54 protein-coding genes, 1 tRNA gene and 1 riboswitch are annotated in these 57,671 nt (G+C 44.2%); of the genes, 20 read left to right on the top strand and 35 right to left on the bottom strand.

Translation table 11 applies throughout. From position 1 onward, the window contains the following. Positions 1-79: 79 nt before the first annotated feature. Positions 80-1,261, top strand: coding sequence for an ABC transporter ATP-binding protein (locus tag C7Y66_RS07490; RefSeq protein ID WP_106545080.1), 1,182 nt, complete (start codon positions 80-82; stop codon positions 1,259-1,261). A gap of 26 nt (positions 1,262-1,287) precedes the next feature. On the opposite strand, the gene C7Y66_RS07485 is transcribed toward C7Y66_RS07490, so the two are convergent. After that, positions 1,288-1,659 carry a four helix bundle protein gene (locus C7Y66_RS07485; protein WP_106545079.1) on the bottom strand — a complete coding sequence of 124 codons (372 nt, stop codon included), beginning with the start codon at positions 1,657-1,659 and terminating at the stop codon, positions 1,288-1,290. Positions 1,660-1,732: 73 nt separating this feature from the next. On the opposite strand from C7Y66_RS07485, the gene C7Y66_RS07480 reads away from it, so the two are divergent. From C7Y66_RS07480 to C7Y66_RS07460, 5 genes are all read left to right on the top strand, one after another. Next, positions 1,733-3,016 (top strand): PotD/PotF family extracellular solute-binding protein, encoded by a 1,284-nt coding sequence (locus tag C7Y66_RS07480; RefSeq protein WP_106545078.1) that lies wholly within the window; start codon positions 1,733-1,735, stop codon positions 3,014-3,016. A 153-nt stretch (positions 3,017-3,169) separates the two neighbouring features. Further along, the gene (locus C7Y66_RS07475) at positions 3,170-4,024 is read left to right on the top strand and encodes an ABC transporter permease (RefSeq protein WP_106166318.1); all 855 of its coding nucleotides are present in this window, start codon (positions 3,170-3,172) and stop codon (positions 4,022-4,024) included. Positions 4,025-4,150: 126 nt separating this feature from the next. Beyond that, on the top strand, positions 4,151-4,966 hold the full coding sequence (locus C7Y66_RS07470) for an ABC transporter permease (RefSeq protein WP_106545077.1): 816 nt from the start codon (positions 4,151-4,153) through the stop codon (positions 4,964-4,966). Positions 4,967-5,226: 260 nt separating this feature from the next. Further along, entirely contained in the window at positions 5,227-6,576 is a 1,350-nt protein-coding gene (gene mgtE, locus C7Y66_RS07465) for a magnesium transporter (protein ID WP_015153039.1), read from the top strand. After that, positions 6,573-7,325, top strand: coding sequence for an SDR family oxidoreductase (locus C7Y66_RS07460; protein WP_106545076.1), 753 nt, complete (start codon positions 6,573-6,575; stop codon positions 7,323-7,325). Before mgtE ends, C7Y66_RS07460 begins: the two co-directional genes overlap by 4 nt. A 204-nt stretch (positions 7,326-7,529) precedes the next feature. On the opposite strand, the gene C7Y66_RS07455 is transcribed toward C7Y66_RS07460, so the two are convergent. From C7Y66_RS07455 to C7Y66_RS07445, 3 genes are all read right to left on the bottom strand, one after another. Further along, a complete protein-coding gene (locus C7Y66_RS07455) occupies positions 7,530-8,930 on the bottom strand; it encodes an aminopeptidase P family protein (RefSeq protein WP_106545075.1) in 1,401 nt (466 codons plus the stop codon). A gap of 89 nt (positions 8,931-9,019) precedes the next feature. After that, on the bottom strand, positions 9,020-9,244 hold the full coding sequence (locus C7Y66_RS07450; RefSeq protein WP_106545074.1) for a hypothetical protein: 225 nt from the start codon (positions 9,242-9,244) through the stop codon (positions 9,020-9,022). Positions 9,245-9,385: 141 nt separating this feature from the next. Beyond that, entirely contained in the window at positions 9,386-10,006 is a 621-nt protein-coding gene (locus tag C7Y66_RS07445; protein ID WP_106545073.1) for a TetR/AcrR family transcriptional regulator, read from the bottom strand. Between the two features lie 130 nt (positions 10,007-10,136). On the opposite strand from C7Y66_RS07445, the gene C7Y66_RS07440 reads away from it, so the two are divergent. The 3 genes from C7Y66_RS07440 (at position 10,137) to C7Y66_RS07425 (ending at position 13,510) form a co-directional block, all read left to right on the top strand. After that, positions 10,137-11,774, top strand: a complete 1,638-nt coding sequence (locus tag C7Y66_RS07440) for a pitrilysin family protein (RefSeq protein ID WP_106545072.1) — start codon at positions 10,137-10,139, stop codon at positions 11,772-11,774. A gap of 163 nt (positions 11,775-11,937) precedes the next feature. Next, positions 11,938-12,744: a hypothetical protein gene (locus C7Y66_RS33240; RefSeq protein WP_158265880.1), complete on the top strand. Its 807-nt coding sequence runs from the start codon at positions 11,938-11,940 to the stop codon at positions 12,742-12,744. 109 nt (positions 12,745-12,853) lie between these two features. Beyond that, positions 12,854-13,510 (top strand): hypothetical protein, encoded by a 657-nt coding sequence (locus C7Y66_RS07425; protein WP_146149749.1) that lies wholly within the window; start codon positions 12,854-12,856, stop codon positions 13,508-13,510. Here C7Y66_RS07425 and C7Y66_RS07420 read toward each other — a convergent pair. Next, positions 13,507-14,205 carry a glutathione S-transferase N-terminal domain-containing protein gene (locus tag C7Y66_RS07420; protein WP_106545069.1) on the bottom strand — a complete coding sequence of 233 codons (699 nt, stop codon included), beginning with the start codon at positions 14,203-14,205 and terminating at the stop codon, positions 13,507-13,509. The genes C7Y66_RS07425 and C7Y66_RS07420 overlap by 4 nt on opposite strands. A gap of 141 nt (positions 14,206-14,346) precedes the next feature. Then, positions 14,347-15,954, bottom strand: a complete 1,608-nt coding sequence (locus tag C7Y66_RS07415; RefSeq protein WP_106545068.1) for an alkaline phosphatase — start codon at positions 15,952-15,954, stop codon at positions 14,347-14,349. Positions 15,955-16,783: 829 nt separating this feature from the next. Between C7Y66_RS07415 and C7Y66_RS07410 the strand changes: the two genes are divergently transcribed. Then, positions 16,784-16,984 carry a hypothetical protein gene (locus C7Y66_RS07410; protein WP_146149748.1) on the top strand — a complete coding sequence of 67 codons (201 nt, stop codon included), beginning with the start codon at positions 16,784-16,786 and terminating at the stop codon, positions 16,982-16,984. 139 nt (positions 16,985-17,123) lie between these two features. Next, positions 17,124-17,801 carry a class I SAM-dependent methyltransferase gene (locus tag C7Y66_RS07405; protein WP_106217023.1) on the top strand — a complete coding sequence of 226 codons (678 nt, stop codon included), beginning with the start codon at positions 17,124-17,126 and terminating at the stop codon, positions 17,799-17,801. A gap of 8 nt (positions 17,802-17,809) precedes the next feature. Here C7Y66_RS07405 and C7Y66_RS07400 read toward each other — a convergent pair whose 3' ends face one another. Further along, positions 17,810-18,718, bottom strand: a complete 909-nt coding sequence (locus tag C7Y66_RS07400; protein WP_106545066.1) for a rhodanese-related sulfurtransferase — start codon at positions 18,716-18,718, stop codon at positions 17,810-17,812. 128 nt (positions 18,719-18,846) lie between these two features. On the opposite strand from C7Y66_RS07400, the gene C7Y66_RS07395 reads away from it, so the two are divergent. After that, positions 18,847-18,919 (top strand) — tRNA-Ala (locus C7Y66_RS07395). A gap of 28 nt (positions 18,920-18,947) precedes the next feature. On the opposite strand, the gene C7Y66_RS07390 is transcribed toward C7Y66_RS07395, so the two are convergent. The 4 genes from C7Y66_RS07390 to C7Y66_RS07375 form a co-directional block, all read right to left on the bottom strand. Continuing rightward, a complete protein-coding gene (locus tag C7Y66_RS07390; RefSeq protein WP_106217021.1) occupies positions 18,948-20,417 on the bottom strand; it encodes an HlyD family efflux transporter periplasmic adaptor subunit in 1,470 nt (489 codons plus the stop codon). A gap of 72 nt (positions 20,418-20,489) precedes the next feature. After that, positions 20,490-23,423 carry a peptidase domain-containing ABC transporter gene (locus tag C7Y66_RS07385; protein WP_015153025.1) on the bottom strand — a complete coding sequence of 978 codons (2,934 nt, stop codon included), beginning with the start codon at positions 23,421-23,423 and terminating at the stop codon, positions 20,490-20,492. Positions 23,424-23,529: 106 nt separating this feature from the next. Beyond that, positions 23,530-24,261, bottom strand: coding sequence for a peptidylprolyl isomerase (locus C7Y66_RS07380; RefSeq protein WP_106545065.1), 732 nt, complete (start codon positions 24,259-24,261; stop codon positions 23,530-23,532). 512 nt (positions 24,262-24,773) lie between these two features. Next, the gene (locus C7Y66_RS07375; RefSeq protein ID WP_106545064.1) at positions 24,774-26,762 is read right to left on the bottom strand and encodes a hypothetical protein; all 1,989 of its coding nucleotides are present in this window, start codon (positions 26,760-26,762) and stop codon (positions 24,774-24,776) included. Between the two features lie 264 nt (positions 26,763-27,026). Here C7Y66_RS07375 and C7Y66_RS07370 point away from each other — a divergent pair, with 264 nt between their 5' ends. Continuing rightward, positions 27,027-28,250 (top strand): HAMP domain-containing sensor histidine kinase, encoded by a 1,224-nt coding sequence (locus C7Y66_RS07370; RefSeq protein WP_106545063.1) that lies wholly within the window; start codon positions 27,027-27,029, stop codon positions 28,248-28,250. A 159-nt stretch (positions 28,251-28,409) separates the two neighbouring features. Then, positions 28,410-29,660, top strand: a complete 1,251-nt coding sequence (locus tag C7Y66_RS07365; protein ID WP_106545062.1) for a Zn-dependent hydrolase — start codon at positions 28,410-28,412, stop codon at positions 29,658-29,660. Positions 29,661-29,698: 38 nt separating this feature from the next. On the opposite strand, the gene C7Y66_RS07360 is transcribed toward C7Y66_RS07365, so the two are convergent. Both C7Y66_RS07360 and C7Y66_RS07355 read right to left on the bottom strand, forming a co-directional pair. Further along, complete coding sequence (locus C7Y66_RS07360) at positions 29,699-30,364, bottom strand: SDR family oxidoreductase (protein WP_106545061.1); 666 nt, start codon at positions 30,362-30,364, stop codon at positions 29,699-29,701. Positions 30,365-30,467: 103 nt separating this feature from the next. After that, positions 30,468-31,427 (bottom strand): gluconolaconase, encoded by a 960-nt coding sequence (locus C7Y66_RS07355; RefSeq protein ID WP_233222564.1) that lies wholly within the window; start codon positions 31,425-31,427, stop codon positions 30,468-30,470. Between C7Y66_RS07355 and C7Y66_RS32320 the strand changes: the two genes are divergently transcribed. Then, positions 31,399-31,608, top strand: coding sequence for a hypothetical protein (locus C7Y66_RS32320; protein ID WP_233222563.1), 210 nt, complete (start codon positions 31,399-31,401; stop codon positions 31,606-31,608). The genes C7Y66_RS07355 and C7Y66_RS32320 overlap by 29 nt on opposite strands. A gap of 39 nt (positions 31,609-31,647) precedes the next feature. On the opposite strand, the gene hpxO is transcribed toward C7Y66_RS32320, so the two are convergent. From hpxO to C7Y66_RS07340, 3 genes are all read right to left on the bottom strand, one after another. After that, complete coding sequence (hpxO, locus tag C7Y66_RS07350) at positions 31,648-32,808, bottom strand: FAD-dependent urate hydroxylase HpxO (RefSeq protein WP_106545059.1); 1,161 nt, start codon at positions 32,806-32,808, stop codon at positions 31,648-31,650. Between the two features lie 105 nt (positions 32,809-32,913). Continuing rightward, positions 32,914-34,365: a uracil-xanthine permease family protein gene (locus tag C7Y66_RS07345; protein ID WP_106545058.1), complete on the bottom strand. Its 1,452-nt coding sequence runs from the start codon at positions 34,363-34,365 to the stop codon at positions 32,914-32,916. A gap of 501 nt (positions 34,366-34,866) precedes the next feature. Next, entirely contained in the window at positions 34,867-35,547 is a 681-nt protein-coding gene (locus C7Y66_RS07340; RefSeq protein ID WP_106545057.1) for a hypothetical protein, read from the bottom strand. Between the two features lie 322 nt (positions 35,548-35,869). On the opposite strand from C7Y66_RS07340, the gene C7Y66_RS07335 reads away from it, so the two are divergent. Beyond that, on the top strand, positions 35,870-36,145 hold the full coding sequence (locus C7Y66_RS07335; protein ID WP_106545056.1) for a hypothetical protein: 276 nt from the start codon (positions 35,870-35,872) through the stop codon (positions 36,143-36,145). Between the two features lie 327 nt (positions 36,146-36,472). Then, positions 36,473-38,203, top strand: coding sequence for an iron uptake porin (locus tag C7Y66_RS07330; protein ID WP_106545055.1), 1,731 nt, complete (start codon positions 36,473-36,475; stop codon positions 38,201-38,203). Positions 38,204-38,241: 38 nt separating this feature from the next. Here the strand turns inward: C7Y66_RS07330 and uraD are convergent, their stop codons facing one another. The 6 genes from uraD to C7Y66_RS07300 all read right to left on the bottom strand — a co-directional run bounded on the left by uraD (position 38,242) and on the right by C7Y66_RS07300 (position 42,543). Next, positions 38,242-38,742, bottom strand: coding sequence for a 2-oxo-4-hydroxy-4-carboxy-5-ureidoimidazoline decarboxylase (gene uraD / locus C7Y66_RS07325; protein ID WP_106545054.1), 501 nt, complete (start codon positions 38,740-38,742; stop codon positions 38,242-38,244). A 91-nt stretch (positions 38,743-38,833) separates the two neighbouring features. Next, the gene (uraH, locus tag C7Y66_RS07320; RefSeq protein ID WP_106545053.1) at positions 38,834-39,193 is read right to left on the bottom strand and encodes a hydroxyisourate hydrolase; all 360 of its coding nucleotides are present in this window, start codon (positions 39,191-39,193) and stop codon (positions 38,834-38,836) included. A 62-nt stretch (positions 39,194-39,255) separates the two neighbouring features. Beyond that, entirely contained in the window at positions 39,256-40,044 is a 789-nt protein-coding gene (locus C7Y66_RS07315) for an amino acid ABC transporter ATP-binding protein (protein ID WP_106545052.1), read from the bottom strand. A 94-nt stretch (positions 40,045-40,138) separates the two neighbouring features. After that, positions 40,139-41,026, bottom strand: coding sequence for a transporter substrate-binding domain-containing protein (locus C7Y66_RS07310; protein ID WP_106545051.1), 888 nt, complete (start codon positions 41,024-41,026; stop codon positions 40,139-40,141). A 51-nt stretch (positions 41,027-41,077) separates the two neighbouring features. Further along, on the bottom strand, positions 41,078-41,731 hold the full coding sequence (locus C7Y66_RS07305; RefSeq protein WP_106545050.1) for an amino acid ABC transporter permease: 654 nt from the start codon (positions 41,729-41,731) through the stop codon (positions 41,078-41,080). 137 nt (positions 41,732-41,868) lie between these two features. Then, the gene (locus tag C7Y66_RS07300; RefSeq protein WP_106545049.1) at positions 41,869-42,543 is read right to left on the bottom strand and encodes an amino acid ABC transporter permease; all 675 of its coding nucleotides are present in this window, start codon (positions 42,541-42,543) and stop codon (positions 41,869-41,871) included. Between the two features lie 406 nt (positions 42,544-42,949). Further along, a riboswitch (Glutamine riboswitch) is annotated at positions 42,950-43,029 on the top strand. 39 nt (positions 43,030-43,068) lie between these two features. Between C7Y66_RS07300 and C7Y66_RS07295 the strand changes: the two genes are divergently transcribed. Continuing rightward, positions 43,069-43,383, top strand: a complete 315-nt coding sequence (locus tag C7Y66_RS07295) for a hypothetical protein (RefSeq protein WP_106545048.1) — start codon at positions 43,069-43,071, stop codon at positions 43,381-43,383. Between the two features lie 40 nt (positions 43,384-43,423). Here the strand turns inward: C7Y66_RS07295 and C7Y66_RS07290 are convergent, their stop codons facing one another. Together C7Y66_RS07290 and C7Y66_RS07285 are read right to left on the bottom strand one after the other, a co-directional pair. Beyond that, entirely contained in the window at positions 43,424-44,014 is a 591-nt protein-coding gene (locus C7Y66_RS07290; RefSeq protein ID WP_106545047.1) for an AAA family ATPase, read from the bottom strand. A gap of 116 nt (positions 44,015-44,130) precedes the next feature. Continuing rightward, positions 44,131-45,432, bottom strand: coding sequence for a glucose-1-phosphate adenylyltransferase (locus C7Y66_RS07285; RefSeq protein ID WP_106545084.1), 1,302 nt, complete (start codon positions 45,430-45,432; stop codon positions 44,131-44,133). 431 nt (positions 45,433-45,863) lie between these two features. Between C7Y66_RS07285 and C7Y66_RS07280 the strand changes: the two genes are divergently transcribed. Next, complete coding sequence (locus tag C7Y66_RS07280; protein WP_106545046.1) at positions 45,864-47,315, top strand: glycoside hydrolase family 13 protein; 1,452 nt, start codon at positions 45,864-45,866, stop codon at positions 47,313-47,315. Between the two features lie 52 nt (positions 47,316-47,367). On the opposite strand, the gene C7Y66_RS07275 is transcribed toward C7Y66_RS07280, so the two are convergent. Together C7Y66_RS07275 and C7Y66_RS07270 are read right to left on the bottom strand one after the other, a co-directional pair. Beyond that, on the bottom strand, positions 47,368-47,973 hold the full coding sequence (locus tag C7Y66_RS07275) for an exopolysaccharide biosynthesis protein (RefSeq protein ID WP_106545083.1): 606 nt from the start codon (positions 47,971-47,973) through the stop codon (positions 47,368-47,370). A 120-nt stretch (positions 47,974-48,093) separates the two neighbouring features. Then, positions 48,094-48,969, bottom strand: a complete 876-nt coding sequence (locus C7Y66_RS07270; RefSeq protein WP_015153004.1) for a lipid kinase — start codon at positions 48,967-48,969, stop codon at positions 48,094-48,096. A 361-nt stretch (positions 48,970-49,330) separates the two neighbouring features. On the opposite strand from C7Y66_RS07270, the gene C7Y66_RS07265 reads away from it, so the two are divergent. Beyond that, positions 49,331-50,134 carry a calcium-binding protein gene (locus C7Y66_RS07265; RefSeq protein ID WP_015153003.1) on the top strand — a complete coding sequence of 268 codons (804 nt, stop codon included), beginning with the start codon at positions 49,331-49,333 and terminating at the stop codon, positions 50,132-50,134. Between the two features lie 44 nt (positions 50,135-50,178). Here the strand turns inward: C7Y66_RS07265 and C7Y66_RS07260 are convergent, their stop codons facing one another. From C7Y66_RS07260 to C7Y66_RS07220, 9 genes are all read right to left on the bottom strand, one after another. After that, positions 50,179-50,838, bottom strand: coding sequence for a Na(+)/H(+) antiporter subunit B (locus C7Y66_RS07260; protein ID WP_106545045.1), 660 nt, complete (start codon positions 50,836-50,838; stop codon positions 50,179-50,181). Beyond that, positions 50,835-51,416 (bottom strand): DUF4040 domain-containing protein, encoded by a 582-nt coding sequence (locus C7Y66_RS07255; RefSeq protein WP_106545044.1) that lies wholly within the window; start codon positions 51,414-51,416, stop codon positions 50,835-50,837. Before C7Y66_RS07255 ends, C7Y66_RS07260 begins: the two co-directional genes overlap by 4 nt. Next, positions 51,406-51,690, bottom strand: coding sequence for a monovalent cation/H(+) antiporter subunit G (locus C7Y66_RS07250; protein WP_015153000.1), 285 nt, complete (start codon positions 51,688-51,690; stop codon positions 51,406-51,408). The genes C7Y66_RS07255 and C7Y66_RS07250 overlap by 11 nt, the downstream gene beginning before the upstream one ends. 1 nt (position 51,691) lies before the next feature. Beyond that, positions 51,692-51,952, bottom strand: a complete 261-nt coding sequence (locus C7Y66_RS07245) for a hypothetical protein (RefSeq protein WP_015152999.1) — start codon at positions 51,950-51,952, stop codon at positions 51,692-51,694. Continuing rightward, a complete protein-coding gene (locus C7Y66_RS07240; RefSeq protein WP_015152998.1) occupies positions 51,949-52,335 on the bottom strand; it encodes a Na+/H+ antiporter subunit E in 387 nt (128 codons plus the stop codon). The genes C7Y66_RS07245 and C7Y66_RS07240 overlap by 4 nt, the downstream gene beginning before the upstream one ends. After that, the gene (locus C7Y66_RS07235; protein WP_106545043.1) at positions 52,332-53,765 is read right to left on the bottom strand and encodes a cation:proton antiporter; all 1,434 of its coding nucleotides are present in this window, start codon (positions 53,763-53,765) and stop codon (positions 52,332-52,334) included. Before C7Y66_RS07235 ends, C7Y66_RS07240 begins: the two co-directional genes overlap by 4 nt. Continuing rightward, positions 53,762-54,097, bottom strand: a complete 336-nt coding sequence (locus C7Y66_RS07230) for a cation:proton antiporter subunit C (RefSeq protein WP_015152996.1) — start codon at positions 54,095-54,097, stop codon at positions 53,762-53,764. The genes C7Y66_RS07235 and C7Y66_RS07230 overlap by 4 nt, the downstream gene beginning before the upstream one ends. A gap of 577 nt (positions 54,098-54,674) precedes the next feature. Then, entirely contained in the window at positions 54,675-55,154 is a 480-nt protein-coding gene (locus C7Y66_RS07225) for a phosphate-starvation-inducible PsiE family protein (RefSeq protein WP_015152995.1), read from the bottom strand. Between the two features lie 157 nt (positions 55,155-55,311). Then, positions 55,312-57,036 carry a SulP family inorganic anion transporter gene (locus C7Y66_RS07220; RefSeq protein WP_015152993.1) on the bottom strand — a complete coding sequence of 575 codons (1,725 nt, stop codon included), beginning with the start codon at positions 57,034-57,036 and terminating at the stop codon, positions 55,312-55,314. Positions 57,037-57,671: the final 635 nt, after the last annotated feature.

Below are 57,671 nucleotides of genomic sequence, written 5' to 3'. Positions count from 1 at the left end.
ACTACTGTTACCGCTTTTCTAGCATCGCCCGTTCGCAGCAGGTTTGAGTCAAGCTAGCAATTGCACTACAGAACTAATCATGACAACAACTGGAGTTAGACAAGAATTCCTCCAAACGAGTTCAGCAACGCAACAAGCCTTAGCTGATGCGGCGGCTGGTGTATCGTTGCGATCGGTGACGAAGAAATACGGCTCGTTTACAGCAGTTGAAAATTTGACCTTAGATATTCCCGCCGGAAACTACTGCTGTTTATTAGGTCCGAGTGGATGCGGCAAAACAACAGCACTGAGAACGATCGCGGGACATGAAGAAGTCACTAGCGGAGATATTTTAATTGGCGATCGCCGCGTCAATGACATTCCAGCAGCGAAACGCAACACTTCGATGATGTTCCAAAGCTATGCCTTGTTTCCACATAAAAGCATTTGGGAAAACGTCGAGTTTGGCTTGAAAATGCGTAAACTCCCAGAACAAGAACGCCGTACCAGAGTGGGAGAAATGCTAGAAATGGTAGGTTTGAGCCATGTTGCCGAGCGCAAACCGAATATGCTCAGCGGCGGACAACAGCAGCGGATCGCCTTAGCGAGAGCCTTAGCCACCCGTCCCCAGGTGTTGATGCTGGACGAACCTTTGAGTGCCTTGGATGAAAACTTAAGAGTTAAGATGCGGACGGAGTTACGCCGAATTCAGAAACAATTTGGCATGACCTTCATTCAGGTGACTCACCACGTTGAAGAAGCTTTTTCTCTTTCAGATATGGTGGTGGTGATGACCCACGGACGGATCGATCAAGTTGCTACACCCTCAGAACTTTTCAACACTCCTGCTTCCCAGTTTGTAGCCAAATTTATGGGAGACAACAATATCTTTACAGGTAAAGTTATCAACAGCGTTGCCGATACGAGTTTGGATTTAATTCAACTGGAAGTAGAAGGCATTGGCACTTTATTTTGTCGCGGCTACGCTGCACCAGTAGGATCTATAGCAGCGTGTTCGATCCGTCCCGATTTAATGCAGGTCGAGCCTCATTTGCCTACCGTTCCTATTCAGTCTTCTCTGGCTGCCAATCAAATTACTGCTCGGATTGTTGCTGTAGAAATGACGGGTTTTGTGACGCGAGTTTCCTTGATGGCAGAAGCTACAGGGCAAGAAATATTGTATAAAGCCCGTACAACTGATTGGGATGCAAATGCACTTGCAGAAGGGCAATTAGTTGTACTCAGTTGGTCGAAAGATAACTGTGTTTTCTTAGCCGCATAAAAAAGTCAAAAGTGAAAAGTGAAAAGTCAAAACGGCTTTGTTCTATTCTGCTTAGACTTAATAATGATGGCAGCAATAATGTTCATTAGCTCATTTATCTCACTTAGTAGAGACAGCAATCTTCTTTCGGGAACAATGGCAGTAGCAACGATTAGTTTGAGCCAGTATCTAGTTTCCCTAGCTTCTTTTAAAGCAATTTCTAGTTTGTGGATAAAATCAGCAGTACTTTGTGCTGCTCTAGATTCCTCAACATTTGCCCCAATGGAAGTTCCCGACCGAATAAGCTGCTTTGATATTTCCCTTGCCACCCCCGATATTTTATGCAAAAAACTGCACAGCTTAACAACGCGAATAGAAAACTGAAAAGCGCGATCGCAAATATCAAAAGGCGGTGTCATATCTTTCTAAGAGAGGCGATCGCACCATCTTAACTTTTGACTTTTAACTTTTGACTTTTGACTTTGTAAAGTTATGGCGAAAATTAGTCGGCGCAAGCTGCTTAAAACAGGTTTAGCAGCAGGGGGAACTGCGATCGTGGCTGCTAGTTGTTCCAATCGCGGTCCAACAGTTATTACTAACAAACTTCAAGATGTAACGCTGCGATTAATTGGCACGGGTGCGGCACAAATTAACGATATTCGCGTCCAAGCAGAGAAAGATTTGGGTTTCAAAATTCAAATGCGGGCGTTGAGTACGGCAGAAAACATTCAAATTGCTATTACTCAACCCAAACAATACGATATTTTTGATGGTGAATATTTCGCGCTACCATTAGTTGCTCCTTCTGGTAATCTTCAGCCAATTGATATTAGGAAAATCAAAGAATTCGATAAAATTACACCTATCTTCACGACTGGAGAATTATATCCAGGCGCAAGGGTTAACACCTCTCAGGGAACGGCTCCACGCAAAGTCATGTTTCTGAAAGGCAAGGATTCGACTGAATTTGCTTCAGAACCAACTGACTGGGCGACGATGATTCCATTTCAGTACAACGCCGATACGCTGGGATATCGTCCTGATTTAGTAAGCAAGAAAATCGAGTCTTGGGCAGATTTATTCGACCCTCAATTCAGAGGAAAAACATCTCTGCTCGACATTCCCTCCATTGGCATTATGGATGCAGCAATGGTGATGGAAGCCACAGGACAGATGAAGTTTGGCGATAAAGGTAACATGACCAGAGAAGAACTCGACAAGGTGACAAACCTTTTAATCGAGCAGAAGCAAGCAGGTCAATTTCGTGCCTTTTGGAAGACCTTTGATGAGTCTGTCAACCTGATGTCATCTGGGGAAGTCGTGCTGCAATCGATGTGGTCGCCTGCGGTGACTGCTGTGAGAGCAAGAGGTATTCCTTGCGTTTATGCACCCTTGAAGGAAGGCTATCGCGGTTGGGGTGGTGGTTTGGGTTTGTCGAAGAATCTTTCAGGGATTAAATTAGACGCTGCTTACGAGTACCTCAACTGGATGTTAGACGGTTGGGTAGGCGGATTCCTTTCGCGTCAAGGTTACTACAGTGCTGCTCCCCAAAATGCCAGAAAGTTTATGAAGCCAGAAGAATGGGACTTTTGGTATGAGGGCAAATCTGCCGCGATCGACATTATCGATCCCTTTGGTAAAAAAATCGAGTCTAAAGGTGCGGTGCGCGATGGTGGTTCGTTTACAGAACGAATGGGTAATGTCGTCTGTTGGAACTCTTTCATGCAGCAGCAAGTTTATCTCGTTTATAAATGGACTGAGTTTATTGTGGCTTAGTTGGTAATTGGTAATTGGTAATTGGTAATTGGTAATTGGTCATTTGTATTTTTACTACTCCCGACTCCAGTACGGGCGGGTTTAGCAAAGAGATTGACAACCATAGCCTTCAATTTTTGTTCAAAACCCGCCCCTACGACTCCTCACTTTCAGATGAATAATTCAAAAACTTTACGCAATTATTTGTTGGTAGCTCCACAGACGTTGGTTTTTCTACTATTTTTGGTGTTGCCAATTATCGCGATCGCAATTGTCAGTTTTTGGAATTTTAATGGCTTTGCGATGACCCCAGGATTTACTTTAAATAACTACTTGGGAATTTTTAGTTCGAGAGTTTACTTGTCAACTTATCTCAATACCTTTAAATTTGCTTTTCTCGTTTGGTTGATTTGCTTGTTGATTAGCTATCCAGTTGCTTACTTTTTGGCTTTTCACATTAAAAGTCCGAAATGGCAGACGATTTTATTTTTAATTTGTACTGTACCCTTTCTGACATCAAACATTATTCGGATGATTTCTTGGATTCCATTTTTAGGGAGAGAGGGATTAATTAATCAGGCATTAATGGGCTTAGGTATAACTAATCAGCCAGTGGAAATTTTTCTATTTTCTGATTTTTCTGTAATTCTGGCGATGGTGCATCTTTACTGTTTATTTATGGTTGCACCGATATTTAATAGCATGATGCGGATCGATCGCTCTTTGGTAACGGCGGCTGAGGATTTAGGATCTTCTCCATTTCAAATTCAAAAAGAAATTATCCTGCCTTTATCTGCTTCGGGAATTGCGATCGGTTCGATTTTTGTGGTGACGTTGGTGATGGGGGAATTTGCCACGATGCGGATTATGAGTGGTGGCAAGTCTTCTTCTGTTGGCTATTTAATTAAGAACCAACTCGATAGCTTGCAGTATCCACTAGCAGCAGCAAATGCGGTTGTATTGTTGATTGTTACGCTGATAATTGTATTTGCCATTTTGCGCGTAGTTGATATTCGCAAAGAATTGTAAAAAGTCAAATTTCAAAAGTTAAAAGTCAAAAAATAAAATGACTAACTACCAGCCACCAACTATAACTCTTCACTGATAACTGGTCACTGGTCACCGATCTCTACTCCCTATTCCCCATAATTAAATATGGCTGAAAAAAAACGATCGCTTTCTTACTATCTACTAGCAGGATTTTTCGGATTATTTGTCTTATTCCTTTATGGTCCGATGTCGGCTATTTTTCTCTTATCGTTGCAGGGACCAGAAGGACAATTAACTTTCCCGATGCGGGGTTTTAGTTTGCATTGGCTCAAAGCAGTATTTGAACCGCAGCGAGTAGGAAATTTTGTTGATGGATTTGGGCGATCGCTTTGGCTGGGATTAATTGTCATGCTAATTACAGTTGTCTTTAGCGTGATGGCAGGGCTAGCATTTCGTCGGAAGTTTTTCGGCTCGAATTTGATTTTTTACCTGACAATTTCTAGCTTAATAGTCCCTAGCATTCTAGTCTCGTTAGGAATTGGAATTTTGTTTAGTATAGTTGGGTTAGATAATCAGTGGTATTCTTCGGCGCTTGCCGGACATTTAACCTGGACTCTACCTTTTGCCTTCTTAATTATGCTAGGGATATTCGGTCGTTTTAATCCTGCTTATGAAGAAGCTGCCCGCGATTTGGGAGCGAGCGACACGACAACATTTTGGCAAATTGTCTTTCCTCTAATTGCCTCTAGTGTCATTGGTGTAGGGTTACTAGGATTTACACTTTCCTACGATGAGTTTACCCGCACGTCATTAATTTCTGGAGAAACTAACACCTTGCCATTAGAAATTTTTGGCATGACAACAAATGTCACTTCTCCCGCACTCTATGCCTTGGGAACATTGACAACTTTATTTTCTTTTGCTTTGATTGCGATCGCACTGGTGGCAATTAATTCCCTATCGCGACAGCAAACAAGATGAAGATGTTTCATTCGATCGCAAATCGGGCAAGATAATATTACAACCAGCGAGATACACAAATGTTTCGGTCATTTTTAGCTTGGACTTCCGAAAACAACACTTGCAGGTTACGATTAAACGTAGCGTTACCCAAATTGGGTATCGATGTTGAATTGTTTAAAGTTTATGGACGCGGATCGAAGTCCATCCCCCCACAGTAGTATTCTCCTCTGAGCTGAGCGAACTAGTCTCTCAGAGTAGGGGAGACTTAGGAGGTGTTTATGCTCACTCAAGAAGGACGTATTGCCCTAACCGATATTACCGATCTCAACCTGCTTAAAGCAGAATTAAACCGTTTGCCCCCTGTAGATGCAGGGGATTATATTGCGGAACTTTCTCCCCAGCAACAAGCGATCGCCTTTCGCTTGCTGAATAAAAATCAGGCGATCGCTGTATTTGAATACTTACCTCAAGAAGTGCAGGAAGAATTAATCGGTTCCCTGCACGATGCCCAGGTATTTCACCTGGTAGAGTCCATGAGTCCTGACGACAGGGCAGAGTTGTTTGACGAGTTACCCGCTGGAGTTGTCAAGCGGCTGCTACAACAACTGAGTGCGGAAGAACGACAAGCAACAGCAACAATATTAGGCTACCCCGAAGGTACGGCGGGGCGGGTGATGACGACGGAATACGTCCGCCTGCGTCAAGGTTTGACTGTAGGAGAAGCCCTCAATAAAATTCGACGAAATGATGAAGATAAAGAGACGATTTACTATGCCTACGTCACCGACGATAATCGCAAACTGGTGAGCGTAGTTTCCTTGCGGCAATTATTATTTACTATTCCCGATGTTTTAATTCGCGAGATTGCCAGTCAGCGTGTCGTGCGAGTCAGAACCGACACACCGCAAGCAGAAGCCGCCCAGTTGATGAAACGCTACGACTTGATCGCCATCCCAGTCGTAGATCGGGAGGATCGCTTGGTAGGAATTATCACCGTTGACGACGTGGTAGATATTTTAGAAGAGGAAGCCACGGCAGATATTCAAAAATTAGCAGGGGTCAGTGGTGGTGACGAAGCGGCTTTATCTCCGCCTCAGGTAACGATCCGCAAGCGATTGCCTTGGCTGTTAGCAAATATTGGCTTATATGTTGGGGCAGCTAGCGCGATCGCACCTTTTCAACAGGTGATTTCTGTAGTGCCAGTGTTAGCCGTAATTATGCCGATTTTATCTAACACGAGTGGCAATGTTGCCATACAAGCTTTGTCGGTGACGGTACGCGGACTTGGTGTAGGCGAAGTGACACCTCTAGATACGTTAAAAATTCTCCGCAAAGAGATCTTGGCTGGGCTAGGAACAGCCTTAGCTTTGGCGATCGCTTTAGGGATTCTGTCCTTAATTTGGTCGCCACCTCAAGAACGCTGGGTAGCGATTGTAGCTGCTTCGGTGATGGCAATTAACGTATTTGTAGCGGCAAGTTTAGGGACAATGCTACCGATGGGATTAAAGCGATTGAAACTCGATCCGGCATTGATCAGCGGTCCCCTACTCACAACTATTCTGGATGCCGTTGGGTTTTTAACTTTCCTCTCATTAATTTCTTTAGCTTTACGGATGGTGGCAAAATGACAGCCGCATTAATTTTAGTCGCTGGTGCAACAGGTGGAGTCGGACAACTAGCAGTTGCTAAAGCACTGGAAAAAGGTTTTACCGTGCGCGTCCTTACCCGTCAAGCCGATAAAGCAAAACAGATGTTTAGCGATCGCGTAGAAATTGCCGTAGGCGATATTCGTCAACCCAATACCCTACCAGCAGCAGTACAGGATGTAACGCACATTATCTGCTGTACGGGTACGACTGCCTTTCCTTCTGCCAAATGGGATTTTCAAAACTTCTTCTCAGCCCAAAATAGTCCGCAGCAGGTTGATGCTGTGGGTGTGAAAAATTTGGTTGCAGCCGCACCGAGAGATTTGCAAAGGTTTGTTTTTATCTCTTCCTGCGGCGTTTTACGCAAAAAGCAGTTTCCTTTTAGTATTCTCAATGCCTTTGGCGTACTTGATGCCAAGCAGGAAGGAGAACAGGCGATCGCGGCTTCGGGTTTGCCTTACACGATTATCCGCCCAGGACGCTTAATTGATGGTCCTTATACTTCTTACGACCTGAATACATTGTTAAAGGCGACAACTGACGGCAAATTAGCTGTTGTTGTTGGTACGGGCGATACCTTGGTAGGGGATACTAGCCGAATTGATGTAGCCACAGCCTGCGTAGAGTGTATATCTGACCCCGTAACAGTCAACAAGACTTTTGAAATTGTTAATTCTGGTGCAAGACCGGAAATCACTGATTGGGAAGCGCTGTTTGCTCAGTTAAATTAAGCTCTATGTGACTTTTTTCTTAGCCCCCTTTTTAAGGGGGTTGGGGGATCGAAAAACTATGCTACTGACTCAAAGATCCCCCCTAGCCCCCTTTTTAAGGGGGTTGGGGGATCGAAAAACTATGCTACTGACTCAAGGATCCCCCCTAACCCCCCTTATGAAAGGGGGGGACAAGAGAAAGTTGTACCGAAGCGTAAATTATTTTTAACTATAAGCAGCCTCTAACTGAGACAAGTCGCCCTGCACCAAAGCCTCAACCGCTTCCGCTTTAGTTGGTAATGCTGCTGTCAAGACTTCTCTGCCAGTATCCGTTACTAACACGTCATCTTCGATCCGAATGCCGCGCACGTCGGCAAATTGAGTTAAGCGTTCCCAGTTGACGACATCGCGATACTTTTCCCGTCGATCGCGATCGGTTAAAATTGCCGGAACTTGATAAAATCCTGGTTCGATCGTGACTAACATCCCAGGACGGAGGGGACGATTCAACCGTAAATAATTTAACCCAAAGCGATCGCTGCGTTTGCGCCCTTCCTCATATCCAGCAATATCCCCTAAATCTTCCATATCGTGGACATCTAAACCCAATAAATGCCCGATCCCGTGGGGAAAAAATAGGGCGTGAGCATCCATTTCGACTAAATCTTCCGGTTGACCGCGCAAAATGCCTAAATCGACCAAACCTTGAGCAATAACTGTCGCCGCTAATAAATGTATATCCTGATACTCTACGCCGGGACGAATTTTCCCAATACAAGCATCATGCGCCGCCAGTACCACATCGTACATCGCTCGCTGAGTGGCTGAGAATTGCCCAGATACAGCCCAAGTGCGGGTGACATCCGCCGCCCAACCTGTTGATGTTTCTGCCCCTACATCCACTAGTAATAAGTCTCCCAACTGCATTGGGTGATGATAGCGATCGTTATGCAACACCTCTCCATGCACCGTCACGATACTGCTATAAGCACAGCTCATGTTATTAGCGAGAATAACGTGTTCCATCGTGGCGCGCACGTCTGCCTCCCATGAGGCGTTAGTTGACACTGCCATACCAGCAATATGAGCTTGTATCGTTACGTCAGCAGCTTGGCGTAATTGAGTTAAAGCAGCGCGATCGTGACTGAGCCGCAGCGCTACAATTGCTTGAGCTAACTCCAAATCGATGCCTTGCAATACCTTAGCTGGTGAAATTGGACGGTTAAGGATGCGAGACTGTTGGAGAGCGGTTATAGTATCCTGTGCGGCAATAGTCGCTGCTCCCACAGCATGAGCTTCCAACTCGCTCATGGGTAAAGCTGCATCTGCACCAATTTGAGCTGCAATTTCTGCTCTACTGGGCATTTCTCCGTGCCAGAGGGCGCTTTCTGGTTTCGGATCGTCTACAAACAACGTCATTTTTCCCCCTTCTAAGCGAATCGCCGCTGTTTCCAGGGGAAGACTTGCAAAATAGAGAAAATGACTGCTAGCTCGAAACGGAAAGCAATTAGCAGGAAAATTCCGCGCGCTACTGCGTCCCGACCATAATACAATTGGTACATCAAGGCGATCGGCTAGATGCTCTCGCCGCTGCCGCAGAGTCTCAACATCAATGTCATGAGTCATTGAAAACTAGGTCGTGAAGAGTGAATAGTGACTAGTGACTGGTGGCTAGTCACTCACAAATGACGAATGACCAATGACCAATGACAAATTCAGTCATCGTCTTGATTATTTTGGTTAGGTACTTCGTTGCCATCATCCTCGTCGTCTGCTTCGTTCTCGTTGTCTTCTTCTACATTCTCGTTCGTGTCTCTGACTCTTTCATCTCCACTAGGAGTACAGCTAACAAGTCCGCCTGCTACGCTCAGCAAAACAATAACACTTAATAAACTTCCGATCGCCGCTCTAGGGTTCAACCATTTACTTAGGTCTTTCATTCGCAACCTCCGAGACGCAGAACACATCAATATTTAATTATTAACAAGATTTTAATATCTTGCGTTCATCTATGGAACTGGTTGACGGTTAACAGTTAGCAGTTGACAGTTAACCATCAACCAACAACTAACAACCAACAACTACCCATGACTCTTCACTAAAACCCCATTGAGAAAAATATCTGCTAGTCCTTCCGCCATCTCTTTCATTTGTTGGGGGGAGGCGTTGGGTTCCATTAACGTGTTGTGGCTGAAACCAGAGATAGCAAACATGCCTAAGAATACTTGGGCGACAATGCGCGGATTCATCGGACGGTAAATGCCGCGTTCCATTGCTGTTTGAAAGAAAGCCTCAGCTACATCCGTCATTTTGCCGATCACCTCAGATTGGACGCGATCGCGCAAATCTGGATGAAATTGAGCTTCCATGAAGCAAACTCGCATTAAATCAGCATTTTTCTGAAAGTTCCACATTCGCCGCTGCATGACTTGTGCTACAGCTTTATAGCTGCCCATTTCGCTCAATTCCGTCAGCAGATCGGTGAGAATTTCTACCCAACCTTGGGTTGCTACCTCGACCAAAATTGCTTTTTTATTAGAAAAGTGACGAAACAGCGTACCTTCCGCCACACCAGCAGCTTGTGCTAAGTCGCGGGTTGTCGTACCGTCAAACCCTTGACGCGCGAACAATCGCTGCGCCGCTTGTAAAATGCGATCGCGAGAAGAATCTGCTGGCTGTGAAGCACGGTTAAAAACTTGCATAGAAGGTATTTATGGTTGTATCGATGTTAATACAACTTGTAGGGACATTCTCTTACATCCAGCTGCATAACTGGCAAACTTTAATAGATCGTTAATAGATCTATCTCGAACGCACAATTGATTCCAATCTATGATGCATCAGATCGTACATTTTACCCGCTCAATTTTATCCGTATTTAAGATCTGGCGACGATTGCTCGTCACTCTAACGATTGTAGCTATCTTGTTTTGGGTTGTCTGCTCGGAAACAGCTTTAGCTGATTCAGTTATCAGGAGTCGGGAGTCGGAAGCTTCCACATTAATTCCGAATTCCGAATTCCGAATTCCGAATTCTTCTCAGTCAATCCAACCGTACTACAAACGGGTGAGTCAGGATTTAACCGAATTTCGTCTCAGTAATGGGATGAAGTTTATTGTCTTGGAACGCCATCAAGCACCAGTTGTATCTTTTCTGACCTATGCTGATGTGGGTGGAGTTAACGAACCAGTAGGTAAGACAGGTGTGGCTCACTTTTTGGAGCATTTGGCATTTAAAGGTACGACGCGAATCGGTACGCGAGACTACACCGCAGAAAAACCGCTGTTAGAAAAATTAGACAAATTAGCAGCAGAAATTACCGCAGCCAAGACAGCGAAAAATGAGGCAGAAGTTACCAAATTGCAAGCGCAATTTGAGCGAGTAGAAGCTGAAGCAGCTCAGTTAGTCAAACAAAATGAGTTAGGGCAAATCGTCGAACAAGCTGGTGGTGTAGGTTTAAATGCCAATACTTCGACAGAAGCAACGCGGTATTTTTACAGCTTTCCCGCCAACAAACTAGAAATGTGGATGTCGTTGGAGTCAGAACGTTTTCTCGAACCCGTGTTTCGAGAATTTTACAAAGAAAAAGATGTAATTTTAGAAGAACGACGGCTGCGGGTAGAAAATTCGCCTATCGGACAAATGGTGGAAAAGTTCCTCGATACTGCTTATCAAGTCCATCCTTACAAGCGTCCCGTTATCGGTTACGAACAAGATATTCGCAACTTAACGCGGGCTGACGTGCAGCAGTTTTTCGATACTTATTACATACCGAGTCAATTAACGATCGCAATTGTCGGTGACGTGAATCCCCAACAGGTAAAACAGTTGGCTCAAACTTATTTTGGACGCTATCGCGCTAAAGTTGCTCCTCCTAAGTTGACAACAGTAGAACCAAAACAGCAAAAAACGAGGGAAGTGACGCTCGAATTACCGACTCAACCTTGGTATTTAGAAGGCTACCACTGTCCGGGGATTAACGATCCAGACTATGTGGTTTATGAAACGATTGGTAGATTGTTGAGTAACGGACGTACATCGCGACTCTATCAATCTTTAGTAGAAAAGCAACGCCTAGCTTTATCAGCTCAAGGTAGTAGTGGATTTCCGGGGAATAAATATGAAAATTTAATGCTATTTTATGCTTTGACAGCTCCAGGGCATACAGTTGATGAAGTGGGGACAGCGATGAGAAAAGAAATCGATCGCCTCAAAACCGAACCAGTTTCAGCGATGGAATTGGAGCGAGTCAAAACACAAGCTAAAGCAGATTTATTGCGATCGCTCGACTCAAATATGGGAATGGCACAGTTATTGTTAGAGTACGAAGTCAAAACAGGTTCTTGGCAAAATTTATTCAAAGAACTAGAAGCGATTTCTCAGGTATCGTCAGCTGATATTCAACGAGTTGCACGACAAACTTTCATCCCCAAAAATCGTACGGTTGGGCGGTTATTATCTTCTTCTTGAGAGAGTCGGTAGGGGTAGGTTTCCAAACCCGCCCGTACAGGAGTCGCAAGTCGCGCATTCGCAAGTCGCGCATTCGCAAGCTACGCACCACTCACCACTCTGTCACTAACTACCAACTACCAATTACCCATTACCCATTACCAATTTCCAATTTCCAATTCACATGGACAAACTACAAAAATTACTGCAAGATGACCTTCCTCGCTTAGGTACATACTTTTTAGATATGACAGCGGTACAGGGAGATGGGGTTTTACTTGTCAATTACTACCCTAATGATGCGATCGCTCAAATGGAGGCAAAATTTCTCAAAGCAAGTGTGATTCCCAAATATTCAAGACAAATGGGATTAGCCGATCTAGTCACACAATTTGAAGCACACGATCGCCAAACTCAAATGGTGGTGGCTGTTGTTACGCCAGAGACGAAAGGTACGATAACTGTAGAGGTATCGTCTACACCCCCACCAGCACCAGAACCAGAGACAGCCAAACCAGAGACAGCCGCACCCCCAGCTAAATCGACTACCAAGCCTAAAGCCAAGGGGAAAACTGCCACTCGGACAACTGCTAAATCTGCCGCACCAGAACCCGCACCGGAACCAGAAACCGCCAAACCCGAAACAGCTAAATCGACTACCAAGCCCAAAGCCAAGGGGAAAACTTCTACTCGGACAACTGCTAAATCTGCCGCACCAGAACCCGCACCGGAACCCGCACCAGAACTAGAAATAGCTACATCCCCGGCTAAATCAACTACTACCAAGCCCAAAGCCAAGGGGAAAACTTCTACTCGGACAACTGCTAAATCTCCCGCGCCAGAACCCGCGCCAGAACCCGCACCGGAACCAGAACCCGCACCGGAACCAGAAACAGCCAAAACCCCAGCTAAACCAGCTAAACCACCTACCAGACACAAAGCACGGCGCACTCCGCCTCGAACAGCTGCAAGGCGAAGAAAGGCAACTTAGAGTCAACATCCATTTGCTAAACATTCAGCAAATATTCCCAAAAATTAGCACAAGAAGCTGTAAATTTGGCGCTGTAGGATCGTTTGCATAGCTGTAAGCCAGGATGCAAATGACTCTTTCATATACGGTAAAGCTGATTTCAGTCGCTTTCGCATTGGCTAGCGTGGGACTGGATACGACAAAAGCGATCGCGCAGACGATATATCCATTTAATGGTAACTATGACACAAGAATCGAGATCGTACCGATTGACGAGGAGCTATCTCAATCGATCGAGTTAGCTACGAGTTCCGATCCTGAAGCCCCTTATGGTCTAACTCAGTATGAAGGATTAATCTACGCGCGAACCGATCCTGCAACTGGTGCGCTTAACTTTGATACCAATCCCGCTACGTTTGGCTTACCAGATCTGCCACCAGGTTACATCGTATTTGAGGGAGAAGGCACAGATAACAAATTGCGAGGAACTGCCACCGCTACGGCTACACTTGACCGGGAAAATCTGACGGGATCTGGTTCCGGTACGCTGACAATTACAGGTGGCGAAGGCATATTCACAGGCGCGACTGGAACGCTAGATTTTACTCAAGTCGATCGACTCAACCCAGATCCAAACGTTCTTTCGCTTGAGGGTGATGCTGTCATTACTGGCTCAATCGAGACAGTCCCAGAACCAGGAGGAGTAGGAACGCTGGCTGGTGTCGGTGCGATTGGCGCTGGCTTACTGCTACATCGCCAACGCCAAAAGTTGACCAAAAACACTTAAGACGATCGCCGCCGCCCTTGACCGAATAAAATCGCTTTAGATTCTTCGGTGACAGACGAGGTAGTACTAATTTCGTCAGCCTTAGCATAGGCACGTTGCACGGCGGGACGTGCTTTTATGCTCTCAAACCAGCGTTTCAGATTGGGAAAGTCATCTAAATTTTGCTGTTGCGTCTCGTAGGGTACGATCCAGGGATAAGCTGCCATATCTGCAATCGAGTAACTACCCGTGATAAAAGGTAGATTTGTCAGCCGTTCGTCGAGTACGCCATATAATCGTTCGGTTTCCTTTACGTAGCGATCGATCGCATAAGGAATTTTCTCCGGTGCGTAAGTGACAAAGTGGTGATTTTGTCCCAGCATGGGACCCAATCCACCCATTTGCCAGAACAGCCATTGCATTGTCTCGACGCGATCGCGTAGGTTATCTGGTAAGAATTTTCCAGTTTTTTCTGCCAAATATTGCAGAATTGCCCCCGACTCAAATACGCTTATCGGTTCGCCACCATCGGGTGGGTCGCGATCGATAATCGCCGGAATTTTATTATTAGGTGAGATCTTGAGAAATTCTGGGTCGAACTGTTCGCCTTTAGCAATATTGACAGGTTTGATTTCGTAAGGTAGCTCTGCTTCCTCAAGAAAAATGGTAATTTTATGTCCGTTTGGAGTTGTCCAATAGTAGAGTTCGATCGTTATGGCAATTCACTCGGAATGCATAAACTCTTCGATCGTAACTGGAATTATTGAGTGGTTGGTAGTTGGTAATTGGTTAAAAGGCAAGAGGCAAGAGGTAAATTTTGAATTTTGAATTTTGAATTTTGAATTTTGAATTCTCCCTCAGCTCTCTTCAGGAGGCAAATCCACGCTGTAGAGGGTGTCCCCGGCTAAATTGTGCAGGGTGACGGTCATCACTTCACTGTCGCGATCGATTTTGACCATGCCAAAAAACTGTAACCCTTCTGATGGGGGACGATTTGGCTTAGTTCCCTCTGGCAAACTGTTAAATTTCACCTGCGGACCAAAAGTACTATCTAGCTCGTTAGGTCCAAATGTGCCTGAGTTTAAAGGACCCGCGACAAACTCCCAAAAAGGCTTGAAATCAGTAAATTGAGCTTTGCTGGGGTCGTAGTAGTGAGCGGCAGCATAATGTACGTCTGCTGTCAACCAAACGACATTGCGGATATTTTGCCGTTGGATGAACTGAAACAAATCTGCAAACTCTAGTTCTCGCCCTAGAGGAACGCCGTTATCCCCATTTGATAGCGCTTCATAAGCTGTCGTCCCATCTGGAATTACTAGTCCAATTGGCATATCACTAGCGATGACTTTCCAAGTGGCGGTTGAGGTGAGTAATTGTTGCTTCAACCAGCTGACCTGAGCTTTACCTAAAAATGCTGTCTCGTCGCTTGCCTCAGTTTGGCGATTTGCCGAGTTTGCGCCTCGATAGCTGCGCTTGTCGAGCATGAAAATGTCTAGCATCGCTCCGTACTGAAATGAACGATAAATCCGCTCTGGATCGTTAGGATCGAAGCGAATTGGCTGGTATTCTAGAAATGCTTGTCTTGCCCGTTCTGCCAGAAGATTCACATCTTTAAGCTGATAACGGGCATCTGTACCGACATCTGTAAGAATCTCGCCTGGATACCAGTTGTTTGTGGTTTCGTGGTCGTCCCACTGAACGAGTTGAGGAACTTCGGCATTGAAACGGCGGACGTTTTCATCGAGTAGGTTATAAATATAGTTGCCGCGAAACTCAGTTAGTGTTTCTGCTACTTTTGCTTTTTCTAGTGTGGTGATGTTTTTCCAAATGCTACCATCATCAAGTTTGACTTCAGCCAAGATTGGATTATCAGCGTAAATCGTATCGCCAGAGTGGATGAAGAAGTCTGGATTGAGTTGTCTCATGGTTTCATAGATCTTCATGCCACCAAATTCTGGATTAATTCCCCAGCCTTGTCCGGCTGTGTCTCCTCCCCAGACAAATTTAATGTCGCGTTTTTTAGTTGAAGGAGTGCGAAAAGTTCCCGTGACAGGAACGCTAGAAATACTGGAGTTGTCCAAATCCTGAAAAGTAAATCGGTAGAAGATTTGCTCGTCGGTTGGCAGTCCTGATAGGTCAACGCGGACTGTAAAGTCAGTTGCTTCTAAGGCTGGCGCTCCGATAATTCGTCGGACATGGCGAAAATTTTCACTCGTACTGTATTCTACGATCGCTCGTGCGGGGCGATCGCAGCGGCTCCATACTACGGCACGATTCCCCGTAATGTCACCACTGGCAACTCCATAAGGGATTGTCGGGCGCATTTTGTCTGAGGTCACAATTCCTGGGGCTTGTGCCTTAACTTGTCGGGATGGCGACAACAAACTGGCAGCTACAGCCCCGCTGGTGAAAGCCGAACCGAGCAGAAATGAGCGACGGTTAATTTGTCGCAAGTTGAAATTCATAAGTATTTCCTTTAGTTTGGCAAGGGAAAATCGAAACAATATCGAAAACCTTAATTTTGATAAGTCAAAATAAACTACCAAAAAGCTCAATTCATGCGCTTCGATTTAGCGCGATCGCTATCCTGTTAGTAGTTAATGACGTGAAAGTAATCTTGAAAAAAAAAAGAGTTTACGGCAGTAATTTAAACAAATCTCGCTCCGCAGTCAAGCAGCAAAAATTAACCTTAACTTAACTATTTGATGATGTTAATCGTATTTGCGATCGCCCGAACTTACCTTTAGAAGCAATTACATACAATTGGAAATTCGATATTTATTGTGAATTTCTCCATGCTGGCGGGCATCTTAACTATAGAAGCTATACCAATCGCTCGTACTAGCTTTATTTTCACTTTTTCATATAGCAATTCTATTTGATTCATGAACGTGGAGCAGGCTTCTAGCCTGCGGCAGGCTAGAAGCCTACTTTACAAATCATTTAGAACTGCTATAGCTTTCTTTGCGCTTTCTCATACTCCTGAGAATCGATCGATATAAGCAAAATTACTCGGAGGGATTCAACATGAATCTGACTGGACTAAAATGGACTAAAAATGTAAAAAATCAAGATGGTAGATATTGGGCTTATAAGGATAAAACTGAATATATTGAACCAGCAGAAAATATTTTTGGTTTACATTGAAAATTCAACCAATATGAAAACGCTGGCAAGCCTCAAAAAGACAATTTTATCATTTTAAGACAGCACGCCAGGGTCACTCATGTAGTTCGAGTTATAGATAACGAGTTGTACAAAGAGTTGACAGCAAAAGAATTTAGCTTTTATCGGATGGTAAAAACGGTTTGGATAGCTAATGATTGGCACAATCCGCCAACTTACAAGCAAGTTTTCGGTCAAAAAATCTTTTTTCCGAGAGATGGAAAAGTTATCGACTTAGAGAATATGAATGTTTTTCAAGAAAACTGGAATTCAAAAGCAGGATTGTTAGCTTTTCAAAAGCACGTTCAACAACTACTTCAAATCAGCTAACGGATTGCAATTGCTAACTGATAATTTTTGAAATGTTTAAATGGATGGTGAGTATTGCTCACCTTTATTTTTGATATTTATTTTGACACTATTTTTTGATATTATTTACTTGCGATCGCCACTCACTACTAACTCTATAATGACTTGGCAAACCCTTGGCTTAGAGCCCCATTTATATGATTACTTATTATCTATTTCATTGCGAGAACCAGAGATTTTAACGCAACTACGTCAAGAAACTGCCCGTCACCCATTAGGTAAGATGCAAATTGCACCCGAACAGGGTCAATTTATCGCCTTATTGTTGCAATTAATCGGAGCAAAGAAAACTTTAGATATCGGTGTATTTATGGGTTATAGTTCTTTAGTCATGGCATTAACATTACCCATTGATGGTATAGTAGTAAGCTGTGAAAAGAATGAGGAATATGCTGCGATCGCGCGTCACTGGTGGCAGCAGGCAGGCGTAGCACATAAAATTGACTTGCACGTTGCACCAGCCAAGGAAACCCTTCACCATCTCATAGAAACAGGTGCATCTGAAACATTTGATTTTGCTTTAATTGATGCAGACAAGAGTAATTACGATAGCTACTACGAACAAGCACTTCAGCTTATACGTCCAGGCGGATTAATTGCAATTGATAACGTTTTATGGTCGGGACGAGTTGCCGATCCACAAGTCCAAGATAATCGCACTAAGAAATTACGCACCTTAAATCAAAAACTTCATCAAGATAAACGTATTACTCTCAGCCTTGTACCAATTGGAGACGGTTTAACTCTGGCAAGAAAGGTAATGAATGCTAATTGCTAATTGCTTCCTTATCTCTCTTGTCCCTGCTTCCGCAACTCCCGACTCCCGACTCCCTGTTTCAACTTTTCTTGCTGGCGGCTTCTCTTCTCCTCGGTAAGAGTATCAAAGCAATCAGGACAAGAAATTCCCTCTTCGTACTTTTCAGATTGTTTATCTAATTCCGAAAGTGGGTGTCCGCAACTACGACACATTTCATAATTACCTGGTACTAAACCTTGTTGTACAGCTACCCGTTCGTCAAATACAAAACACTCTCCTTGCCACAAACTTTCTTCAGATGGAACTTCCTCTAGATATTTTAAAATTCCACCTTTAAGATGATAGACTTCCTGAAATCCTTGAGACAGCATAAACGACGAAGCTTTTTCACAGCGAATTCCTCCCGTACAAAACATTGCTACCTTTTTATGTTTGTCAGGATTGAGATGTTGACGCACGTATTCAGGAAATTGGCGAAAAGACTGAGTTTGTGGATTTTGCGCTCTTTGGAAACTCCCAATTTTTACTTCATAATCATTGCGGGTGTCAATCACTACGACTTCAGAATCGCTAATAATTGCGTTCCAGTCTTGAGGGTTGACATAAGTACCGACTTGCTGACTCGGATCTGCTTCCGGTATTCCAATGGTGACGATTTCCCGCTTCAACTTCACCTTCATCCGCTCGAATGGGGGTGCTTCAGCACGTGATAACTTGTACTCTAAGTCTGCCAGACGCGGATCGGAACCGAGAAAAGCAAATAGGGAATCAATTAAAATTCGGGAAGCAACTGCAATTGTGCCATTAATTCCCTCCTCTGCGAGTAGAATTGTCCCTTTCACCCCTTGAGACAGGCAGTAAGACAGTAACGGTTCGCGTATTTCGGCGCAGTCTGGTAAGCTGACAAACTTATAAAATGTGGCGATAACCTGAGTCATGGCTTTGAATGAGTAGAAATTTCGGGAATATTTTTGGTAATTTTGCTCGTTTAGCTCTTGACCATATTGTTTTAGAGTAGCTATAATAACAAAGTTGTCGAAAAAACGGCAGCAAGCTCATGACTCGCGGGGGTTTAGCTCAGTTGGTAGAGCGCCTGCTTTGCAAGCAGGATGTCAGCGGTTCGAGTCCGCTAACCTCCATATTTAACGATTAATTATTTAATCCCAACTACCGAATCGACTCTACACTTCTGACTTGCTTGTCAAATAAATCGGTCAAAATACTCATAACCGATCGCTTACGAATAATAATCCCAGCATTGACTCCCATCCCAGATTGTAAGGAAATTGGTCTGCCATTCACCGATAAATTTTGCGATTCTAATTGAATTCTGGCAGGAAAAGCGTAGTATTGCCGCTCTTGAGTTGGTGCTAAAGCATCGGAACCAACCCAAGTAATTTTTCCTTTGAGTGTACCGAATTCTGTTGAGGGAAAAGAATCGACTCGCACTTCCACTTTCATTCCCTCGCGCACGAAGCCAATATCTCGATTTGTCAGATATACCGAAGCAACCAAATTATCGTTGGGAACGATCTTTAAAATCGGTTTCGTATCACCTATCACAAAACCCGCCGCACGAGGTTGTAAATCAAATACAGTTCCATTCACTGGAGATTTAAGCTGCTGATATTTGACAGATTGTACGGCTTTACTAATTTGCGCGTCAATTTCTGCTAATTTTGTCTTATTTTCCAATCGCTTTTGGCTTAATTGACTATCAATCTCCGCTATTTTTTTATGATTTTCGGCAATTTTACTATGAACTTCTTTCGCTGAGGTGGCAATTGTATTTTGTAATTCTTCCTTAGCTCGATCGATAGAAATTGCTAGCTTTTGTTGTTCGGCTGTTAGGCGATCGACCTCTCCTTGTTTGGTAATAACTTCCTGTTGCTGGCGTTCGTATTGAATTTGAGAAATTGCCCCTTCTCCAGTTGCCAAGGGAGTAATTCGCTTTAAAATTTGGTTGTTGACCTTGAGAATTTGCTTTGCCGTTGCTAGTTCTTTTGCAGTCTGCGATCGCTGTTTTTCTAATTCTTGAACTTGCTTCCGCGCTGCCTGAACTCTCGATTGAATTTCATTTTGACTGGCTGTCAATAATTGACTTTGATTATTTGCGAAATCCGTCGTTTCTCCAGAAGCAATATTACCACCCTTTAAAACATTTTGAAAATAGCGATTTTCTGACATCAAATCGGCGCGTAACTTCAGCAGAGAAACCAGATCGGCACTTCCAGAAATTACAGGTTTACTACTATTAATTGCCTGGTCGTAAAACTGATTTTCTTGGACTAAACTAGAGCGAACTTTTGTGAGAGAATCTAAATCGGCTTGCGGCGAAGTCGGGTCTAAAGTGACTAAAAGCTGGTCTTTTTTCACGCTCTGACCGTCTTGAACGTGAATTTCTCGCACCACTCCCCCAGTGGGAGCTTGAATTTCTTTAACTGCCCCTAGCGGCTCTAATTTGCCCGTTGCAACTACAGTTTGATCGAGTTTAGCAAATGTTGCCCAAGCGATCGCCGAAGTTGTCGCGCCAACAATCAGCCAAATAAACAAATGCGACCACAAAGCAGGACGGTTAAGTACTACTGATGAATTTAAAAATTGTTCCTCAGATTTAGCTAGCGGTTCGGTATTCATAAAAGGGTGAGGGGTGAGGGGTAAGGGCAAGAGGTTTAGTAATTCCGAATTCCGAATTCCGAATTCCGAATTTTACAGTTGCGATTCCTGTTGTTGGTAGAGGCAGAAATAACGTCCTCTCAAAGCCATTAATTGTTGGTGAGTGCCTTGTTCTACCACCACGCCTTTATCCATCACCAAGATCGCATCGGCATTTTTGACTGTGGCGAGACGGTGGGTAATGAAAAATACGGTGCGCGAGTGAAATGCTTCTGCCAAATTCTGACAAACCTGCCGTTCCGAATCGTAATCGAGGGCGCTGGTGGCTTCGTCCAAAATCAGCAATTTGGGATTTTGCAGTACCGTACGGGCGATCGCAATCCTTTGTCTCTGTCCTCCCGACAGCGCCGAACCCCGTTCCCCAACGTTGGTGTTGTAACCGTTGGGTAAAGACATAATAAAGTCGTGGGCGACGGCAATTTTCGCAGCGGCAATAATTTGCTCTGAACTCGCTTCTGGATTCGTTAGAGCAATATTTTCTTGCACCGTGCCGTTAAATAACAATGTGTCCTGTAACACCATGCCGATTTGTCGTCGCAGGGAATACAACTCAACTTTGCTGATATCGTAATTGTCAATTTGAATCGTCCCTGTCGTCGGTTCGTACAGACGCGGTAACAACTTCGTTAGGGTACTCTTACCCGAACCACTCTGCCCGACAATCCCGACAAACGTACCCGCAGGAAATTCTAGATTTACATTAGTCAGTTGAAACACACCGCTGTTGCCAAAGCGGAAAGACACGCCATCAAATTTGACTGCCCCTTCAATTTCTGGCATTGGCAGTTGCGCCCGGTTTGCCTCGTCTACTTCTGGGTGTGCGTCGAGAATATCACCCAAACGCTCGATCGATAAAGCAGTTTCTTGGAAGTTTTGCCACAGTTGAATCAACCGCAATAAGGGACTGGTGGTGTAGCTAGAAATGATCCGAAAGGCGATCAATTGTCCCAGGGTTAATTGTTGGGAAATCACCAAATATGCCCCAACCCACAACAGTAATAGCCCAGAAAACTTATTGAAAAATCCGCTCACCGAACTTGCCGTAGTGGAAGTCACCACGGTATTAAACCCAGCGCTGATGTAACGGGCGTAGCGTTCGTACCAGTGCCAGCGCGATTTAAGTTCGATGTTTTGCGCTTTGACTGTTTGAATTCCCGAAACAACTTCTACTAAATAAGACTGAGTATCGGCGTAGCGTTCTGCTTTCACCCGCAGTTGTTTGCGGACGATGGGCGCGACGAAAATTGTCAACAGGGCAAAGACTGGAACTGTTGCCAGGGCTACAAGTGTCAGTATCCAACTGTAAAAGAGCATCACAGCGATGTAGATCACCGAGAACACGGCATCTAATACAACTGTCAGTGCCGTACCCGTGAGGAATTGGCGGATATTTTCTAACTCGTTGATACGTGACGCTAATTCTCCGACGCGGCGGCGATCGAAATAACTTAAAGGTAGACGTAACAGGCGATCGATCACTTCCGAACCTAAAGCAATGTCGATGCGGTTCGTGGTATCGACAAATAAATAAGTCCTGACTCCCGTGAGCAAGGCTTCAAATAGCGCTACCCCAAGCAACAAAATTCCCAGGACGTTTAATGTATCCAAAGCACCGTTGACCAAAACTTGGTCGATAATGACTTGGGTAACGAGGGGATTGGCTAAACCAAATAGCTGCACGAAAAATGACGCGATCAAAACTTCGATCAATACGCCACGATGGTGGGCGATCGCCGGCAAAAACCAGCGCAAGCTAAATCTTTCCGTCTTTTCCCCCGGACGCGCTTGTAACAGCAATACTTGCCCTCCCTCGCCCCAAGCACGGGCAAAATCGGCAGGGGTTTGACGGTGAATCCCGATTTCGGGAACGGCAAGCGTCAGTTCTTTGTCGTCGCAGGCGTAGAGAATTGCCAAGCTATCGTGATAGCGGATTAAAGCAGGAGTTTTGATCCGCGCGATCGCTTTGCTGGGGACTTGAATTAATTGGGCGCTCATGCCCAACATCTCGGCGATCGCGCCGCAGCTTTGCAAAGAAATTGTTCCGAGAGATTTCTGTTGATTTTCCAATACCCGCCGCACCGTGTCCCGTCGCCACGATACGCCCAAATATTGACACAACATTTGGAAGCAAGCCATCGCCGCGCTAATTTCTCCCTGTCCGCGCACGAAGGGATATTTAACGGATTTGGTGTTGGTTGCTGGGGCTACTGGGGGTTGTTCTGGGGCGTAGGGAACTTCTAGATCGGTAGGAGCAAGTACGACGGGCATAGTTCGTTCGATTTCCTGGGGTAATTTCACGCCCAGCAGCCGCACCCCTGGCTCTGTAATTGTGGGGGCTGAACCGTTCAGCTCGAAACGGTTGCCGACAATCGCCTCCGCTCCACTACTAATCAGCCAAGTGCGATCGCCACGCAATCGCGTCCCATCTGCTTGCCCTGGGGCTAAATTCAGTACCTCGACAGACGGACTTAGTTGAAATACCAAGTCTTTCAGTTTCGTGGCACTGTCGGCGCGACGTTGGAGTTCTAAACTCAAGAGTTCGCACAATTCCGCAGGAGAAAATTGCGCTTTGACGTGTTGGGCAAAAGTCGGTTCGGCTGAAAGACTTGCTAAAAAGTCGGCGGCGGGAATCGCAATACAAATGACTTCCGTAGAGGCGATCGCGGTTTCACAGGGAATGTTGCGAATCAAACCCGCCCAACCTAAGACGGTTTTCGGTTCGACTAAACCCAAACTTACGGGGCTTTGCTGGCGGCGATCGTAGCCTATTAATCTAGCAGTACCTTGGTAGATAACTAACACCTGCGTCGGCATTTTTTCCCGCACGAGTAGCGGTTGCCCGATCCGATAGCGCCACAAGTGACATTTCGTTGCTAATTCCTGTAAAGTCGTTGCTGGCAGCGGATGAAATAAATTTGTTTGAGCGAGAAATGCCTGAAATTGAGAGCTAGAAATAGTAGCTGTCATGACGAATTCAAAATTCAAAAGTTAAAAGTCAAAATATTCCAAAATCAGAATTTGCAGATCGATCGGCTTGATACTGTCCGGGGTCTGATTTGGCTACGGGCAAGGGCTAAGACCAAGAAAATTGCAATGGTTGGAGCTGCTGAATTTGTTCGTTCAGCCAGGTTTCAAACATTTCGTTGAGCAAACGCTGCCGCATATTTGCGTCTAATTGAGCTGGTAGCAACTTTTCCAGTCGGACGATCGTAAACCAGTTTTCGATCCGAGTCGGTCGCCAAAGCTGCCCTGGTTGACCGATGGAAAGAATTTTGGCAAGAGTCGGATTGAGTTGGCTTAATGGCACGGGTCCGATGACTCCGGCTGTGTTTGCCTCCGAGCCTTTGGAGTATTGTTGTGCCATTTCAGCAAAGGTTTGTTCCCCTTCGAGGATGCGAAAGTAAATTTCTTGTGCCAGCAAACCGTCTGTTGTCCGCAGTAAGGAAAAAATAACTTGGTCGAAGGCTGCTTTGCGACTCATAAAATAAGACTCGACCTTTGCACCCCAAGTATCTTGTTTGAACTTCTCAATCAGGAGCGATCGCACGGCGACTTCTGCCATCTGTGCTTCACTCATGCCAGCTCTTTTTAACCAAGCTGCTCTTGACTCTGAATCGTTTATGTGATACTGTCTCTCAAACTGCTCGATTGCTTGTTGGCGTTCGGCTTCGGTACAAAAATAAGGAGCGATCGCGCGATCGATCGCAATTCCCCGCATCAACTGCGGTAGCAATTGATAGCGACTCAATAGAGACGGAATTTCTTGAGTGGGAATGATGCTGTTTAATTGAAACTCTTGTGCCATACCAATATACAGATATATAAATTTACAGCCCTAGCTGAAAAATGCATAACATAATTTGTGTTCGACTAGGGTTGCTCATAATTGTCCTTGCGAATACTAATACTAATCTTGATTTAGCCGATCTCGCGGTAAAAGGTAAAAAGTCTTTATTCTTTACTCAATTGGCTTCCCTACTAACTTTTGATTAGCGCTGTATAGGTAAAAGTTCCCCACATTAGCTGCATACTAAATTTACTCCCATCTCATCTTATCCATGTCACCTTTAGCGGAATTAGCTTTTCTTTGGCAATCTTTGATTTTTCTTATGACGTTATACTCCAACTATGGAAAATTAAATGACAAAACAACTAAAGTTACAAGAATTTCGGATTTCTTGATAAAAGTTTATTTGCACAGAGCAGGGAGCAGGGATCGAGGGAATCTCATAGCGAGTGCGATCGCGCTAGGCTAAAACAAGTGGAGTAAGCTGAAGTTACTCCGCTTGTGCGCTTTGCTTGAGATTTACGAGAGGGTTAGGGTGTTATTTGCACAAAATCATCAACTGTAATTTGACTAGCTTGAATCCCTTCGAGAATAATTACGTGCGTCTGACTTCCTACATCGTTCAACCCTTCAAGCTTCCAGCGAATTTCAAGATTCTGCCCAACTTGAACAATATCAAGGTCGCTGAAACTGAGAGGAGGACCATCGCTCGTTGTCAGTAGCCCCAATAAATCTCGACCATCCTGAAAGTCTTGGATGATATCGCGATCGCTACTCAAATAGAAGCGATCGACCCCGGAACCACCTTGGAGTACATCGTCGCCCGTACCCCCATTCAAGCGATCGTCACCTGCTCCAGCAATCAAGATATCGTTACCCGAATCGCCATCAAGTTTGTCATCTCCATGACCTGCACGCAACTCATCGTCGCCAGCGTCGCCGTAGAGAATGTTGTTGCCTTGAGTGTCTTTTAAGCGATCGTTACCCGCACCACCACTGAGAGTATCGTTGCCTTTGCCGCCGCTCATCGTATCGTTGCCATCAGCACCAACTAGGGTATCGTCGCCGTTGTCCCCTTCTAATACATCGTTGCCCCCATCCCCATGCAGAAGATCGTTCGCTTCACCTCCGTGTAAACAATCGCTACCGTCCTGTCCAAATAAATAATCGTTCCCGCTCTCACCGTAGAGGGAATTATCCCCTCCACCTCCGTGTAAGGCATCGCTGCCATCGCCTCCTTTTAAGAGATCGTTACCTCCACCGCCATAGAGGGAGTCATTCTCTTGCCCGCCATAGATCTCATCATCACCATCTTTGTCAGACAGGAGATTTTCTCCCTGATAAGATTGGGCGATAACTTCTGGATAGGCTTCTGGAAGCGGAAAGGAACTATCAGCAAACAGAGGACTTTCTCGATTTTTTAGATAGCGATCGAAAAAAGCAGTGAGATAGTCATTAGTAATCTGCGTCACTCGATTGGGATCGATTAGTTCAAAGTTCTCATGTTCGTAAGTTTCAATAGCCGCTTGAGGATTGAAAAAGTAATTCAAGAATTCTGTTAGAGCGCCTAGCTCCATGCCAGAATCTCGCAAAAGCGGAAATAGAAAGGGGACATCACTGGTATAGTGCAAGTGGGTTGTCCCCTTAGTGGTCACTTCATATCCTTCATTTTGAAGATTATTGAATAAGGCTTTATCGTCGGGTTCTCTTGATATTTCATCGGAACTGATTTCTGTACCAAAAGCCACGTTGTTGAACTGCAAATATGGTTGAGAGAGGCTAGCGTTAGGCGTATCACCCCGCAACGTGCCATCTAAATTTGCTCCTGCTTTGAAACGAGGATCGATTGATAAAATTTCAGCGGCAGTTGCACCACCTGTAGAAACTCCGAAAACACCGAGTTTATCGAGATCTAATCTCCCGCTAAACAATCCTGTTGGATCGTTTCCTGCATTGAATTTTTCCAGTTCGTCTAGGACGAATTGGATGTCTTCGGCTCTGGCAGCTACGTTGTCAGCTGCATCAGGTAGAGGAGAGTGGGAAGTGACTCGCCCATCGGGAAGTATATTTAAGGCTGATTCGTAAGTATGGTTAATTGCAACAACGATATAACCTTGACTAGCTAATTCTTCTGCCCTGACGGTGTTAAATTCAGGCATATCGCCACCGCCGTGAGACAAAAATACGACTGGATATTCCGATTCTGCATTGGCGACTGGAGCGTTCTCGACACTGTAAGTTGGGATAGATTGGATTAGTTTGGTAAAATCTTGCGGTGGAATTCCTGCTCCAGAAGCGAAGGCATGACTCAAGCCTTCGCTCATGTAAGGTGCGGTCTTAGCTCCTGGAACTGTTTCGCTGGGATACCAAACTTTTGCTGTTATTTCCCGCTTGTCGTTGGGGTCTTCTGTGAAAGGTTCTTCTCGCTCCGAATCTTTAAAGTAAAGAGAAGTTGTTCCTACGGCATAATTGCCAGTCGGCTTTGGAAATAAAGGCGCTTGATTTGTATTTGTTTCCATTGCAGTCACATCCTGTTTCGTATTTTGGACTATTCGTTCTAGGGCTATTTGTGTTGGTGTTTATCCTACGAATGGAGTAACTGCTTGCAAATCGGTCGTCCAGTCAAATTGGTAAAACCAATCGGTTAATCTTAAATTCATCCAATCGGTCAGGGTCTTTGGACGACAGCCTTTGCATCGATGCCCGATCTAACCGATCGGTCAATTCCAAATCTGAAGATTGTGATATAGCATCATGGAGTTGAATATCTCTAAAATTTATTTATGGGGCGATCGCTCAAGTCAGGTCAATGGTTGCAATTTATTCAATTAATTTGGCACTGGCTCAGCCGACACGCTCAATACTGGTTGACCCGCCTTAAATCACGCCCAGACTCAGCGGACTACTTGACTTGGCGGCATCAATTTTTACAAAAGCGATTGCGCCTTGGACTATGGTTAGCGTTGTTTTGGCAGTCGCTCGTATCGGCTGAAGGTCTTTACTCTGTTTTGTTTGAGTTTGAGAGATTGAGAGCAGTTGCCTTCAGTACCTATGGAGATGCATCGATCGCAGAGCGATGGAGAGTTGCATCCATTGTTTACTACCTCAGCGCTGTTGTCATTTTATTGGCTTGTGCGATCGGGCAAAAAACGATCTGGGGACGACGGTATCCCGAAGCGCTATTTCTGCTTTTTGCCTGCTCCTTGAGCAGTCTTACACATATTATTTTTACTTTCGTCAGTCTTCCTGAAACACCACCATCCCTGTTATTTCTCATTTTTGCAGTGCTGGTTCCAGTGCATTGGCGGTTACATGTTATCTATCAAGCGGTAGCGATCGCCTATTATGCGATTTTTTATCCCATAACTGGTCTGGCTACCCTTGAGTATGCAAAAATCCGCAATCTTTACTCAAGAGAACTTATTATCCAACTCGCCTGTGCTTGCTCGATTAGTATTCTGTCAGTGTACCTATACGAACGCTTGAAGCGATCGGAGTTTGAAGCCAATCGCCAACTACGAATATTTCTGCATTCTGTATCGCACGATCTACAAACTCCAGTTGTGGGCAGCTCAATCGTGTTGAAAAGCTTATTGAATAAAGCTACGAATGAATTAGACGATAAGCTGATAGTCAAGCGATCGACGATCGAACGGTTATTGCAAGGAAGCGATCGCCAGCTCGCCTTAATTAATTCTCTTCTCGAAGCTCACACTGCTGAAACACAAGGTGTTATTCTCCATTGCGAACCGACTCAACTAAAGCCGTTAGTAGATTCAGTCCTCATTAATTTAAACCACAATTTAACCAAAAAACGCATTCAACTGATCGATCGCATCACGGACGATCTGCCTATTGTGAACGCTGATACCAACCAGCTTTGGCGAGTGTTTAGTAACCCGATCGAGAATGCAATTAAGCACAACCCTCATGAAATTCAGTTAACGTTGGAAAGGATTTTTAATCTAAATTTTGTTCGATTGTTTGGTAAACAATCAATACTATAGCAATCTCATTTAACTTTTGAAAGGATTAGGAGAAAAAACGGAGAGCGATATTGGAATTTCCTCAATTTTGTACCTGAATTAACAATCTCAGTTTAAAAGTAGAGTATACTGTATACATAAATGTCTGGGAATAAATACTCTAGTCTGAGATATTGCCAAATGGTAGATACTTTATCCCAACTGTCGATAAACCGCGATCGCCTCATCCAGAGCATCGAACAGTTAGCGCAAATTGGCGCTTTGCCTGGTGGAGGAGTGCGGCGGATTGCCTACAGCGCTACGGATATGCAAGCTCGCGATCGGGTGCAACAATGGATGCAAGCCGCAGGGATGAGCGTCAAGATCGATCCGGCTGGCAATATCATCAGTAAATATCCCGGCAAATATCCCGACGCGGCAGCCTTAGCAACGGGTTCCCACATCGATACCGTACCGAATGGCGGACGCTATGATGGTGCGTTTGGAGTCTTGGCAGGCTTGGAAGTGGTAAGAGTCTTGCAAGAACAGCAAATTCAACTGAATCGCTCTCTAGAAGTGATTGTCTTCACCGATGAAGAGGGGACGATGATTGGCAGTAAAGCAATGTCCGGTAGAGTCATTCTCGATCCGGCGACATATCCCCGTGTTGATGGCATAGACATTCAAACTTGTTTGACGCGGGTTGGCGGCGATTGGAGGCGACTTACAGAAGCACGTCGCACCGCCGCAGACATCGCAGCTTTTGTCGAGTTGCACGTCGAACAAGGACCAGTTTTAGAATGCCTGGGCAAGCAAATCGGTGTTGTGGAAGGGATTGTCGGACAAAGACGCTACATTATTACAGTCAAAGGTAGTTCCAGCCACGCAGGTTCTACACCAATGCAGATGCGCCAAGATGCTTTGGTAGCTGCGTCAAGAGTCGTGCTAGCAGTGAATAAAATCGGCAACACTCAAGGTGGACAACAGGTAGCAACAGTAGGCTGGATGGAAGTTTTACCTAATGCTGCAAATGTGATTCCTGGGTTAGTGAAGATGAGCTTAGATATTCGGGATTTATCCAGCCAGCATCTCGATAATTTAATGGCACAACTGCAAGCAGAGGTTGAAACGATCGCCGTTGAAACTCAGACTTATATCGATTTACAACCTCGTTTGCGGAACGAGCCAGCCTTAGCAAAACCGCAGATCCAACAGGCGATCGCGCAAGCGTGCGAAGATTTAAGGCTGAGTTACACCCATCTACCCAGTCGCGCCAGCCATGACGCTCAAGAACTCGCCACTTTCACCGATATGGGGATGATTTTTGTGCCGAGTAAAGCGGGTGTCAGTCATGCTGAAACGGAATTTACTTCGCCAGAACAGTGTGCTGAAGGAACGAATGTTTTATTGCATACGTTTTTAGAGTTGGATCGGCATTATCGTTGTGATTAGTCATTGGTCATTTGTCATTGGTGGCATCATGAGCGAGTTTACCAAGGCAAAACTTCGCCATTGCTGTGCCAAAAAGTCCCCGTATTATCTAATGACAATTCATCAATTCGGGCTAACAATCCTTGCACCGATTCTTCAGAAGTAATGCCAGATGCACTAAAGTTAGTCATGCGAGTTTGGACTAACCCTGGATGGAGAATAGCAACTGCAATTCCCATTGGTTTGAGATCGTGTGCTAGAGACTTACCCGCCATCGATAATGCAGCTTTAGACATCCGGTAGCCGTAGGAACCGCCAGAAGTATTGTCGCCAATCGATCCCATGCGACTAGTCATCATCACGACTTTGGAACCTGCTTTGAGATGGGGTAGGAATGTATGCGTCACTCGTAAAGCGCCGAGGGCATTGACTTCAAATTGTTTTCGGATACTTTCAAAATCTAGATTTTCCAGCGTGACGCGCTCGACGATCGCCGCATTGTTAATTAACACGTCAATCGGCATTTGTTGCAGGCGATCGCGTAGTTCGGTAACGGATGCATCTGAGGTAATATCAATCTTAGATTCAATGTGTACGCCTAGTTCTTTTAACTCATCCGAAACCGCACGACAGACCGCGATGACGTTCTCCCCTCGCGCTTTAAGTTGACGGCAATATTCGTAACCAATCCCGCGATTTGCCCCCGTGACTAAATATGTTGCCATGTTTTTCTCCTCATTAGAAGCAATTCTTCTCGGTTGGGATGCATAGTCCTCGATCCCCCAACCCCCTTCAAAAGGGGGCTTTATTCCCCCCTTTTGAAGGGGGTTAGGGGGGATCGAATCTTAACCAAGAAGTCTTGGTGGTCTTAGAAGACGGTAACGTAAAACGGCGGATAAAAAAGCGATCGGGAATGGCAGCTTCTCTTCCTGGAATGAGACGATGGCGAATGCGCGATTCTGTAACCCATATTTGTCGATCTGCTACAGTCAAATTAACGGGCGATTCCATTTTGTCCGCTAAGACTTCGATCGCTTTTGGTTGCGATGCAGGTGTAAGAATGTCACGAATGCGGAGCAGGCGACCGTTACCACTGGCGATCGCTCCTTCTAATACGAGTAGCGAACCATCTGGAGCAAATACCATACCATCTGGATTTTCAATCGAGCGTTGCAGCGAAATCGCTTCTACTTGCGTTCCCTGTGGTGATGGAGTCACTTTGAATAATCTGCCACCGGAGAACAGCCCCACAACTACGATACCGTTAGCTGCTCGTGCAATTCCAGCTAAACCAACTGGTTGAGAGCGCAAGCGATCGTCTTCAGCCCAAACCTGAAGTTGCTTGGCTCCAGGTGCAAGATAGTAAATGCGAGGACGATTACTATCAGTGAGGTAAACTCCACCTTTGGGATCGATCGCCATGTCATTACCAAAGCCGCCATCTGGCATCAAAATCACCTGCAACGCTTTACCAGTCCGAATATCGAGTGCAAAGATCCGATGGGGACGGCGAGTGACTTTGCCATCAGCACCGCGAACGCCTAAAAAGTCTGATGAGGCTCCCCACAAGATACCGCGTTGCTCGTCGAGTCGCAGACTATTAGCCGCAAATATTTCACTATTTCCAGGGAAGAAAGTTTCAATCCTACCATTTGGCAGAATGCGGAGGATTTTGCCACTAGTAACTGAACCCACATATAGCGTCCCGTCACTAGCACGGGCAATGCCATTCGGGTATTGGAAGTCTTTAGGTAAGGCGATGCGAGTTTCTTCTCGTACTGAAGTCAAGCTGGCAATTGTTGAAGGAGATGCGATCGCCCTGGTATTAGAAAGCAGCACGGCGGCGAGTGCAATTGTACGGAAAAGCGTTCTCAACATAGCTCAGCCAGGAATACTAGAAAGCGATCGCCACTTTGCCAAAATACCTCTCCTCTTCGAGATATTCAAAGGCTACTTGAGTTTGCTCTAAGGGAAAAATCTTGTCAAGAGTTTTTAATTCCGAATTCCCTCAACGCAATGGTCCAGCTAAAATCACTTTAGCGATCGCACCTCTAACATCTGCTGGTTCTTCTTGTGCAAGTTGCTGATACCATTTTTGGGTAATTTCTGGCTCTTTACCGTGAATCATTTCGGCGCGTTTGCGGGCTTTTTCAACTACAGCGCTAGTCCGTTCTTTCCGGTCTGCTTCGTAGCGTTTTAAGGCATATTCCATACTAATATTTGTTGTGAGCAGGTATTGAGTTAACACCAACCCATCTTCCATTGCTTGACAACCTCCCTGTCCCAAATCTGGACAAGTAGCGTGCGCGGCATCTCCGAGTAAAGCAACTCTACCACGTACCATTCGGTCAATCGGTCCCACGTCGTGAATTTCTAAACGATTTGTTTTGTATGGATCGAGACGCTGAATTAAATTTTGAACGGGTTGCGCCCAGCCTTGAAAGTGTTCTGTCAATTCGGCGCGGTAATTTTCGGGGCTAGAAACAGTACCTTTAGGCAAAGGAACATCAAAAAAGAAGTAGAAGCGATCGCCTGCTACTGGCATCATTGAAGCCCGTTTGTGTTCGCCGACAAAAATTACCCAAGAATTTTTTGCGGCTAAATCTTCGCTGGCGGGAACTAAACCATTCCAGTTGACGTAATGACCGTAATTGGGTTGCACTTCTTGTCCTAATACATACGTGCGCAGAAGCGATCGCACTCCGTCTGCTGCTATAAGTAGATCGCCTGTGGTACGATGTCCGTTCTCAAAAATTGCCGTAACGCTATTCTCGTCTTGTTCGACTGCAATACATTTATGTTCTAGCTTGACTTCGCCGGGATAAGCCTCCAAGAGCATTTGTTGCAAGTCAGTACGAGCGACTGGATAGGGACGCTGCCCGACTTCCTCGACTAAGGGATGCAGATCGATATCGCTTAATACATCCCCCTTAAGGGTAAGATATTGCATTCGATCCATCAAGCCGCCGATCGCCGCCATCTTTTCCCCTAACCCCAGACGGTTGAGGACTTTTACACCGTTCGACCACAATGAAATTCCTGCACCCGCCGGACGCAGTTCTTTGACTCTGTCATAAATCTCGACTTCGTACCCTGCGTGACGCAGAGCGATACCTGCGGTTAAACCGCCAATTCCCGCACCGATGATGACAACCTTGAGGTTATACATTGTAACTTTGCCCCTGCGTAACTTGCCCCTATGTAACTTGCCTCTACCTAACTTGTCCCAACTCAGCGACCAAAACAATTCAAAATTTTGACTTTTGAATTTTGCTCATGCTTCTAACTCTGCAAGTTCGTCAGCATTAGAATCGTCTTGCCCAACAAGAACCTCTTTTTGCTCGTAAGGCAACAACCAATTTAATAAGATAGCTGTCAGTCCTCCGGCGGAAATTCCAGAAGAGAGAACGTTTTTAATTGCTAGTGGCAATGCATCAACAATTTCCGGCGTGTAAGTCACCCCTAACCCCATTGCCAAGGATGTACCGACAATTACCATCGCACGGCGATCGAGTTCTACTGATGAGAGAATGTTAATTCCTGCGACAACAATTGAGCCGAACATGATAATCGTGGAACCACCCAACACAGCTTGCGGTAAGGTTTGGAAGATCCCACCCACAATTGGAAATAGACCCAAAAAGGCAAGTATGGCTGCAATGTAGTAGCCGATATAGCGACTACCCACACCTGTAATTTGAATCACGCCATTATTCTGACTGAATGTCGTGTTGGGAAATGTATTGAATAATGCCGCAATCAGAGAATTTACGCCATCTCCTAAAATTCCCCCTTTGATTCGCCGCATGTAAGTCGCGCCTTTAATTGGCTCTCCAGATACCGCTGATGTGGCTGTGAGGTCGCCAATCGATTCTACTGTGGTGATGATATAAAGCAGAATAAATGGTACGAAAGCAGCAAAGTCAAAGCTCAGTCCATAACGAAATGGAATTGGCAAGGCGATTAACGGCAAATTTCCCAAACCGCTGAAGTTAACCATGCCTAACACGCTTGCCACAGCGTAGCCGACTAGCAGTCCAATGACGACTGAAGCCATCCTCAGCATTGGCTTTTTACTCACGTTCAGCACGATGATGGTCAGCAGTACCAATGCGGCAACGCCTATGTTTTGCAAGCTGCCGAAAGTACCGTTTCTTTGCGCTGCTACCCCTCCACCCATACTGATAATCCCCGTTTTGATCAGGGTCAGACCGATGACGCAAACAATCGTACCCGTGACTAGGGGAGAGATAATTTTTCTAACTAGGTGTAAGAAGCGGCTCAAGATGATTTCAATAAACGCGCCAAAGAAGCACAAGCCAAAGATTAAGCTCAACGCTCTTTCTGGGGTTCCTCCGGCTGCGACTACTGCTGTCCCTGCGGAGATAATGGGCACTAGAAAAGAGAAGCTAGTTCCCTGAATGCTGAGCAATCCCGAACCAATTGGTCCAATTTTTCTAGCTTGAATGAATGTCGAGACTCCCGAAATAAACAGTGACATACTGACGACGTAGCTAGTGTCAGTTGGGTTCAGCTTTAAAGCGTTGGCAATCAGCAACGGAGGAGTAATAATACCGACAAAGATCGCTAGAACGTGCTGCATGGCTGCTAGCACTGCTTCGATAAATGGAGGCTTGTCGTTCAGTCCGTAGATTAGCCTATTGACAGGTGCTACAGCATTACGCTCCTCAGTTTGCGGAGTCGATTGAACACTCACTTTTGCCATCAGGATTCCTCAAATTCAGCGCTTATTTGCGAGGTTTATAAAACTATTTTCGTTATTGTCATGCACGCGCGATCGCCTCTTTTTTTCCCAACGATCGCCTGCTGGAGTTTAGTCGATTTTTACTACTAATTTGTCATTAAATCTCAACTCTCTCGCGAGTTTTTGCATTATTTAATACAATTCACGATCGTTTATCTCTCCTCTCTTGACTCGCCAACTTAAAATTATTTAGCGATTGAAATACAAATTGTCTCCAGATTTAATATTCTGTATTTTTGGCTACAAAACATCAATTTACAAAAATGTTCGTTTGGTCGCTGTCTAAAATTGTTAAATTACTTCTAGGATTGTCACGTAGTCAGGAAATTGCAGGCATCGAGCATTGCAGTCTAAACATAAACTCGATAGATATGGTATACAGTATACTAAAACTTCTAACAACACAAGCCTGCTGCGGATCTGAAATATTAAGTGGTGCGATCGAAGTGCGATGAATGCGTTTTATGATTTGGACAACTGCTCGAATAATATTGCCATCATTCCCAGTGCAATCAACGCGATCGCGGTTCCAATTAAATCGGTTTTAACCGAACTTAAACGAAAAGCAGGTTGTAGCCAAAATCTCATGAACCGCGTTACCAATGGCATCACCAACCACGTCAAAATTGAGGATGTTATCAGGTTATTCACCAACATCGAACTAGCAGGCGACCAAGACTGCATGATACCAAAAGCAGCAAATACTCTCGATTGCGTCATGACTGTGGGATACAATCCCAGAACTACCGATAAGACTTGCTTCCATGCTGGGAGACCCAAACTCGTTTTCTCTATACCAGACTGGAGAGAAAACCATCCCTCTAAGCCAGTCGTCAATGACTTGAATTTGTAAATTTGGAAAATCTCTCGTCCTGACTCCATCACGCGATCGCGATCGCGTGATTGCAGCCACCCATTTAACCGAGTCGGTGTGTCGAAGTGCATGATGGAATACCATTTGACGACTCCATCGCGACATTCCAGAGGCGGACAGAGATCTGTGCGAGTAAACCCCTCGTAATGTGCGGCAGCACTCACTAAGCGATCGTGCCATTTGAGAAAAACAGCTTCTTTCCCCTGTGGCACAATGTATTCGATCGCCACGCTGGAATAAAAAATTTCCTCGTCATCTGAGTTGAGCATTAGCTAGTTGGAAGAGTAGAAGATCGTGCCATATTTCAAACTAGCATTTTCGATCGAAATTCTTTTCCAGAAAGGTTTTGAGCTAGCTGAATACAGCTTTTATCTCTGCTCAAAGAGAGAGCCAACAGAGCAAAAATGTTTCTAAATACAGATATGTAACAAGAGTTCATCTTGTTATATAATAAAAATGTATCTTAAGGCACGGAAAAAGATTCGGACATACGCTTACAGACCGGAAAGCTGTAACTTGGGTAATTGTCAAGCGTTGTGGTGACAGGTTTAGAAGTGCCTCCTGCAATGACAGAAATTGAGGAGGACGATTGTGAAAACTCTCAGCCAAATAAGCAACTCTCAGTGGGAAAACTACCAACAATTAGAACTCATTCCCAGCCGAATTCCTAATCCAGATGGTAAAGCTTCTACATTTAAGTTTGGGTTGGACTTTGCTTGGCGAGTCCTAATTTCCTTACTTGTCGATGAATTAGTCGATCGCGAACAACAAGTAGAGTATATTGAACGGTGCTGGGCTAACAAGGAATTCGAGCAACAAGAAAATTCCACCAGTTCGCTGCAAAAACTTTGGCTGTTGATGAATTAAAATCTCTCAACGTCTGCCAAAGGAGATTTTTCGAGCTAGGGATTTCTAGAATAACAATCGCGTCTAGATCGAAAGTTCGTACTGCGATCTAGACTTTTTTGTAGTTGGAATTACAATTTTTTCACTCAAGTTACACTAGCGTATACAGTATGCTTGCAAGCCGATCGGGTCTTGAAAGCTAAAAGTAAGGATGTGTACTCGACATTGGATCGAGTTTATTTCTAGAGTGCGATCGCCACTATAAATCTGTTTTTTCAATTTTTAAATTGTTTAGAGCAAGACAGATTGCTATCTGTTATTGCCAGTTTGCTATGCGTGTGAGGAGTCATGGATTCAGGTTTTTTCTGTCAAGTAAAAGCGACAGCTAAAATAACTTTGTGGTTAAGTTTATTAGCAGCAAGTCTTTCAATCAGCGTACTACCAGTAGAGGCAAATGAGAATAATTTAGAATCATCTCAGACCGATCCAGATATTATGGCACAAGTCACATCTGTATCTCAGCTTTCGGACGTACAACCTACAGATTGGGCATTTCAAGCATTACAATCTTTAGTAGAAAGATACGGTTGCATTGCTGGCTATCCTGATGGAACTTATCGCGGTAATCGTGCATTAACGAGATATGAATTTGCGGCTGGGTTGAATGCCTGTTTAGACAGAGTCAACGAACTCATTGCTACAGCCAGCGCCGATGTAGTAGACAAACAGGACTTAGACACCTTGCAAGCTCTGCAAGCAGAATTTGCAGCTGAAATTGCGACTATGCGTCGTCGTGTCGATGCTTTGGAAACACAAACAGCAGAATTAGAAGCAAATCAATTTTCCACGACGACAAAACTCACTGCGAACATCTTCCTCAACGTGACTGGAGCTTTTGCCGATGGAGATATAACAGCAGAGGGAACCAGTGTTTTTGTTCCGGCGCGGGGAGCTGATGGTAGACCTGTACGCCGGACGATTAGCGATGACCCTAACGTTACTTTTAGCGATTACCTTTTCCTCAATTTCAACACTTCATTTACAGGTAAGGATAGTCTCGTCACCCAACTCGTAGCCGGGAATGGGAATTCTCCTGCAAATACATTTGCTTCTGCTGGTTTATTTAATACCTTTGGCGTACCTTACACGGATCAAAAAGGTGTGACGGGAGCGGATAATAATGTCGTCGTGCGCGAATTATTCTATAGTTTTCCGGTTGGGAAAAGTCTACAATTTACAGTTGGTCCTCGCGTTAACTGGTTTCGTCATTTTGACAATAACCGCTTCACTCTATATTTAACCGGAGCAAGTAGCTACAACTCGATTGGTAGTACTCTTCTTAATTCCGTCGATAGAGGTTCGGGAGCAGTCGTAGCCTGGGAAATTAACGACCAATTCAAATTAACTGCTGGTTATTTAGGCGAGAATACAGAATTTCTTTCTGGTTCTGCGTTCAATACTTCTAGTAATCCTAGTCAAGGTTTATTTAAACCAACTAACACAATTACAGCAGAATTAGCCTTTGCTCCTGGCAAGAATTTGAACTTGAGATTTCTCTACAACCGTTCTAACATTCAAGCAGTGAACGGACGGGTAGGTGGCGCAATTGGCGAACCGATTTATGGTTTTGTCGATGATGGGTTTGGCGGTTCAATTGAAGATGCTACAGCTGACACTTGGAACTTCAATTTTGATTGGTTAGTAACTCAAGGCATTGGTTTATTTGGACGATATACCTATGCGAGTACGAATGTTAAACCTACTACAGATGGACGACTGGATGGAGAAGTTGACGTACAGGCAATTCAAGCAGGATTAGCTTTTCCCGATTTAGGTAAAGAAGGAGCATTGTTAACATTTTCCTATCTCAGACCATTTGCTGTTTTAGACGGTCGGAACTTTTTAGTTTCTGGTGGTGGTGATGGCGGCGTACAATATGAGTTTGAGGCAACTTACTATTACCCAATTACGGATAACATTGCTCTAGTTCCCGCATTTTATTTGATTGCCAATCCGAATAATTTCAGTGACAATCCTAATATTTATGTAGGTAATTTACGCGCTCAGTTTAAGTTTTAAAAAATCAAATATTGGTAGGGGCGCATAACTATGCGCCCCTACTGTGATACGATCGCATCTAAACGAAATTTAGCAATTTGAAAAATTTCTGCTAAAGCTTGGTTTCGTTCTGTTTCAATAGAATTTTGCAACCGTTGTTCAAAAGCTGCAAGAATGCTATCTTTTGTGTGATTTTTAACGGCAATAATAAACGGAAAATCAAACTTATTTTTATAGGCTTGGTTTAGAGATAAAAAGCGATCGTATGCTTCAGGTGTAAGACGGTCTAAACCTGCACCAGCTTGTTCTTGTACCGATGCCATTGCCATTTTGGCTTTACTACCTAAGTCAGGATGTGCCTGAATGAGTTCTATTTGTGCGTCTTGACTGGCAGTTCTGACAACATCTACCATTGTTTGATGTAATTGCGCTACGTTTTTAAACGGTCGCTCGTACCAAGCATGATAAGCGATCGCGGGCGTATCTTCAAACACTGCTCCCAAGGTTTTTACAAACTCATCTTGGCTCATTTGGTTCAGTTCTGTTAGAGAAATCATCATCAAGTTACCTAGAAAAGAATTGTCACGCAAAGACGCAAAGACGCAAAGAACACTTTTGCGCCTTCGCGTCTTTGCGCGATCCAAATTAAGCTTAACTACCGCGATAAGTACTATAAGACCAGGGAGAAACGAGTAAGGGAACGTGATAGTGAGAATTAGGATCGGCGATTCCGAATTGTAACGGTACGCGATCGAGAAAAGCTGGCTGAGGTAGGTTCTCCATATGTTTGGTAAAGTAATCGCCAACAGAAAAAACTAGTTCATAAATACCTGATTTGAGTTCTTCATCTACTAATAATGGTGAGTCCGTACGACCGTCATTATTAGTATGAATAGTTTTTAATAGCGTTTTTTCTCCATTTGAGCTAACCGACCACAATTCAATTGTCATTTGTCTAGCGGGACAACCTTGAGCTGTGTCTAAGACATGAGTAGTAAGTTTACCTGCCATATTTATCAATGCAAATATAATTTGCGATCGCGCTGATACATCGTTCGGATTTTAACAGGAATTCAGTGCAAAATCTGCGACAGAAACTTTTTAGTTCTCTCTTCTTTCGGGTTATTGAAAAATTCCGATGGTGTGGTATCTTCTATTAAATAACCATCAGCTAGAAAGATAACGCGATCGGCAACTTCGCGAGCAAAACCAACTTCATGAGTCACGCAAACCATCGTCATCCCAGAATTAGCCAGCGATCGCATTACCTGCAATACTTCTTGTACCATTTCTGGATCGAGAGCTGATGTTGGTTCGTCAAATAACATGACTTTTGGTTTCATTGCTAAAGCACGCGCGATCGCCACTCGTTGTTGTTGTCCGCCAGATAGTTGACCTGGATATTTATTTGCTTGATGGTCGATTCCGACTCTTTCTAATAGTTGCATCGCCATTTCTTCAGCCTTGCTTTTTGTCATTCCGCGCAAATGAATTGGAGCAAGAGTCACGTTTTTTAGTACAGTTAAATGAGGGAATAAATTAAATTGTTGAAACACCATTCCCACTTCTCGACGTACGATTTCGATATTTTTGAGATTATGAAAAATCTTCGTTCCATCAATTTCAATGCTACCTTTTTGATAAGGTTCTAAACCATTGAAAGTCCGAATAAAAGTTGATTTACCCGAACCAGATGGTCCCATTAAAACCACGACTTCACCTCGATTAACTGTTAGGCTAACGCCTTTAAGAACGTGGAAATTATTGCCATACCACTTTTCCACGTTTCTAGCAATAACAATTGGCTCTAAGTCATTACTAGCGATATTACTTGAACTTATTTCGGAGTGAGGGTATGCCATAAACTGATACTTTTCCCATTAACTATTTATATCTATTTGCATGGTGGACAATACCCACCATACATTTGACTTTTGACTTTTAACTTTTGACTTTTTATACGGTAGGCAATTCTGCCAGAGGTTCTCCCAACCATTTCTGAGAAAAACTATTCAATTTTCCCGAGGTTTTCAAATCTGTAATAATCGCATTAACTCTTTGTAAAAGATCGGTATCACCACGTCGTACGCCAATGTAACAAGGAGAATTCTTCAGCACAAGCTTGCGATCGATTTGTTTATCGGGGTTATCTCGTATTAATTTAGCCGCTACCACGTTGCCAGTTGCAATCAGTTCTACCTGTCCCGATACTAATGCTGATGCCGTTAAGCTGTTACTAGCAAAACGTTTCATTTTAACCGTTCCAGTAGGTAGTTTAGACAGTTCTAAATCTTCTAAAGAGCCTTGAGCAACACCTACGGTACGACCTTTCAAGTCTTCCATAGAAGCAACTTTAACATTTTGTCTGCCATAAATTCCTGAGAAAAAAGGAGCATATGGTATGGAAAAATCAATAATTTTGGCTCGTTCTTTGTTCTTACCCAAACTCGAAATTACCATATCTACCCGATTTGTTTGCAAAAACGGAATTCGGTAATTACCAACCACGGGGACTAATTCCAACTCGACCCCTAAACCTTTAGCTATCTCCCGTGCTACATCAATGTCATAGCCGCGCACTTGCATATCTGGTCCCACAGCACCAAACGGGGGAAAATCATCTGGAACAGCAACTCGTACCTTGCCAGTAGATTGAATTTGTTTTAGCGTTGTTCTAGAATTTACACCAGGTAGGCTAGTAGCTGACGCAGTACCAGATGTCACTGACATCGATTTGACATAAGATGATTCTGACGAGTTACAAGCAGCAATACTCGCCGTCATTAATAAACTTGCCAAAAACAGCGTGATGAATTGCAGCCACTTTTTAGGAATCGCGTTCATTTGAGGTAAATAGGAAATCGGGAGTCGGAACTAGCCGTTAGACTGATTTTTTCAAGCTTTGTATGTTAATTTTCGTTCTAAATTTTGACTTAAAATAGAAAGGGGATAACACAAGCAGAAATAAATCAAACCTGCAAGTGAGAATACTAATAGCGATCGCAGAGTCACATTATTAATTTGCGCCGCAGCGCGAGATAATTCAGTAAAGCCAATTACAGAAGCCAAAGAAGTTCCTTTGATCACTTGTACGGCAAATCCTACGGTTGGTGCGATCGATAATTTGAGTGCTTGTGGTAATACAATCAATCTAAGTTTTTTGAAATAGCCAAAACCTAATGCTGATGCTGCTTCCCACTGTCCTTGAGGAATAGCAGCTACAGAACCCCGCCAGATATCTGCTAAAAATGAACTAGTAAAAGCCGTTAAAGCTAGAGTTGCTGCTTGTAAAGGTGACAAATTAACTCCGAAAACCACAGAGAGTCCGAAAAAGGCAAGAAACAATTGTAATAATAGCGGCGTTCCTTCAAAAAACTCAATGTAAATCCAACTACTGCCTCGAATCCACTGGTTCGGAGAAATCCGCATCAACATCACGAGAAAACCAATAATTCCACCACTAATAAATGCGATCGCAGATAAAATCAACGTCCATTGGGTTGCAATTATGAGGTTTTTCAAAATGATTGGTATAGTAAATTCATCCATTTTTAGAAAGTCAAAAATTAAAAGTCAAAAGTGATGCATTTGTACGGGCAGGTTTTTATCGTAAATATTTGCCGTAGTCTTAAGTGTTTGATAAACCCGCCTGTACACTAGCCAAAACACGATAAATATGTCATGGATTAGCGTCTATATTTAGCAAATTCAAAAAACCGTTTTTCTATAGCGTAAGTTAATCCTTTAATTAACCAAACAATAGCTAGATAAATGAGAGAAATCGTGAAGTAAATCTCAAAACTGCGGAAAGTTCGGGAATTTAGATAGTCCCCAGCAAATGTCAAGTCTTCAGCTGCAATTTGAGAGACAACGCTAGTAAATAAAACCGCAAGAATAATTTGACCAACTAAAGCTGGATAAATGTTTGATAATGCCGGAGTTAAAACAATATAGCGAAACACCGATAAGGGTTTGAATCCTAGTGCCAAGCCTGCTTCAACTTGCCCTTTATGAATGCTTTCTACACCTGCTCTGACGATTTCTGTAGAATAAGCCCCAAAGTTGACAGCTAATGATAAAGTTGCTGCTTGTTCTGCTGTTAGCTTAATACCTAAATTCGGCAATCCGAAGAATATAAAGAAAAGTTGGATTAAAAATGGCGTATTTCTGATAGCCTCAACATAGGCGATCGCTAACCAATTCAAAAACCGATTTTCAGAGGTTCTAAATAACGCTCCTACGATGCCAAGAATCAATCCAAAGGCGATCGCAATTAACGATAACCTAATGGTGACAAATGCTCCCGCCGTAAACAAACCTATGTTATTCCAAATCACTGAAAAATCAAAGGTATAGTTCATAGTAGCAAGTCAAAAGTCAAAAGTTAGAAGTCAAAAGTTAGTGCGATCGCGCCAAATACTTGCAGTAGCTTAGCAATAGTAATGCTAACTTTTAAGTCAGTTACATAATTTTGAATACTGTATACAATTATCGTCTTTTGTTCTGTGTAGATCGATACAAGTCACTCTTGATAGCGGTTTTCAATTGGATGCAATACACGTCTGGTAGGGGCGCACAGCTGTGCGCCCCTACAAATGTCATCCACACAATCGAGAATTGCTATGAAAGCAGAAATCATGTAGAAGAATCTGAAGCTGCGAGGAGTAATTTCATGCTTGTTCGCTATTTTGTCAGAATTTCGTGACTATTAAACTGAGATTTCAACCGATTTTCAGAAAATTTAGTTACAATAAATACAGAAAATAAATCGTTCATCTCTCTTAAAAACACTCTTCACCGGATGCTGAGAGAGACGGAAGTAAGGAAATATCCAGAAGGAACGCACGCGAAATAATGACCTGATTCCTTCAGGAGGCGAGATCGTGATGAATTATCGACAAAACATTCAAAAACTAGAACAAATTTACAACTACAAACTAGAACCGCAACACAATCGACCAACTCGCAGATCGTGGTTGAAAAAGATGTGGCGATCGCTCGTTACCGCTTGGAGTCACAATGCAGAAATGCGAGTGTGGCAAACCGAAGATAAAATAGGTCGTTCGTTGTGGAAGCTTTACGACCCGATAACAGGCGAAACGTTTGATTTTAACTCAGAAAATGAAGTGAGAACTTGGATTGAGGAATCATACAATCGTCCGCTAAGAAGAGAAAGAAGCTTTCGACCCTTTTACAGCTAGTTAGACTTAATAGGAGCGTGCGGTGTGCGTTCCTACTACCTTAACTTGGTGAAGCGGCTGAAGTGCAAACAGATAATTGACTGGAACGCAGCAAACAATCTAACCCTTCAGATAAACTCGGTGGCGCATCGCGCAGCTGACGATGCATCCGTAATATGACCTCTTCAGGGACTTGGCGATCGCGCCGTCGATTTCGCGCTAGACATAACCATACAGGAGTATCGACCCAAAGTCCTACAATCTGCTTGAACCCCGCAGCACGAGCGTAAACGATGACTTCTCGCCGATGTCTGCGTTGGGCATTAGTTGCATCGTAAATTGCCGTACTGACTTCGCCGCGCGAAATTTGAATTGCAGCCCTTTGAAATTGCCGTTGCACCTCGCGCCAAACTAGCAACCATTCCCCCTGAATCACCTCATTCCCAAATAGGCGTTCTCGAATTTTGTCAGTTGATATGGGTTGTAGCTTTGAGTCTGCTGCTACCAGTTGTCCTACTAAAGTAGATTTTCCACTCCCTGGTAAACCAACGAGCAGAATTAGAGAGTAGGGAGTAAAGAGTAAACCCGTGTACGACTGATCTAATGCCCCCTTGTTAAGGGGATTGGGGGATCGCAAAACTACGCCACTCATGAAAAGATCCCCCCTAGCCCCCCTTTTTTAAGGGGGGAACAAAGAAGCTGCACATTATACGAGTAGAAAATTATTTTCAATTCTTCCACTCATCACTCACCACGCATCACTCACCACTAAATAACTGTCCCATCGGAAATCACGGCGTTTTTCAGCACGACAACGATGCCACTGCGGATATAGAAGCCTTCGCTTTCTCGATCTGCTTCTTCAACCCTATCTTTGTTGATGATGCGGACATCACAACCGATCCGGGCATTTTTGTCAATAATTGCTCGTCTGATAATGGTGTTAGCACCAATTCCCAGAGGAACGTTCTCGATTTCACCATCTGCACAAACTGTTTGTCTTTCCTCTATATGGGGATCGTAGAAATCTGCCCCCATGAGTAGCGCATCTTCTACAATCGAGCCTGCTTGGATAATCGATCGCACGCCTAAGACTGAATGATGTACGCGACAGTTTTTCAAAATACAACCGTCGCCAACGATTGATTCTGTTACCTGACAATCCATCATTTTAGTAGGAGGCAAGTAACGAGCGCGAGTGTAAATTGGTGCTTCTTCCTCGTAGAAGCTAAAAGCTGGATAGGGTTGCTTTGTCAACGATAAGTTAGCATCGTAGAACGCCTCAATCGTTCCGATGTCTTCCCAGTAATCGTTAAACAAGTAGGCTTGAATGTTGTACTCTTTCGCACAAGCTGGCAGAATTTCCTTCCCAAAATCAGTTTGTTCTGGCGCTTCTTTCAGCAACTTGATTAAGACATCGCGCTTGAAAACATAAATCCCCATCGAAGCGATGTATGGTTTTTGCTTCGCCTCTTCTGGATCTAGCCCCAATACTGTAGTATCAACTTGCATTTTCAGCAGTGCATCACCTTTGGGTTTTTCGCTAAAGTCGATCACCCGTCCCGCACTGTCAATTTTCATCAAGCCAAAATCAGAAGCGCGACGTTGTTCGATCGGGATCACTGAGAGAGTCACATCAGCACCAGTTTCGCGGTGACGCTCGACAAATTGGCGATAGTCCATGCGGTAGAGGTGATCTCCCGACAAGATTAAATATTCGTCCACGTTCCACTCTTCCATCAACCAAAGATACTGACGCACTGCATCTGCCGTACCCTGGAACCAGTTAGTGCTGTACTGCGTTTGTTGAGCTGCCAGGACTTCTACAAAGCCTTCAGTAAAACCAGAAAAGGTGTATGCACGGGCAATATGGCGATTGAGTGAAGCCGAGTTGAATTGTGTTAAAACGTATATTTTGTAAATCTCTGAGTTAATACAATTACTGACAGGAATATCGATTAAGCGGTACTTCCCTGCTAATGGTACAGCTGGCTTAGCTCGTAGCTTAGTCAGCGGATAAAGACGAGTTCCAGCACCGCCACCGAGAATAATTCCTAGTACTTTTTTCACAAATTCCTCCCGACTGCCTTTCGTTCCCAAAATTAGTGTAGAGGACTAGGTGTAAAAGTTGTTAAGAATCTAGAGGCAGAAATTTGTCAGCACTACACATGAAGAATTCCTGGGAGTCTGGGGCGATCGCGGTTAGCTCGGCTTTGGCAGGCATAGAGCAGTTGAGCAGCAGCGATCGCACTTCCCAAACTCCAAAATTATCGTAAAATTTGGTGTGGTGCTACCGCTAGTCGTAGTTTTCCCCATCTTTAAAACTAGGGAGTCGGGAGTCGAGAGTTGAGACAAGGGAGAAATTGCCAACTACCAATTACCAATTACCAATTACCCATACACTGATAACTGTCAAAAAGCGATCGCGACATTCACCCCCTGGTTAGAGCCACAGAATGGAGAGTATTTGTACCTTGTCAATGAAGGGCTAGAAAGTAACTATGGAGATTACCACCCCAGACTGGGTAAAACACGCTGTTTTCTATCAAATTTTTCCCGATCGCTTTGCTAAGAGTCAACAACCCCGCAAGCGGCTGTTAAAAAACGCTACTTGGGAAGAATGGGAAGAAATGCCCACTCTTCAAGGTTATAAGGGTGGCGATCTCTGGGGTGTGATGGAGCAATTAGATTATTTGCAAACGTTAGGCATTAACGCCATCTACTTCACCCCGATCTTTCAATCTGCTAGCAATCACCGCTATCACACCCACGACTACTATCGAGTCGATCCGATGTTAGGCGGAGATGAAGCTTTTCAGGAATTGCTAGAAGCTTGTCACAGCCGCGATATTAAGGTTGTTTTGGATGGAGTCTTCAATCATGCCAGTCGGGGCTTTTTCTTTTTTCACGACATTCTCGAAAATGGTCCCTACTCTCCTTGGGTAGATTGGTTCAAGATTGAAAAATGGCCCTTGTGTCCTTATGATGGCGATCGCCCTGCTAATTACGAAGGCTGGGCGGGAAATCGCGCTTTACCCGTGTTCAATCACGATAACCCAGAAGTGCGAGAATACATCATGGAGATTGCCGAATATTGGCTGAAATTCGGCATCGACGGCTGGCGGTTAGATGTGCCGTTTGAAATTAGAACTCCTGGTTTTTGGCAAGAGTTTCGCGATCGCGTCAAAGCCATCAACCCCGATGCTTATATTGTCGGCGAAGTGTGGGAAGATTCGCGAGAATGGCTGGACGGCACGCAATTTGACGGCGTGATGAATTACTTGTTTGCCGCACCGACAATCGCTTTTACGGCTGGCGATCGCGTGGATATGACACAAGTACAAGACCGTTCCTACTATCCCTATCCGCCCCTGTTTGCGGCTGAATATGCCACAAAAATGCAAGAATTGCTGCAATTGTATCCTTGGGAAATTCAGTTAACGCAGTTGAATTTACTCGCCAGCCACGACACGGCGAGACTAATTTCTATTGCTGGAGGCGATCGCCCTAGTGTTGAACTTGCTACCCTGCTGTTACTAACATTTCCCGGCGCTCCTAGCATCTACTATGGTGACGAAGTTGGTTTACCAGGCAAAATCGATCCAGACTCTCGGCGGGGTTTCCCTCTCGAAGCCACTTGGGATCGGGAAATTCTCGAATACCACCGTCAGTTGATTGCCTTACGCCATGCATATCCTGCCTTGCGTACAGGAGATTATCAAGTGTTACACGCACAGGGCTTAGTTTATGTTTTTGCTAGAACTTTAGGCTCAGAAGAAATTGTTGTAGCGGTCAATGCTGGTACTGACTCGGCACAAGTTAGCTTGGACACAAGTAAGTTGCGATCGCACCCCAGCAAGTTGTTATTTGGGAGTGCAGTAATTGAGTCTATTGCTGATGGATCGCAAATGAATTTGAATCTACCTCCAAGGGCAGGTTGTATTTTGGTATAAAAAATTTGACCTAAAAATGTAGAGACGTTACATGTAACGTCTCTACATTTTTCTATTGAAATAAACTCGGTAATAAACTAGAACCGCGCCAGAAGGCATAAATTAAAAAGGCAAACGCTAAAGTAATGAAAACAGTATATATATAGCTAACACACATCAATAATCCATCATCTTCTAGCGTTGCTACTGCCAATACTAAAATGCCAATGGTCGGAAAAGAGTTTGTCAGTGGAATTGGTAACATTAATAAAATAGCTAACCAAGCAATACAAAACCCGTTAAATTGCCAAATATAAGGATTTCCCGCTATTTTCAACATGCGAGGACGAACGATTCTTTCTAGCAATCTGGTACACCTTTTCAGATTTTGTAACAATTGCTGAGCAAACCAGCGAGGAAATTTGAATTGAGCAACTTTTTTCGGCAACCAAGGCGATCGCCTCCCCAATGCCATTTGTAGGGATAAAATTAAGCAAGCTATTCCTGGTATGCCAGTGAAACCAGGCGGATGAGGGAATAAAAATGGTAATACAAGTAAGGCAATAACAAGACTAAAACCTCGTTCTGAAGTTCCTGCCAAAATATCGCTTAAAGTTAAAGGTTGGTGAGATAGTTTTTCTAGTAAAGATTTAATATCGTGTGAAAATTTTAAATGCATGTTAGCTAAATCGTAAGTCGTAAGTCGTAAGTCGTAAATTAGAAATAAAAACACTCAATACTTGTGCCATTGTTCGCTGCTCTTTGCTGTCTTAATTTTCCTTACTCGATCGCTCTAGTACTAATCTGGTACTAAAACTGCTACCGCTTGGGGAATGACGCGAAATTCTGCGGGAGTGTAAGCGGTGATTTCTCCATCGGTATTAATGGGACGGGGTTTTCTAGTCGCAACACGGATTTTTTGACCGTGCAAGGTACGGACTCCAGGTAAGGCTGTATGCCTACCTTGACGCATTGCGGGTAATAAAGGGATCATCTGCCACCAGTGACGCAATTCCAGACTGTATAAGTCTAGCCTGCGATCGTCGATCGCCGCATCATGAGTGATTGCCATGCCACCACCGTAGTAGCGTCCGTTTCCTACAGCAATTTGTACGGTTTTGACTCGAATCGCATCTTGATTATTAATCCGAATTTCGGCTCTGAAGGGTCGAGATTGCCAGAGAACCTGAATTGCTGCCATTGCATAGGCTAAAACTCCCCATCGACGTTTAGACTCTTTCGTCAGTTTCTTAGCGATTTGGACGCTCAAACCGAGGCTAGCAACGTTAAAAAAATGCTTGCCATTCACCCAACCTAAGTCAATCCAACGGACTTTTTGACTCGCAATAATCTCACACGCTTCAGGTAGAGAATTGGGAATTTCTAAAGTTCGAGCTAGATCGTTAGCAGTCCCTAGAGGTAATATTCCTAAAGGTAATCTAGTCTCGACTAATGCATCTACTGCCGCGTTGAGCGTCCCATCTCCACCACCAATAATTACTAAGTCTACTTGATGGCGATAGTAGCGGATCAGTTCGGCTAACTGCCGAGGATGTTCTATTGGCTTTTCTAATAAATCTAAATCTAACTGCTGTAACTGTTCTATGGCAGCAGCGATCCGCTGCTGTCCGTGACGGGCATGACGATTGACTAGCAGTAAGGCTCGCTGTTTCACGATCGATTACAGGTGAGGGTTGCTGCCATGCCCTTGAACGCGCATTTAGAGGCGATCGCGGGTAAGGCTTAATACTAATTTTATCTAAATTAAATCTTTTGATAAATTTATTTTGCTCTCTGACAAGTTAAAAGCAATTTAATTCACAATCTTTCACGCAAATAAAGAGTAGGGCGGGCATTGCTTACCCTATCATAATTCTGACTTTTTATAGATATATAAACATTTGAAAGTTTTAGATGAAACTACGTCCATTCTAATTTTCGAGAGTCATGCCATTGTCTGCTTGAGATAAATTGGCAAAGTCTCTTGACTAACAAGATAAATCGAGAGATCGATCTAAGTTTGTAGAGAATTAGATATGAGCGTAGCTGTTGGTATAGACAAGGCATTAGTTGGTACAGATAAAAATGATGTCATATTCGGTACAACGGATAGCGATACTATATTCGGTGGAGCAGGACATGATGCCATTTTTGGACAAGCAGGTAACGATATATTGAACGGTGACGATGGTAATGACCTGTTACAAGGTGGAGACGGTAACGACAAGATCGACGGTGGTAATGGTAGCAATGTCATATTTGGTGGTAATGGTCATGACATTTTAGTTGCCCGGAATGACGTTGACAGCGGCACTAATTTTATATTTGGCGGTAGTGGAAATGACTATATCAATGGTAGTTCTAATGATGACTATTTATATGGCGAAAATGGGAACGATGAATTGTTCGGCTGGTTTGGGAACGATACTATAAATGGGGGTGCTGGCAATGACAGAATTCAAGGCGCTTTTCACCATAGCAGAACAGACGAAATCGATGTCATGACTGGATGTAGAGGGGCAGATACTTTTGTCTTGGGTGGAAGGTCTTATGGCGAAATGCAACCGCTCTATCGAGGTGACAACCGTAATTACGGTCTAATTACAGACTTTAATAAAAATGAAGACGCGATCGAACTCAACAAATGGGAGGGCGATCTAAGGCACGATCGCGCTATAGAAGTTCGATATAGTCTGGGTGCTGCACCAGTAGGATTACCTCAAGGAACGGGTATATATGTAAATAGCCCAGGACAATCACCAGATCTGATTGCTATTCTTCAAGGTGTCGATCCAAATTCTCTGAATCTGAAGGCAAGCTATTTCAAAATTGTAGATTGAATTAGATCGAGTAGGGTGCGTTAATAACGCACCCTACTCGCCATTTACAACAGTCCGCGATAACGAATAAAAACTAATATAACTGCCCAAGAACCCAAGGCGACTTTGACGGCTACCAGGATATTAAGTAGCGGAATTACTCCGCCGCTGACAAGTGCGCCCAACTCTCCGTGCGGTAGTTCAAATCCAGACAGAGTTATTGCCGCTAAGAGGACGAAAATCAGCACCGAAACTTTCTCCCATGTAGCAGCGTGCCAGCGCTTGTAGATACTTTGCATCTTCTCTGGTGATGAAGTAATTGCCACCAGACCGATCGCCGTTCCTCCCGCTACCCCAGCCGCAAAACCGCCGCCTGGACTTAAATGCCCCCGAATCGCCAGTTCAATCCCCACTAAAGCTGCAATTGTCGCCCCTAATCGTGCCAGCACAATTGATGGCTGATCTGTGAAACGATAGACTTTGGTGGATGGCTTTTCGTTCGCTAGCAAAAAATGAGCGCCCATAATGGCGATCGTAAATACGACCACCTCAAAGATGGTGTCGTACAGCCGATTTCTAAAAATAATCCCAGAAACCGCATTGGGTACTCCACTATCTCGTACGACCGATTCGACAATTGACAGCGAGAAATCCGGTGCGGGATTGGACATGACGAGGATTTTGACAAACAAAGCTATTCCTGCGGCAATGTAGACCCATTTCATGAATGTTTCTCCTCTGGAATGCTGACATAGGTAAGGCTGGTTGCAGGTGATGAAAGTTCGGCTTGTATGATGTCATAGATCCGCTGCACTCTGGTGACGGTATGGTAGGGTTGTTTTTCCGCATCAGGCGTTGTGAAATCTATGTCTTCGGGTCGCGTACAAGTTGCGTGTACTTCTTTCTCCATCAGCGCTTGGTGCAAATCCTGTTGGTCTTTGTAGGTCACTAACTCAAGTCGCATGTGACGTTTGCCCAAAATTGCCCGTAAGTCATCTAGCAGTTGCCCAAAATGGCGATCGCCTTCGCTATCTGTCGCGATCGCTCCTTCTGCAAGTACGCCTAGACGCATCACCATTGACGATCGCACCGCCACGGCATAGAGAGTAATCGCTAGCATTGTACCGACTAATGCTTCGGTCAAAGACACATCCGCCGCCCCCAAAACTGCATAGACCATTGCTGCCACGGCTCCCAAAATGCCGCGAATCACCAAGGCATGATATGGATTGACCTGAAAGACGACCATCGCAGCGGACAGCGGCAACAGAGCCACTAAGACATAGATATAGCTATCCATCATTGCTACCCCTGCTACTGGAACAGTATGCCAACACGTACCCCAGCACTGTATTCCAAATCGCCAAGGAAATAATGGCGAGGATCAGTAACGGCGATTCTCTGGGTCTTTTTAGCAGTAGCCCGATGATGATACTCATCGATCCGAGTGTATCTGCAACTGAAAGACCGTGCAGTTTAAATAATAGCGATCGCTTACCTAGCAGAGGGAAGGTTCCCCAAAACCAGAAAAATACTCCTATACCCATGCAGGTATAACTCAACACGTCGATTGCCATATTACTCATTTAATAAATCGCTCATTCGTTTAATCACTTGTGCCAGCAGCATCAGTGAAGCATTCCCCACGCTGAGAATAATGACTCCTACCACACCAATCGACCAGTCATCGCGCAAGACGGATACGACTAAGATCGTGACTGATGTTTTTGTCGCAATACTGGCAAATGCCAACATAGTTTGCCAAATGTTGCCATCCTTACATGCGACGTAAATCGGGATCAGCAGAGCCAGAATCATTGCAATCAATACCAGATTCATGTTTTCCTCCGTCGCACTCGATGGACTTCGTACCAGCCGTCTTCGCGGTATTTCAAGACAATGGTTTTTGGCGTAAAGGTAATCAGGAAAATATCTAGAAATATCAGACCTGGTGTCCGTCGCGGTGGCACTCGTTCTAAGGTGACTTCTTCTTGAGTATGGGGACGGAAAATGATTTCAAATGCCTCAACATATGCCTGTGGAATTGCTATGAGGATCTTACCCAGCGCCCGCAGCCAGTCTTTTAAAGCTGCTCGCGATTTGGGGCTTCCTGGCAATAAAAAGGCAACAGCAACGCCGATGATGATATTTGCCACACTAAAATTAGCAGTGAGCAAAAACCAGATAGCCAGTCGTAGTATGAGATTCAGATATCCAATCATGCCCACGCCATCCAGAAAAGTAGGATTAACATCAAACTCATCACGCCAATTAGATGCTCGAATTGTTCGAGCATACGCGGTAACCTGAGTACTGTCCGTCGAAAGATCGTCAAATATGCCAACCAGCCAACGCCAACGATCGCGATTGCTTTGACAATATTCGCCACGGTATACGCTTCGTAATACAGCACGTTTGTCACAACCAATGCACCGATTAACAGCGTTACCGCTACCCAGAAACCATAATTAACTTCCTGTTGTCTCTCTTGTCGCTGATGGGGTAGAAAGATAAATCTGGCATATGCTGTTGCCGTTCCTACAGCCGCAACATTCATGGCGATTGTTTGCCAGGGCAACACGTTGTTCAGGGTTGACATTTTCGCCCCAAAGCCAACCAATAGGGGAAAGCCGGAAATTGAGAGGCTACCTACGACCAAGACAATCCAGATTGCAGTACCGATTGGCTGGTGTTGCAGTTCCTTGATGTTTCGGCTCGGTAAAGTACCCACGCTCAGAAATAGCGCCGATTTAACCAGCCCGTGCGCCAGTGCATAAAAGCCGCCTACTTCAGGTGCAGCAAGAATCCAGCCTAGCTGCGATATCGTACTCAATGCCAACGTGCGCTTGTTGTCTTGTTCCCAGATTGCACAGAATGCTCCTAGCAGCGCTGCTCCAACTCCAAAAATGCGGACGATCGCATCCACCTCGTCAAACATCAGGGCGCACCGCACTATCGGAAAAATGCCAGCTTTTACCACAATTCCCGACAGCATTGCTGATACTGGCGTTGCCGATTCGGAGTGGGTTAACGGCAACCACAAGCCCGACACGAAGACTCCTCCTTTTGTCAAGAGTCCCAAGAAGATGAGGGCAAGTGCTTCGATTGGTGCGCCACGCAAACCGGCAAAAGCAAATGAATGATGCACCTGATAGACCAGTACTGCGCCAACTAGATAGAACAGCATTGCCGTGTTGCTGACAAACAGATAGCGCAAGCCAACCCAAATCGAGCGATCGCTTCGAGGATAAGCAATTAAGAGAAATGCCGCAATACCGATTACCTCTAGCGCCACGTATAGACTAATAAAATCCGCACAGACAAACGCAGCATTGAGGCTGCCATGTAGGATGATAATCTGTGCGTAAAAAAAAGCTGTCTTACCACTGCGCCAGCAGTAAAGAATCACTGCTGCCGTTACCAAGGCATTAGTCAATATAAAGTAGCCGCTCAATCGGTCTACTAATAATGTGACACCGAAACTATCTAGTAACTGTAGTGATAGTGGAGATGTAACAAATAGCAGCAACGCATATGTCCCTGAAACCAGTGCCACGCATAATGCGAGATACCGATCGAGTTTGGGGAACAGATAAGCGACAAATCCGACAAAAAACGGTAGTGCAATCCAGGCGATCGTAGTGGTACTCATGGCGTATTATTTTTCTCGATCTCGTTGCTTTCTAATGTCGGATTATCTCTTGCCAATTTCATCACACCGACTAGCATTAAAGCCTGAATTGAAAATCCAATCACGATCGCTGTCAATATGACTGCCTGGGGAACCGGATCGGAGTAAGCGATATTTTGGACATCTGAAACAATCGGTGCGAACAAACCATCTCGCGATGCAATCAGTACGTAATAGGCAATTACCCCCGTACTCATAACATCCATAGAGACGATTTTCATCACAAGATTCTTTTTGAAGATGATACCGAAAAATCCGCACAATATTGTTGCTAATACGCACGCTTCTAACACGAGGATTGCCTGTTAAGTAAGTTTCGGTCGTAGATTTTTATTGCAATACAGATTTCAGCAAAATGTTGTCATTTGTCATTCGTCATTTGTCAAAGTGCAGTGAGCGCGGCACGATCCGATAAATGACATTTTCCCAACTAACATTAGAACTGTCATAGCACTAGATTTTTGACTTTTAACTTTTGACTTTTGACTTTCAACAACTAATTGCTGCTACTACAGCGATTTGGATTCAGCAAAGCTATCCCGCAGGGAATCGTCATAACACACTTCACACTTCATGGCGCAAGAATTTACGAGCGATGATAATCGTTTGCCAGTTCTTCTGGTAAGGTGGGCATTGCCCACCCTACTGCTTGACTAGCACAAAATCTATCTGCGCGATTCAAGTAACACAATATAATAGATTGTACAGTCACGAAACTCATTCGCTCAACTTTAAAACAAGTTTTTAATTCTTGCTATAATTAAATATTAATATTAACTCAAGCCTTTTGTAAATTATTTAAGTTGGGGCGATCGCGCTCAAATTCAATCAGCGCTAAGTCGAGCAAGACTTATACTTATTTTCTATATATTACCTGCGATCTTCTCTATGCTTTCTGTTCATTTGACGAATGAGCCAATAACTAATTGAGAGGGCAAAACTAGCCGTTGCTAGACCGATTAAATCTATACCTGTAGCTTTACTAAAATCAAAAATAATCAGCTTGCGGGCTACAGCAATCAAGGCAGTTACAATTACTAGTTCGACTTGAACGACGTGTTTTCTGAGGTAAGCAGTAATATTTTCTAATAATTCTAGAGCAATGAGAATATTCAGGAACATCCCGAAAATTTCGATGAGAGTCTTATTGAAAAAACCAATCGGCTCCCTAAATAAATCTTGATACAAAAAAATGATTAAGTCAACTAAAGAAACTAATATAACACCCACTAGAGCGAGTGACAAAATTTTTGAAACTAGGTTCTCAACTAGGTGAATGCTTTTGAGGAAACCTTCATCTGCCAATAACTCTTTAGTTGAAATCGCTAGTTTTTTCCAAGGACTTATCATGCTCTTAAACTCGCATTGCTGTCTACCGATACTAACTAATATCTCACTGTTATGGTGCATCAGTATAGCGATCGCCTGAGAAAAGGTAAAAGGCAAGACGTAAGAGGCAACTTAATTCAAACTTACGACTTACGACTTACGACTTACGAATTACCACTTATTGTTGCAGTGCTGGATCGGTGAAATCGCTCAAACCTTGGCTCGAAGCACTTCCAACATCGGCAGTAACCCTATCATTACTATTTACCAATGCAACTGCTTGTCGCAATGCAGCCAGCCGATCTGTCATTAAATTTTGTGGGGGTAAAAGATCGAAGATGCCTAACTTTTCTAACCGCCGCTGCACGGAACCAGTGGCACCAACGATAAAAACGTGACGACCCTGTTCGACTGCATCTTTTATTGCATTTTCAATTGCTAAAGAAGCAGTCACACCTAGCATCGGTACATCGCTCAAATCTAGAACCAAAACATCGTGGTCTGCCATTGCTGTATGTTCGCGGGCGATCGCTTTGGATACGCCGAAAATCATCGGTCCGCTGAGGTAGAATAACAGCACGCGATTGTTAGCGCGATCGAGTAACTGTTTTTCTTCCTGATTTAATACGATCTCATCATCGGCATCGCTAATGGTTTTGACATCTTGCGCTTGCAGATTAGATAAACGCTCGATGGTCAAGATGTTAGCAATAAACACTCCCACTCCAACCGCCACAATCAGATCGACAAATACCGTCAGTAACAGCACCCCATACATAATTAGCGTTCCCTTCAGGGAAACCTTGTGGGCGCGTTTTAAGAAACTCCAATCTAAAATGTCAATCCCAACTTTCAGGGCAATTCCAGCTAATACAGCCATTGGAATCACCTGAGTCAAACTTGCAGCCCCTAAAACGACGACTAATAGAATTAAAGCGCGAGTTATTCCAGATATAGCTGTGGTTGCACCCGTTTGAATGTTCACCACCGTACCCATTGTCGCACCTGCGCCAGGTAAGCCGCCAAACAGTCCAGAAACTAAGTTACCAATCCCTTGACCGATTAATTCTTTATCAGAATTGTGTTGAGTACGTGTAATACTGTCGGCAATTACGGCAGTCAGCAAAGTATCAATACAGCCCAACATCCCTAGAACAACACCATCGAGAAACATGGTTGTGATTTGACCAGGAGTAAAGATGGGCATCTGTAACTGTGGCAATCCCATCGGAATCTCGCCAATCCGCCGAATATCTGCGCCTGGAAAGAGAACTAGAGAAACTACTGTGCCAACTACCAGTGCTACAAGTTGAGGCGGGACGAAACGCTTGAATTTAGATGGCATTAAGAAAATAATTGCCAGTGTTAGCGCCCCTAACCCAGCTTCGATTGGATCGGTGTTTGCTAGCAGTTGAGGTATGCTCTGCACCGTACCCAAAACCCCACCTTTGGGTGCTGCTTGCCCGACAAACGGCGCAATTTGCAAAATAATCAGTATGACTCCAATCCCAGACATGAAGCCAGAGATCACGCTGTAGGGCATCAGCGTCACGTATTTTCCCAGCTTGAATGCCCCAAAAATAATTTGAAAAATCCCCGCCAGCATCACGACGGTAAACGCCATTGCCAAGCCATTCTCAGGGTTGCTTGCCGTTAAACCAGCAACGATCGCCGTCATTACCACGGTCATCGGTCCGGTTGGCTCGGAAATTAGAGTTGGCGTGCCACCAAACAACGCCGCAAAAAAACCAACGCAGACTGCACCGTAAAGCCCAGCCACGGCTCCAGCACCAGAGGCAACACCGAATGCCAATGCTAGGGGCAAGGAAACGATCGCGGTGGTTAAACCACCAAATAAATCGCCTCGTAAATTTCTGAAGTGAATTTTGTTTGTTATTTGCATGAGAAAGAGACGAAAGACAACAGCAAACTAAGCAACCTTGCTACATAGAGCCAAAACTATTTATGACTACGAAAAAATTTGATGCTTGATAGATTTTCCGATCGCAACATGTCGAGTTAGAATACATCTAAGGTTAGATGTCGGATTACGAAATTCAATATCTTAAAGTGGCATTTTTTGAAAAATCTCGATAAGGAATTGGCTGGTAATAAGTTGCTACTTTGCAACCAACCAACAAAGCAAAATAAAGGTTTCTCAACCACATGGCGATTGTCGCCGTATCTTGTTTTGAGAGGTTAAAGTAGTTGCAAGTAACTTGAATCTGAATCGGCTAAGATCGAACCTAAATGCAATTCCAGGCATAAGCAACAATTAACAACAAGTTAATTGCAAGATATTTATCCCGGTTTCAGGCAGTCATCGACTTCAAAAACTATGTGCTTTGAAGCTTTTGGATCTGCTTGAAAAGTTACATTAAAAATAGATTACAACTTTTAGAGCGAGTTTAGTTAATTTAATGAAATAAATATTGAATAAATCTTATATGGTTTCGATAGATAAGATCCTATACGCAAGCGGCTCTACTAGCTTCTATGGAGGGAATTTACCCATATAATTAGAAGCTATTATTACAT

The organism is Chroococcidiopsis sp. CCALA 051, from assembly GCF_003015105.1.
In the GTDB taxonomy this organism is placed as follows: domain Bacteria; phylum Cyanobacteriota; class Cyanobacteriia; order Cyanobacteriales; family Chroococcidiopsidaceae; genus Chroococcidiopsis; species Chroococcidiopsis thermalis.
This window is presented reverse-complemented; position numbering and strand designations above follow the sequence as displayed.

Excerpts from the sequence above, each read along its gene's own strand:
- C7Y66_RS07490 (WP_106545080.1), top strand. The coding sequence starts at position 80 with ATGACAACAACTGGAGTTAGACAAGAATTCCTCCAAACGAGTTCAGCA.
- C7Y66_RS07485 (WP_106545079.1), bottom strand. The coding sequence starts at position 1,659 with ATGACACCGCCTTTTGATATTTGCGATCGCGCTTTTCAGTTTTCTATT.
- C7Y66_RS07480 (WP_106545078.1), top strand. The coding sequence starts at position 1,733 with ATGGCGAAAATTAGTCGGCGCAAGCTGCTTAAAACAGGTTTAGCAGCA.
- C7Y66_RS07475 (WP_106166318.1), top strand. The coding sequence starts at position 3,170 with ATGAATAATTCAAAAACTTTACGCAATTATTTGTTGGTAGCTCCACAG.
- C7Y66_RS07470 (WP_106545077.1), top strand. The coding sequence starts at position 4,151 with ATGGCTGAAAAAAAACGATCGCTTTCTTACTATCTACTAGCAGGATTT.
- mgtE (WP_015153039.1), top strand. The coding sequence starts at position 5,227 with ATGCTCACTCAAGAAGGACGTATTGCCCTAACCGATATTACCGATCTC.
- C7Y66_RS07460 (WP_106545076.1), top strand. The coding sequence starts at position 6,573 with ATGACAGCCGCATTAATTTTAGTCGCTGGTGCAACAGGTGGAGTCGGA.
- C7Y66_RS07455 (WP_106545075.1), bottom strand. The coding sequence starts at position 8,930 with ATGACTCATGACATTGATGTTGAGACTCTGCGGCAGCGGCGAGAGCAT.
- C7Y66_RS07450 (WP_106545074.1), bottom strand. The coding sequence starts at position 9,244 with ATGAAAGACCTAAGTAAATGGTTGAACCCTAGAGCGGCGATCGGAAGT.
- C7Y66_RS07445 (WP_106545073.1), bottom strand. The coding sequence starts at position 10,006 with ATGCAAGTTTTTAACCGTGCTTCACAGCCAGCAGATTCTTCTCGCGAT.
- C7Y66_RS07440 (WP_106545072.1), top strand. The coding sequence starts at position 10,137 with ATGATGCATCAGATCGTACATTTTACCCGCTCAATTTTATCCGTATTT.
- C7Y66_RS33240 (WP_158265880.1), top strand. The coding sequence starts at position 11,938 with ATGGACAAACTACAAAAATTACTGCAAGATGACCTTCCTCGCTTAGGT.
- C7Y66_RS07425 (WP_146149749.1), top strand. The coding sequence starts at position 12,854 with ATGACTCTTTCATATACGGTAAAGCTGATTTCAGTCGCTTTCGCATTG.
- C7Y66_RS07415 (WP_106545068.1), bottom strand. The coding sequence starts at position 15,954 with ATGAATTTCAACTTGCGACAAATTAACCGTCGCTCATTTCTGCTCGGT.
- C7Y66_RS07410 (WP_146149748.1), top strand. The coding sequence starts at position 16,784 with ATGGTAAAAACGGTTTGGATAGCTAATGATTGGCACAATCCGCCAACT.
- C7Y66_RS07405 (WP_106217023.1), top strand. The coding sequence starts at position 17,124 with ATGACTTGGCAAACCCTTGGCTTAGAGCCCCATTTATATGATTACTTA.
- C7Y66_RS07400 (WP_106545066.1), bottom strand. The coding sequence starts at position 18,718 with ATGACTCAGGTTATCGCCACATTTTATAAGTTTGTCAGCTTACCAGAC.
- C7Y66_RS07390 (WP_106217021.1), bottom strand. The coding sequence starts at position 20,417 with ATGAATACCGAACCGCTAGCTAAATCTGAGGAACAATTTTTAAATTCA.
- C7Y66_RS07385 (WP_015153025.1), bottom strand. The coding sequence starts at position 23,423 with ATGACAGCTACTATTTCTAGCTCTCAATTTCAGGCATTTCTCGCTCAA.
- C7Y66_RS07380 (WP_106545065.1), bottom strand. The coding sequence starts at position 24,261 with ATGGCACAAGAGTTTCAATTAAACAGCATCATTCCCACTCAAGAAATT.
- C7Y66_RS07375 (WP_106545064.1), bottom strand. The coding sequence starts at position 26,762 with ATGGAAACAAATACAAATCAAGCGCCTTTATTTCCAAAGCCGACTGGC.
- C7Y66_RS07370 (WP_106545063.1), top strand. The coding sequence starts at position 27,027 with ATGGGGCGATCGCTCAAGTCAGGTCAATGGTTGCAATTTATTCAATTA.
- C7Y66_RS07365 (WP_106545062.1), top strand. The coding sequence starts at position 28,410 with ATGGTAGATACTTTATCCCAACTGTCGATAAACCGCGATCGCCTCATC.
- C7Y66_RS07360 (WP_106545061.1), bottom strand. The coding sequence starts at position 30,364 with ATGGCAACATATTTAGTCACGGGGGCAAATCGCGGGATTGGTTACGAA.
- C7Y66_RS32320 (WP_233222563.1), top strand. The coding sequence starts at position 31,399 with ATGCGAGTTTCTTCTCGTACTGAAGTCAAGCTGGCAATTGTTGAAGGA.
- hpxO (WP_106545059.1), bottom strand. The coding sequence starts at position 32,808 with ATGTATAACCTCAAGGTTGTCATCATCGGTGCGGGAATTGGCGGTTTA.
- C7Y66_RS07345 (WP_106545058.1), bottom strand. The coding sequence starts at position 34,365 with ATGGCAAAAGTGAGTGTTCAATCGACTCCGCAAACTGAGGAGCGTAAT.
- C7Y66_RS07340 (WP_106545057.1), bottom strand. The coding sequence starts at position 35,547 with ATGCTCAACTCAGATGACGAGGAAATTTTTTATTCCAGCGTGGCGATC.
- C7Y66_RS07330 (WP_106545055.1), top strand. The coding sequence starts at position 36,473 with ATGGATTCAGGTTTTTTCTGTCAAGTAAAAGCGACAGCTAAAATAACT.
- uraD (WP_106545054.1), bottom strand. The coding sequence starts at position 38,742 with ATGATGATTTCTCTAACAGAACTGAACCAAATGAGCCAAGATGAGTTT.
- uraH (WP_106545053.1), bottom strand. The coding sequence starts at position 39,193 with ATGGCAGGTAAACTTACTACTCATGTCTTAGACACAGCTCAAGGTTGT.
- C7Y66_RS07315 (WP_106545052.1), bottom strand. The coding sequence starts at position 40,044 with ATGGCATACCCTCACTCCGAAATAAGTTCAAGTAATATCGCTAGTAAT.
- C7Y66_RS07310 (WP_106545051.1), bottom strand. The coding sequence starts at position 41,026 with ATGAACGCGATTCCTAAAAAGTGGCTGCAATTCATCACGCTGTTTTTG.
- C7Y66_RS07305 (WP_106545050.1), bottom strand. The coding sequence starts at position 41,731 with ATGGATGAATTTACTATACCAATCATTTTGAAAAACCTCATAATTGCA.
- C7Y66_RS07300 (WP_106545049.1), bottom strand. The coding sequence starts at position 42,543 with ATGAACTATACCTTTGATTTTTCAGTGATTTGGAATAACATAGGTTTG.
- C7Y66_RS07295 (WP_106545048.1), top strand. The coding sequence starts at position 43,069 with ATGAATTATCGACAAAACATTCAAAAACTAGAACAAATTTACAACTAC.
- C7Y66_RS07290 (WP_106545047.1), bottom strand. The coding sequence starts at position 44,014 with ATGAGTGGCGTAGTTTTGCGATCCCCCAATCCCCTTAACAAGGGGGCA.
- C7Y66_RS07280 (WP_106545046.1), top strand. The coding sequence starts at position 45,864 with ATGGAGATTACCACCCCAGACTGGGTAAAACACGCTGTTTTCTATCAA.
- C7Y66_RS07275 (WP_106545083.1), bottom strand. The coding sequence starts at position 47,973 with ATGCATTTAAAATTTTCACACGATATTAAATCTTTACTAGAAAAACTA.
- C7Y66_RS07265 (WP_015153003.1), top strand. The coding sequence starts at position 49,331 with ATGAGCGTAGCTGTTGGTATAGACAAGGCATTAGTTGGTACAGATAAA.
- C7Y66_RS07260 (WP_106545045.1), bottom strand. The coding sequence starts at position 50,838 with ATGAAATGGGTCTACATTGCCGCAGGAATAGCTTTGTTTGTCAAAATC.
- C7Y66_RS07255 (WP_106545044.1), bottom strand. The coding sequence starts at position 51,416 with ATGATGGATAGCTATATCTATGTCTTAGTGGCTCTGTTGCCGCTGTCC.
- C7Y66_RS07250 (WP_015153000.1), bottom strand. The coding sequence starts at position 51,690 with ATGGCAATCGACGTGTTGAGTTATACCTGCATGGGTATAGGAGTATTT.
- C7Y66_RS07245 (WP_015152999.1), bottom strand. The coding sequence starts at position 51,952 with ATGAATCTGGTATTGATTGCAATGATTCTGGCTCTGCTGATCCCGATT.
- C7Y66_RS07240 (WP_015152998.1), bottom strand. The coding sequence starts at position 52,335 with ATGATTGGATATCTGAATCTCATACTACGACTGGCTATCTGGTTTTTG.
- C7Y66_RS07235 (WP_106545043.1), bottom strand. The coding sequence starts at position 53,765 with ATGAGTACCACTACGATCGCCTGGATTGCACTACCGTTTTTTGTCGGA.
- C7Y66_RS07225 (WP_015152995.1), bottom strand. The coding sequence starts at position 55,154 with ATGATAAGTCCTTGGAAAAAACTAGCGATTTCAACTAAAGAGTTATTG.
- C7Y66_RS07220 (WP_015152993.1), bottom strand. The coding sequence starts at position 57,036 with ATGCAAATAACAAACAAAATTCACTTCAGAAATTTACGAGGCGATTTA.